At 64.8% G+C, this 57,671-nt stretch carries 47 protein-coding genes and 3 pseudogenes (1 of these 50 running past the window's edge); 24 read left to right on the top strand and 26 right to left on the bottom strand.

Annotated features, from left to right (window positions below; genetic code table 11):
• Positions 1–530: pseudogene (locus IVA87_RS26070) on the top strand (HAMP domain-containing sensor histidine kinase); its annotated part reaches 828 nt to the left of the window's first position; the annotation flags it as partial.
• A gap of 115 nt (positions 531–645) precedes the next feature.
• Positions 646–1,246 (top strand): annotated as a pseudogene (locus IVA87_RS26065) (rRNA adenine N-6-methyltransferase family protein); the annotation flags it as partial.
• A gap of 97 nt (positions 1,247–1,343) precedes the next feature.
• Here the strand turns inward: IVA87_RS26065 and IVA87_RS26060 are convergent.
• The 3 genes from IVA87_RS26060 to tpiA all read right to left on the bottom strand — a co-directional run bounded on the left by IVA87_RS26060 (position 1,344) and on the right by tpiA (position 4,426).
• Positions 1,344–2,975: a CTP synthase gene (locus tag IVA87_RS26060; RefSeq protein ID WP_247295377.1), complete on the bottom strand. Its 1,632-nt coding sequence runs from the start codon at positions 2,973–2,975 to the stop codon at positions 1,344–1,346.
• Positions 2,976–3,147: 172 nt separating this feature from the next.
• The gene (gene secG, locus IVA87_RS26055) at positions 3,148–3,531 is read right to left on the bottom strand and encodes a preprotein translocase subunit SecG (protein WP_247295379.1); all 384 of its coding nucleotides are present in this window, start codon (positions 3,529–3,531) and stop codon (positions 3,148–3,150) included.
• A 139-nt stretch (positions 3,532–3,670) separates the two neighbouring features.
• Entirely contained in the window at positions 3,671–4,426 is a 756-nt protein-coding gene (gene tpiA / locus IVA87_RS26050; RefSeq protein WP_247295381.1) for a triose-phosphate isomerase, read from the bottom strand.
• A 220-nt stretch (positions 4,427–4,646) separates the two neighbouring features.
• On the opposite strand from tpiA, the gene IVA87_RS26045 reads away from it, so the two are divergent.
• The 5 genes from IVA87_RS26045 (at position 4,647) to IVA87_RS26025 (ending at position 11,818) form a co-directional block, all read left to right on the top strand.
• Positions 4,647–6,545, top strand: coding sequence for a SurA N-terminal domain-containing protein (locus IVA87_RS26045; protein ID WP_247335700.1), 1,899 nt, complete (start codon positions 4,647–4,649; stop codon positions 6,543–6,545).
• A gap of 14 nt (positions 6,546–6,559) precedes the next feature.
• On the top strand, positions 6,560–7,573 hold the full coding sequence (gene trpD / locus IVA87_RS26040) for an anthranilate phosphoribosyltransferase (RefSeq protein WP_247295385.1): 1,014 nt from the start codon (positions 6,560–6,562) through the stop codon (positions 7,571–7,573).
• A gap of 7 nt (positions 7,574–7,580) precedes the next feature.
• Positions 7,581–8,402 carry an indole-3-glycerol phosphate synthase TrpC gene (gene trpC, locus IVA87_RS26035; protein WP_247295387.1) on the top strand — a complete coding sequence of 274 codons (822 nt, stop codon included), beginning with the start codon at positions 7,581–7,583 and terminating at the stop codon, positions 8,400–8,402.
• Between the two features lies 1 nt (position 8,403).
• Positions 8,404–8,922, top strand: a complete 519-nt coding sequence (moaC, locus tag IVA87_RS26030) for a cyclic pyranopterin monophosphate synthase MoaC (protein WP_247295389.1) — start codon at positions 8,404–8,406, stop codon at positions 8,920–8,922.
• A gap of 175 nt (positions 8,923–9,097) precedes the next feature.
• Positions 9,098–11,818, top strand: a complete 2,721-nt coding sequence (locus tag IVA87_RS26025) for an EAL domain-containing protein (RefSeq protein WP_247295391.1) — start codon at positions 9,098–9,100, stop codon at positions 11,816–11,818.
• Between the two features lie 82 nt (positions 11,819–11,900).
• Here the strand turns inward: IVA87_RS26025 and IVA87_RS26020 are convergent, their stop codons facing one another.
• A complete protein-coding gene (locus IVA87_RS26020) occupies positions 11,901–13,238 on the bottom strand; it encodes a S41 family peptidase (protein WP_247295395.1) in 1,338 nt (445 codons plus the stop codon).
• Between the two features lie 319 nt (positions 13,239–13,557).
• Between IVA87_RS26020 and IVA87_RS26015 the strand changes: the two genes are divergently transcribed.
• The 6 genes from IVA87_RS26015 to IVA87_RS25990 all read left to right on the top strand — a co-directional run bounded on the left by IVA87_RS26015 (position 13,558) and on the right by IVA87_RS25990 (position 19,010).
• Positions 13,558–14,691, top strand: a complete 1,134-nt coding sequence (locus IVA87_RS26015; protein WP_247295398.1) for an alpha-hydroxy acid oxidase — start codon at positions 13,558–13,560, stop codon at positions 14,689–14,691.
• A gap of 16 nt (positions 14,692–14,707) precedes the next feature.
• The gene (locus tag IVA87_RS26010; RefSeq protein WP_247335696.1) at positions 14,708–15,331 is read left to right on the top strand and encodes an HAD family phosphatase; all 624 of its coding nucleotides are present in this window, start codon (positions 14,708–14,710) and stop codon (positions 15,329–15,331) included.
• 158 nt (positions 15,332–15,489) lie between these two features.
• The gene (locus IVA87_RS26005) at positions 15,490–15,696 is read left to right on the top strand and encodes a hypothetical protein (protein WP_247295402.1); all 207 of its coding nucleotides are present in this window, start codon (positions 15,490–15,492) and stop codon (positions 15,694–15,696) included.
• 221 nt (positions 15,697–15,917) lie between these two features.
• On the top strand, positions 15,918–17,129 hold the full coding sequence (glp, locus tag IVA87_RS26000; protein WP_247335694.1) for a gephyrin-like molybdotransferase Glp: 1,212 nt from the start codon (positions 15,918–15,920) through the stop codon (positions 17,127–17,129).
• Between the two features lie 177 nt (positions 17,130–17,306).
• Positions 17,307–18,008, top strand: a complete 702-nt coding sequence (lexA, locus tag IVA87_RS25995; RefSeq protein ID WP_247275958.1) for a transcriptional repressor LexA — start codon at positions 17,307–17,309, stop codon at positions 18,006–18,008.
• Positions 18,009–18,575: 567 nt separating this feature from the next.
• Positions 18,576–19,010, top strand: coding sequence for a hypothetical protein (locus IVA87_RS25990; RefSeq protein WP_247275957.1), 435 nt, complete (start codon positions 18,576–18,578; stop codon positions 19,008–19,010).
• Between the two features lie 139 nt (positions 19,011–19,149).
• Here the strand turns inward: IVA87_RS25990 and IVA87_RS25985 are convergent.
• The 4 genes and pseudogenes from IVA87_RS25985 to IVA87_RS25970 all read right to left on the bottom strand — a co-directional run bounded on the left by IVA87_RS25985 (position 19,150) and on the right by IVA87_RS25970 (position 23,915).
• Positions 19,150–21,427, bottom strand: a pseudogene (locus IVA87_RS25985) (ComEC/Rec2 family competence protein).
• 94 nt (positions 21,428–21,521) lie between these two features.
• Positions 21,522–21,755 (bottom strand): DUF2171 domain-containing protein, encoded by a 234-nt coding sequence (locus IVA87_RS25980; RefSeq protein ID WP_247275955.1) that lies wholly within the window; start codon positions 21,753–21,755, stop codon positions 21,522–21,524.
• An 89-nt stretch (positions 21,756–21,844) separates the two neighbouring features.
• On the bottom strand, positions 21,845–22,231 hold the full coding sequence (locus IVA87_RS25975; protein WP_247335691.1) for an SgcJ/EcaC family oxidoreductase: 387 nt from the start codon (positions 22,229–22,231) through the stop codon (positions 21,845–21,847).
• A gap of 7 nt (positions 22,232–22,238) precedes the next feature.
• Positions 22,239–23,915 carry a glutamine--tRNA ligase/YqeY domain fusion protein gene (locus IVA87_RS25970; protein ID WP_247294826.1) on the bottom strand — a complete coding sequence of 559 codons (1,677 nt, stop codon included), beginning with the start codon at positions 23,913–23,915 and terminating at the stop codon, positions 22,239–22,241.
• 143 nt (positions 23,916–24,058) lie between these two features.
• Here IVA87_RS25970 and gltX point away from each other — a divergent pair, with 143 nt between their 5' ends.
• The 8 genes from gltX (at position 24,059) to IVA87_RS25930 (ending at position 33,347) form a co-directional block, all read left to right on the top strand.
• Positions 24,059–25,486: a glutamate--tRNA ligase gene (gltX, locus tag IVA87_RS25965; RefSeq protein WP_247294823.1), complete on the top strand. Its 1,428-nt coding sequence runs from the start codon at positions 24,059–24,061 to the stop codon at positions 25,484–25,486.
• A gap of 145 nt (positions 25,487–25,631) precedes the next feature.
• Complete coding sequence (gene gltA, locus IVA87_RS25960; RefSeq protein ID WP_247294822.1) at positions 25,632–26,936, top strand: citrate synthase; 1,305 nt, start codon at positions 25,632–25,634, stop codon at positions 26,934–26,936.
• A 228-nt stretch (positions 26,937–27,164) separates the two neighbouring features.
• The gene (locus IVA87_RS25955) at positions 27,165–28,343 is read left to right on the top strand and encodes an ROK family transcriptional regulator (RefSeq protein WP_247335687.1); all 1,179 of its coding nucleotides are present in this window, start codon (positions 27,165–27,167) and stop codon (positions 28,341–28,343) included.
• Positions 28,344–28,400: 57 nt separating this feature from the next.
• Positions 28,401–29,687: an ABC transporter substrate-binding protein gene (locus IVA87_RS25950; RefSeq protein ID WP_247335685.1), complete on the top strand. Its 1,287-nt coding sequence runs from the start codon at positions 28,401–28,403 to the stop codon at positions 29,685–29,687.
• Positions 29,684–30,613 (top strand): sugar ABC transporter permease, encoded by a 930-nt coding sequence (locus IVA87_RS25945; RefSeq protein WP_247294814.1) that lies wholly within the window; start codon positions 29,684–29,686, stop codon positions 30,611–30,613. Before IVA87_RS25950 ends, IVA87_RS25945 begins: the two co-directional genes overlap by 4 nt.
• The gene (locus tag IVA87_RS25940) at positions 30,606–31,463 is read left to right on the top strand and encodes a carbohydrate ABC transporter permease (RefSeq protein ID WP_346657751.1); all 858 of its coding nucleotides are present in this window, start codon (positions 30,606–30,608) and stop codon (positions 31,461–31,463) included. The genes IVA87_RS25945 and IVA87_RS25940 overlap by 8 nt, the downstream gene beginning before the upstream one ends.
• Before the next feature lie 10 nt (positions 31,464–31,473).
• A complete protein-coding gene (gene ugpC / locus IVA87_RS25935) occupies positions 31,474–32,583 on the top strand; it encodes a sn-glycerol-3-phosphate ABC transporter ATP-binding protein UgpC (RefSeq protein ID WP_247294808.1) in 1,110 nt (369 codons plus the stop codon).
• On the top strand, positions 32,580–33,347 hold the full coding sequence (locus IVA87_RS25930) for an SDR family oxidoreductase (protein ID WP_247335684.1): 768 nt from the start codon (positions 32,580–32,582) through the stop codon (positions 33,345–33,347). The genes ugpC and IVA87_RS25930 overlap by 4 nt, the downstream gene beginning before the upstream one ends.
• On the opposite strand, the gene lpxB is transcribed toward IVA87_RS25930, so the two are convergent.
• The 3 genes from lpxB to lpxA are packed head-to-tail and all read right to left on the bottom strand — an operon-like array spanning position 33,344 to position 36,193.
• On the bottom strand, positions 33,344–34,528 hold the full coding sequence (gene lpxB / locus IVA87_RS25925) for a lipid-A-disaccharide synthase (RefSeq protein ID WP_247294803.1): 1,185 nt from the start codon (positions 34,526–34,528) through the stop codon (positions 33,344–33,346). The two genes, IVA87_RS25930 and lpxB, sit on opposite strands and share 4 nt — an antisense overlap.
• Positions 34,525–35,382 carry a UDP-2,3-diacylglucosamine diphosphatase LpxI gene (gene lpxI / locus IVA87_RS25920; RefSeq protein ID WP_247294844.1) on the bottom strand — a complete coding sequence of 286 codons (858 nt, stop codon included), beginning with the start codon at positions 35,380–35,382 and terminating at the stop codon, positions 34,525–34,527. Before lpxI ends, lpxB begins: the two co-directional genes overlap by 4 nt.
• 19 nt (positions 35,383–35,401) lie before the next feature.
• A complete protein-coding gene (gene lpxA / locus IVA87_RS25915) occupies positions 35,402–36,193 on the bottom strand; it encodes an acyl-ACP--UDP-N-acetylglucosamine O-acyltransferase (protein WP_247294800.1) in 792 nt (263 codons plus the stop codon).
• A gap of 179 nt (positions 36,194–36,372) precedes the next feature.
• On the opposite strand from lpxA, the gene IVA87_RS25910 reads away from it, so the two are divergent.
• Positions 36,373–36,696: a KTSC domain-containing protein gene (locus tag IVA87_RS25910; protein ID WP_247294799.1), complete on the top strand. Its 324-nt coding sequence runs from the start codon at positions 36,373–36,375 to the stop codon at positions 36,694–36,696.
• A gap of 9 nt (positions 36,697–36,705) precedes the next feature.
• Here the strand turns inward: IVA87_RS25910 and fabZ are convergent, their stop codons facing one another.
• From fabZ to IVA87_RS25835, 15 genes are all read right to left on the bottom strand, one after another.
• A complete protein-coding gene (gene fabZ / locus IVA87_RS25905) occupies positions 36,706–37,167 on the bottom strand; it encodes a 3-hydroxyacyl-ACP dehydratase FabZ (protein WP_247275940.1) in 462 nt (153 codons plus the stop codon).
• Positions 37,164–38,231: a UDP-3-O-(3-hydroxymyristoyl)glucosamine N-acyltransferase gene (gene lpxD, locus IVA87_RS25900; protein ID WP_247294796.1), complete on the bottom strand. Its 1,068-nt coding sequence runs from the start codon at positions 38,229–38,231 to the stop codon at positions 37,164–37,166. The genes fabZ and lpxD overlap by 4 nt, the downstream gene beginning before the upstream one ends.
• Positions 38,232–38,356: 125 nt before the next feature.
• Entirely contained in the window at positions 38,357–40,897 is a 2,541-nt protein-coding gene (bamA, locus tag IVA87_RS25895) for an outer membrane protein assembly factor BamA (RefSeq protein WP_247294794.1), read from the bottom strand.
• 175 nt (positions 40,898–41,072) lie between these two features.
• Complete coding sequence (gene rseP, locus IVA87_RS25890) at positions 41,073–42,224, bottom strand: RIP metalloprotease RseP (RefSeq protein ID WP_247294792.1); 1,152 nt, start codon at positions 42,222–42,224, stop codon at positions 41,073–41,075.
• A gap of 43 nt (positions 42,225–42,267) precedes the next feature.
• Positions 42,268–43,491, bottom strand: coding sequence for a 1-deoxy-D-xylulose-5-phosphate reductoisomerase (gene dxr, locus IVA87_RS25885; protein WP_247294788.1), 1,224 nt, complete (start codon positions 43,489–43,491; stop codon positions 42,268–42,270).
• A 4-nt stretch (positions 43,492–43,495) separates the two neighbouring features.
• Entirely contained in the window at positions 43,496–44,338 is an 843-nt protein-coding gene (locus IVA87_RS25880; RefSeq protein ID WP_247294785.1) for a phosphatidate cytidylyltransferase, read from the bottom strand.
• Entirely contained in the window at positions 44,335–45,093 is a 759-nt protein-coding gene (locus IVA87_RS25875; RefSeq protein ID WP_247335683.1) for an isoprenyl transferase, read from the bottom strand. The genes IVA87_RS25880 and IVA87_RS25875 overlap by 4 nt, the downstream gene beginning before the upstream one ends.
• A 12-nt stretch (positions 45,094–45,105) precedes the next feature.
• Positions 45,106–45,669 carry a ribosome recycling factor gene (frr, locus tag IVA87_RS25870; RefSeq protein ID WP_247335682.1) on the bottom strand — a complete coding sequence of 188 codons (564 nt, stop codon included), beginning with the start codon at positions 45,667–45,669 and terminating at the stop codon, positions 45,106–45,108.
• Between the two features lie 64 nt (positions 45,670–45,733).
• Entirely contained in the window at positions 45,734–46,450 is a 717-nt protein-coding gene (gene pyrH, locus IVA87_RS25865) for a UMP kinase (RefSeq protein WP_247275932.1), read from the bottom strand.
• 60 nt (positions 46,451–46,510) lie between these two features.
• Positions 46,511–47,434: a translation elongation factor Ts gene (tsf, locus tag IVA87_RS25860; protein WP_247294778.1), complete on the bottom strand. Its 924-nt coding sequence runs from the start codon at positions 47,432–47,434 to the stop codon at positions 46,511–46,513.
• Between the two features lie 132 nt (positions 47,435–47,566).
• Positions 47,567–48,565, bottom strand: a complete 999-nt coding sequence (locus IVA87_RS25855; protein ID WP_247294776.1) for a 30S ribosomal protein S2 — start codon at positions 48,563–48,565, stop codon at positions 47,567–47,569.
• A 210-nt stretch (positions 48,566–48,775) separates the two neighbouring features.
• Positions 48,776–51,304: a caspase domain-containing protein gene (locus IVA87_RS25850; RefSeq protein ID WP_247335681.1), complete on the bottom strand. Its 2,529-nt coding sequence runs from the start codon at positions 51,302–51,304 to the stop codon at positions 48,776–48,778.
• Positions 51,305–51,448: 144 nt separating this feature from the next.
• The gene (locus IVA87_RS25845) at positions 51,449–51,880 is read right to left on the bottom strand and encodes a DUF2846 domain-containing protein (RefSeq protein ID WP_247335678.1); all 432 of its coding nucleotides are present in this window, start codon (positions 51,878–51,880) and stop codon (positions 51,449–51,451) included.
• Between the two features lie 197 nt (positions 51,881–52,077).
• On the bottom strand, positions 52,078–55,581 hold the full coding sequence (gene dnaE / locus IVA87_RS25840; RefSeq protein ID WP_247335677.1) for a DNA polymerase III subunit alpha: 3,504 nt from the start codon (positions 55,579–55,581) through the stop codon (positions 52,078–52,080).
• A gap of 443 nt (positions 55,582–56,024) precedes the next feature.
• Positions 56,025–56,747, bottom strand: a complete 723-nt coding sequence (locus tag IVA87_RS25835; protein ID WP_247275926.1) for an outer membrane beta-barrel protein — start codon at positions 56,745–56,747, stop codon at positions 56,025–56,027.
• Between the two features lie 253 nt (positions 56,748–57,000).
• Here IVA87_RS25835 and IVA87_RS25830 point away from each other — a divergent pair, with 253 nt between their 5' ends.
• Together IVA87_RS25830 and IVA87_RS25825 are read left to right on the top strand one after the other, a co-directional pair.
• Positions 57,001–57,309 (top strand): DUF3551 domain-containing protein, encoded by a 309-nt coding sequence (locus IVA87_RS25830; RefSeq protein WP_247335676.1) that lies wholly within the window; start codon positions 57,001–57,003, stop codon positions 57,307–57,309.
• 19 nt (positions 57,310–57,328) lie between these two features.
• Complete coding sequence (locus IVA87_RS25825) at positions 57,329–57,577, top strand: DUF3551 domain-containing protein (RefSeq protein ID WP_247335675.1); 249 nt, start codon at positions 57,329–57,331, stop codon at positions 57,575–57,577.
• Positions 57,578–57,671 lie beyond the last annotated feature (94 nt).

The following is a 57,671-nucleotide window of genomic DNA, read 5'->3' as shown; positions in this document are numbered from 1 at the left end:
CGGGACCAGACAAGACCCGCCTGATCGAGGATGCCGCGCGGCTCGCCACGCTCGCCGAGCAATTGCTCGATATCCAGCGGCTCGACCGCTGCGGGCACCCTTTCGCACGGATCAACCTCGTCGCAATCGCCCAGGGCGTCGCCGCCGAGCTGGCCCCGCTTGCCATCGCCGCGGGCTATGAGCTGGCGCTCGACGCACCGGAAACACCGATCGAGACACTCGGCGACACGATCGCGCTCGAACGCGCCCTGACCAACCTGGTGCAGAATGCCATCCAGCACGGCCCGCGCCGCGGCACGATCGGCGTCCGCGTCAGCAAGCCCGCATGCATCGAAGTCACCGACGAGGGCGCGGGCATTCCGCCCGAGCAACGCGAGACGATCTTCGAGCCATTTTATCGGCTCACGCCGCTGGACCGCGGCGCCGGCCTCGGCCTCAACATGGTTCGCGAGATCGTGCTGCTGCATGGCGGCGACGTCTCGGTGCTGGACGGAGCGAACGGCGGCGCATGCTTCCGGATCACATTGCCGCGATCCGCAAGTGATCTTGGTCCGCATCACCTACGCAATGCTGCCGCAATGCACTCCCCTGAGATTGTGAGCCGCCTCTGATTTGCGAGGCGCGAAGCAAAATGCCGGAGTGCGCATGCCCAACGATTTTCTCTCGTTCTTCCTCGCCTGGATGTCGGCACCGCGTCAGGTCGGTGCGATCGCGCCGTCGAGCGCGGCGCTGGCGGATCTCATCACGCGCGAGATCGACGCTTCGACCGGCCCCATCCTCGAGCTCGGTCCCGGTACCGGCGCGTTCACCTACAAGCTGTTGAAGCGCGGCGTGCGCCAGGAAGACCTCACGCTGGTCGAATACGGCTCCGATTTCATGAAGCTGCTGCAGGTGCGCTTTCCCGGGGGCGCGCATATTGTGGATCGATGCGGCGCGGCTCACCACGCATCGCCTTTATGAGGGCGCGCCGGTCGGCGCCGTGGTGAGCGGATTGCCGCTGCTCAACATGTCAATGCGCAAAGTCGTCTCGATTGTCAGCGGCGCATTCAGCTACATCCGCCCCGGCGGCGCCTTCTATCAGTTCACTTACGGCATGAGCTGCCTGGTGCCGCGCCCGGTGCTCGACCGGCTGGGCCTGCGCGCCAAGCTGGTGGATCGGGCGGTGCTGAACGTACCACCCGCGGCCGTCTACAGGCTGACGCGGCGGCCGCAGATGAAAGTTGTCACGGGATTGCTTTCGCCCGAGCTTGCGACGCCGATGTTGCCGGGACGGATTGATCTGGCTGGCAATCGAGGATCGATGCCGCTCTCCGTAAGATCGTCAAGAAAGCGAGCTGAGGGGTCTAGACCAGCCGCGATTGCACCATCGCCGCCTGAATGAACGAGGCGAACAGCGGGTGCGGCTCGAAGGGGCGCGACTTCAGCTCGGGGTGGAACTGGACGCCGATGAACCAGGGGTGATCCTCGTACTCGACGATCTCCGGCAGCACGCCGTCGGGCGACAGGCCGGAGAATTTTAGGCCATGCTGCTCGAGGCGGTCCTTGTAGGCGGTGTTCACCTCGTAGCGGTGGCGGTGACGCTCGGAGATTTCGGTGGCGCCGCCATAGACCTCTGAGACGCGGCTGCCGCGATTGAGCGTTGCCGGATAGGCCCCTAGCCGCATCGTGCCGCCGAGGTCGCCGGCCTGCGAGCGCTTCTCGAGCTCGTTGCCGCGCAGCCACTCCGTCATCAGGCCGACCAGCGGCTCCTTGGTCGGACCGAATTCGGTGGAGTTGGCATCCTCGATACCGACGAGATTTCGCGCGGCCTCGATCACCGCCATCTGCATGCCGAAGCAGATGCCGAAATACGGCACGTCGCGCTCGCGTGCGAATTGCGCCGCCTTGATCTTTCCTTCCGCGCCGCGCTGGCCGAAGCCGCCGGGCACCAAAATGCCGTTGACGTGCTCGAGAAACGGCGCGGGATCTTCCTTCTCGAAGATCTCACTCTCGATCCAGTCGAGATTGACCTTCACCTTGTTAGCGATGCCGCCATGCGACAGCGCCTCGATCAGCGACTTGTACGCATCCTTCATGCCGGTGTACTTGCCGACGATGGCGATGGTGACGTTGCCCTCGGGATTGCGCACGCGTTCGTTGATTTCTTGCCAGCTGCGCAGCTCGGGCGGAATCCGCGAGGCGATGCCAAAGGCGGCGAGCACTTCGTCATCGAGGCCCGCATTGTGATAGGCCTCGGGCACGGCGTAGATGTTATCGACATCGCGCGCCTCGATCACGGCGCTTTCGCGCACGTTGCAGAACAGTCCGAGCTTGCGCCGCTCCTCCTTCGGGATCTCGCGGTCGGTGCGGCAGAGCAGGATGTCCGGCTGGATGCCGATCGAGCGCAACTCCTTCACGGAGTGCTGCGTCGGCTTGGTCTTGAGCTCGCCGGCGCTTGGGATGTAGGGCAGCAACGTGAGATGGATGTAGACGGCATGATCGCGCGGCAGCTCGTTCTTGAGCTGGCGGATCGCCTCGAAGAACGGCAGGCCCTCGATGTCGCCGACAGTGCCACCGATCTCGACCAGCACGAAGTCGTAATCGTCGTTGCCGTCGAGGACGAATTCCTTGATGGCGTTGGTGACGTGCGGAACCACCTGGATGGTCGCGCCGAGATAATCGCCGCGGCGCTCCTTGGAAATGATGTCCTGGTAGATGCGCCCTGTGGTGATGTTGTCGGCCTTGGTCGCAGGCCTGCCGGTGAAGCGCTCATAATGACCGAGATCGAGATCGGTCTCTGCGCCGTCATCGGTGACGAACACTTCGCCGTGCTGATACGGCGACATCGTTCCGGGATCGAGGTTGAGATAGGGGTCGAGCTTGCGGAGGCGGACCTTGTAGCCCCGGGCCTGCAACAGCGCACCGAGTGCCGCTGAAGCCAGACCCTTGCCGAGCGAAGAAACCACGCCGCCGGTGATGAATATGTACCGCGCCATGGGACTTAACCTCTAATCCCCTAAATTCGATTCGCCAAAGCGATTCGCATTCCGCCCCAAAGATTCTGCGGGCCTGTGGGTGATCCAGAACTGAGAGTGGTGACAGTGCCTTGATGGGGATTTTTGATGCAGGACGGTAGCAGCCGCCCTGCATGGCCCCCCTGCTTTATTTTTATTGCGAGCGCGGCACCTGCGGGCCGGCAGGCGCCTGGTTCTGCTGCTGCTCGTCGGCCTTCTTCAGCGAATCCAGGATACCGCCCGAGGTCGGCGGCGCGATCGGGGATCCGCCGGCCGGCTGAGTCTGCCCAGGCTGGCCGATGATCGACGACGGCTTGCGGTCATAACCGGCGTACCAGGACAGGAACAGGCTGGTCAGGAAAAAGCCCGCAGCCAGGATCGCGGTCGTGCGCGACAAGAGGTTTGCGGTGCCGCGGCTCGACATGAAACCCGCGCCTCCGCCCATGCCGAGGCCGCCGCCTTCCGACTTCTGGAGCAGGACGGCGCCGATCATGACGGCGACGATCATGAGGTGGATGACGATGACAACGGTCTGCATAGTATCCTTCCGTCATAAGCGGGCGGCGCCTGACGGCGGCCGATCGCGCTTCGCGGGTTTTCCTGAAGTTGCGCGGTGTTACACGATCGGAGGGGGTATTGCCACCCCCGATCGGATCCGGACCCACGGTTTGGATGAGCTAGGGACAGCCCTTCGCGATCGCAAGGAAATCAGCTGCTTTCAGGCTGGCCCCGCCGACCAGCGCGCCGTTGACGTTCTTCACGGCCATCAGCTCGGCCGCGTTCGCGGGCTTGACCGAGCCGCCGTAAAGGATCCGCATCCTGGCACCATCGGCTTTGAACCGGGACGTCAGGAGTTCCCGGATAAAGCCATGAATCTGCTCGACATCCTGGGATGTGGGGGTGAGGCCGGTGCCGATCGCCCAGACCGGCTCATAGGCGACGATCAGATTGGCCGCGCTGGAGCCGTCCGGCAGCGAGCCGTCGAGCTGGCCGCGCAGGATGTCCAGGGTCTGGCCGGCATCACGCTGGCCCTGCGTCTCGCCGATGCAGACGATCGCGGTCGCCCCGGCGCGCCAGGCTGCCTCGGCCTTCTGCCGGACCAGGGCATCGCCCTCGCCGTGGTCGGCGCGGCGCTCGGAATGGCCTACGATGATGGCAGTAGCGCCCGCATCCACCAGCATTTCGGCGGCGACATCGCCGGTATGGGCCCCGGAGACCTTGGGATGGCAGTCCTGGGCTCCCACCGTCACTTTCTTGCCGCGCGCCCTGTCGGCGAAGGCCGCGATCAGGGTTGCCGGTGGGCAGACCAGCAGGTCGGCCCTTCCAGCCACGTCTGCCGCGCCGTTGAGCATGGCGTCGAATTCCGCAACCTGGGCCTTCAGGCCGTTCATCTTCCAGTTGCCGGCGATCAGCGGTCGGATGGCGTCGGTCATGTCAATGTCCAGCAAATGAGGTTTGTGGATGCGCTAGCAGAGCTGTCGCGCCAGTTCCAGACCTCGGGGCTTTTAACCGCAGCTTCGAGCAGCCGCTTGAGGCGAGGTTGCGGGGGGAAAGCCGCCACTTTATGATGATCTATCAATTTGGTGACGCGCTTTTGCGGAATCTGCATTAAGACGCGCTCCCGTTCCCCTCCTGCCAAACAAGTTGGACCAAATGCTTCGAGGAATGCGCAAGGCCTCATCAAACTGGCTCGGCAAGACCATTATGGCCGTGGTGATGGGCGTGTTGATTGTCAGTTTCGGCATTTGGGGCATCGCCGACATCTTCCGCGGCTTCGGGCAGTCCACGGTGGCCAAGATCGGCAGCACCGAGATTTCGCTCAACGAGTTCCGCCAGATCTACACGGACCGCCTGCAACAGATCAGCCGCCAGTTCGGCCGTCCGCTGACCCCCGATCAGGCGCGCGCCTTCGGGCTCGACCGCCAGGTGCTGCAGCAGACCATTGCGGAGGCCGCTCTCGACGAGGAGGGGCGTCGGCTCGGGCTCGGCCAGTCCGACGAGCAGATCCGCCAGGTCATCATGAACGACCCGAGCTTCAAGGGCGTCGGCGGCAACTTCGATGCGAACCGCTTCCAGGCCGTGATCCGCAATTTCGGCTACACCGAGCAGCGCTACGTCGCCGAGCAGCGCAAGGTGTCGCTGCGCCGGCAGATCACCGGCACGATCGGCGCCGGCCTCGAGCCGCCGAAAACCATGCTCGACGTACTGACGCGCTTCCAGAACGAGCAGCGCGCCATCGAGTTCGTCAGGCTTGACGCCGCGCAGGCAGGCGCCATCGATGCGCCCTCGCCCGAGACGCTCGCCGCCTATTTCGAGGATCACAAGGTCCAGTTCCGCGCGCCCGAATATCGCAAGATCGCCTTCGTCGTGGTCTCGCCGGAGGAGATCGGCAAGTGGACCGATGTCTCGGACGAGGACGCCAGGAAAGTGTTCGACCAGCGCAAGGACCAGCTCGGCACGCCGGAGAAGCGCCAGATCCAGCAGATCGTGTTTGCGAACATGGCCGACGCGCAGACCGCACGCGAGCGCCTCGTCGGCGGGACGTCGTTCGAGGACCTCGGCAAGGAGCGCGGGCTGAGCGCCTCCGACGTCGACCTCGGGCTTGTGACCAAGTCTTCGCTCGATTCCGCCGTTGGTGAAGCCGCCTTCGCGCTTCCTGCCGGCGAGATCAGCCAGCCGATCCAGGGCGGGCTTGGCGTCGCGATCGTCAAGGTCGACAAGATCGAGCCGGGCAAGGAGGCGGACTACGCGAGCGTTGCCGGCGATATCAAGCGCGAGATCGCGACCGAGCGCGCGCGCGTCAAGGTCGCCGATCTCCGCGACAAGATGGAGGACGAGCGTGGGGGCGGCTCCAGCGTGGTCGACGCGGCGCAGAAGCTCGGGCTCACGGCCGTGACCATCGACGCCGTTGACCGTTCCGGCCGCGCCCCGAACGGCCAGCCGGTCGCCAACATTCCGCAGGGTCTCGACGTGGTGTCGCAGGCCTTTAACACCGACGTCGGCGTCGACAACGACCCGATCTCGTTCAAAGGCGGCTATGTCTGGTACGACGTCCTCGCCATCACGCCCTCGCGCGACCGCAATCTCGACGAGGTCCGCGACCAGGTCGAGGCGCGCTGGCGCCAGGACCAGGTCGCGGCCAAGCTGAAGGCCAAGGCGACCGAGATGGTGCAGAAGCTCGAATCCGGCGGCAAGCTCGCCGATGAGGCCGCTGCGATCGGCGCCAAAGTCGAGACCGCAACCGGCTTCAAGCGCGACGATTCGCCTGCCGGCGTGCCCGCAACTGTCGTGTCGGCGGCCTTCCGTACCGCCAAGGACGGCGTCGGGCAGACGCCCGTGAGCGGCGGCAGCGAAGTGATCGTCTTCCGCGTCACCGACATCGTCGAACCCACGGTCGACGCAGCCTCCGAGGCGGTGAAGAAGCTGAAGGACAGTCTCGACCGTGCGCAGACCGAGGAGCAGGTCGCTTCCTACGTCAACAAGCTTGAAACCGACATCGGGACCACCATTAATCAGGCCGCCTTCGCGCAGGTGACCGGCGCGAACCAGTGAGTTGAAAGCACGCGATGGACGACCTGAAATCGATCATTGGAAAAGTGGCGACCGGCGCCAGCCTGTCGCGTGACGAAGCCGCCTCCGCCTTCGATGCCATGATGTCCGGCGAGGCCACGCCCTCGCAGATGGGCGGCCTGTTGATGGCGCTCAGGGTGCGCGGCGAGACCGTGGACGAGATCACCGGCGCTGTGACGGCGATGCGCTCCAAGATGCTGACCGTGACGGCGCCGCCTGATGCGGTCGACATCGTCGGCACCGGCGGCGACGGCTCCGGCTCCGTCAATGTCTCGACATGCGCCTCCTTCATCGTCTCCGGCGCTGGCGTGCCGGTGGCCAAGCATGGCAACCGCGCGCTGTCGTCGCGCTCGGGCGCCGCTGACGTGCTGGCCTCGCTCGGCGTGAAGATCGACCTCAGACCCGAGCAGGTCGGACACTGCGTGCGCGAATGCGGCATCGGTTTCATGTTCGCCCCCGCGCACCATCCCGCGATGAAGAACGTCGGCCCGACCCGGGTCGAGCTCGCGACGCGCACGATCTTCAATCTGCTCGGTCCGCTCTCCAATCCGGCCGGCGTGAAGCGGCAGATGGTCGGCGTGTTTTCGCGGCAATGGGTGCAGCCGCTGGCGCAGGTGCTCAAGAACCTCGGCTCGGAGTCCGCCTGGGTAGTGCACGGCTCCGACGGCCTCGACGAGATCACCCTCACCGGCCCGACTTTCGTCTCCGCGCTCCACAATGGCGAGATCCGGAATTTCGAGGTGACGCCCGAGGAGGCCGGCCTATCGCGCTGCGAGACGGGCGCACTCAAAGGCGGCGACGCCGATGCCAACGCCATCGCGCTGAAAAGCGTGCTCGACGGCAGACCGAGCCCGTACCGCGACGTCGCGCTGATCAACGCCGCCGCCGCGCTCGTCGTGGCCGGACGCGCCAAGGACCTCAAGGAAGGGGTGGCGATCGGCGCAAAATCGCTCGACAGCGGCGCCGCGAGCGCGCGGCTGAAACATCTGATCGCGGTCTCGAACGGCTGAGCCTGACATGTCGGATATCCTGACCAAGATTGAGGCCTACAAGCGCGAGGAGATTGCCGCGGCCAAGCGCGCGCAGCCGCTCTCGATTGTCGAGGCAAAGGCCAAGGCGCAAGCCGCCCCGCGCGGCTTCGTGCGCGCGATCAAGGCGAAGCACGCCAATGGCGACTACGCGCTGATCGCCGAGATCAAGAAGGCCTCGCCGTCGAAGGGACTGATCCGCGCCGATTTCGATCCGCCCCAGCTTGCCAAAGCCTATGAGGCCGGCGGCGCCGCCTGCCTCTCGGTGCTGACCGACACGCCTTCGTTCCAGGGCCATCTCGACTTCATGTTGGCGGCGCGCGCGGCAACCTCGCTGCCGGTGCTGCGCAAGGACTTCATGTTCGACACCTACCAGGTGGCGGAGGCTCGCGCGCATGGCGCCGATTGCATCCTGATCATCATGGCCGCGCTCGACGATGCGGCTGCCAGAGACCTCGAAGATGCCGCCTTCGCCTACGGCATGGATGTGCTGATCGAGATCCACGACCGCACCGAGCTCGACCGCGCGCTGAAACTTCGTTCGCCGATGATCGGCGTTAACAACCGTAATTTGCGCAGCTTCGAAACCACCCTTGCGACCAGCGAGGCTCTGGCGCCGCTGATCCCCGGGGACCGGCTGATGGTCGGCGAGAGCGGCCTCTTCACAGCCGCGGATCTTGCGCGGCTCGAGCGCGTCGGCATGTCGACCTTCCTCGTCGGCGAGAGCCTGATGCGGCAGGCCGACGTCACCGCCGCCACGCGCACGCTGCTGGCGCGCGAGACGGCGCCGCGCGCGACGGGTACGCGCTGACATGGCGCGCAAGCCATCCAAGACAATCCCAGCCAGGTCGAAGGCCGGCGCTGCCCTCACCCATATCGGCGAGTCCGGCGAAGCGCGGATGGTGGACGTCTCGGACAAGCCCGCGACCGAGCGGCTTGCGGTGGCGGAAGGCCGCGTCATCATGACCGAGGCGACGCTCGAGCTGATCGTGTCCGGCAACGCCAAGAAGGGCGACGTGCTCGGGACTGCGCGCATTGCCGGAATCATGGCCGCCAAGCGCACCTCCGAGCTGATCCCGCTCTGCCATCCACTCGCGCTATCGAAGGTCACGGTCGACATCGGGCCCGACGCGAAACTGCCGGGTTGCCTCGTCCGCGCCAGCGTGAAGGTTACCGGTCCCACCGGCGTCGAGATGGAGGCGCTCACCGCCGTCTCGGTCGCCTGCCTCACGATCTACGACATGATCAAGGCGGTGGAGCGCGGCGTACGCATCGAGGGCATCCATCTCGTCGAGAAGCTCGGCGGCAAGTCCGGCCATTACCGCGCCTGACCCGCGGACTTCAGCGATCCACCCTCTGCGCCGCGCACATCGGTTGCCTTTGCACCCGGCCGTTCACATCGCGTTAACCGCGCTTCCTAACTTCGCCTCCATACCGTTCCCGTAAACCAACGGGTGTTTTCGAGGTCAGGAATTGATCCTGGCGTGTGCACGGCAATGATCCAGCATGATGACGAGATTCGGCAGTCGCCTCTTTGACCAGGCCTTCGTGCGCAGCGGACCGATCCGCTGGCTGGTGGTGGGCGGCACGCTGCTGATCGCGGCGATCGCCGTCGGCGCGACGCTGATGGCGCAGAATTTCCGCGAACGTGCGCTGCGCAACTCCGGCCGCGAGCTGGAAAACACCGTGCTGATGCTCGCCCATCATTTCGACCAGCAATTGCAGGATTTTGCGGTCATCCAACGGGATTTCGTCGACCACGTCCGCGCGACGGGCATCCGTGACGCGGAGGATTATCGCAGGCGCCTGTCGGGGCAGGACGTCCACCGGATGCTGCGCTCGAAGATCGAGGCGTTGCCCTACATGGGCGGGGTCAACGTCATCGACGCCGAAGGCAATCTCGTCAACTCGTCGACGGCATGGCCCGCCCCGAAAGTGAACGTTGCCGATCGCGCCTATTTCCGCACCTTCAAATACGATCCGCATTCGCCTGACGTGCTGATCGAGCCGCTGCACAGTCGCATCTCGGGTGCCTGGACCATCCTGATCGTGCGCAAGATCCTGGGGCCGAACGGCGAGTTCCTGGGCGTCGTCGGGCGCGGTATCGAGCCCGCTAATTTCGAGAAATTCTTCGCTTCCGTCGTGCTCGGCGAAGGCGCGACGATCTCGATGCTGCATCGAGACGGCACGCTGCTCGCCCGCTATCCGCTTTCCAGCGAATTGATGGGACGGAATTTCAAAACCGGCCCGTTCTCGCAACAGAGGGTTTTCGGGCTCGATCACTTCGCCGGCCGCTTCGTGAGCCCCGTCGACGGAGAAGACCGGCTGATCTCCTCCCGTGCCCTGCCCCACTTCCCGATCCTGATCATGGCCACCATGACGCGCGCGGCGGCCCTGACGGACTGGCGCGAGCAGATTAGGATCCTGATCTCGGTCGCCGCGTCTTCTGCGCTCGCCATCGCGGGCGTGCTGATCGCGATCGTGCGCAAGCTATTGGAGCAGCACCGCCTCTCGCGGGAACGGCTGATGCTGGAAATGCAGCGTCTCGACCGCGCCGTCAACAACATGACTCAGGGCCTTCTGCTGTTCGATTCCGAGCGGCGGCTCGTGATCTGTAACCAACGCTACATCGACATGTACGGGCTGTCGGCTGCGACCGTGAAGCCCGGTTGCAGCTTCCACGACATCATCGCCCATCGCAAAGCGACGGGCTCGTTCACCGGCGATGTCGACGACTACGTTGCGCGCGTACTGAGCGGCGTCCATGTGCGCAACGCCATGGTCGTCGACACCTCCGACGGCCGTTCGATCCAGATCGTCAACGAGCCGCTTGCGGACGGCGGTTGGGTGGCGACGCATGAGGATATCACCGAGCGCCGCCGGATTGAGGCGCGCATCACCCACCTCGCCCATTACGACGCGCTGACCGATCTGCCCAACCGCACCATGTTCCACGAGCATCTGCGGCAAGAGCTGGCCGCCATCACTGAAGGCGAACAGATCGCGGTGCACTATATCGATATTGACGAGTTCAAGGGCGTTAACGACGCGCTTGGCCATCTCGTCGGCGACGAGCTGCTCAAGTCGATCGCGCAGAGCCTGCGCCGCTGTGCCGGCCCGGCGGATTTCGTGGCCCGGCTCGGGGGCGACGAATTCGCCATCGTGCAGAGCGCGGTGACCTCGCCGGACCAGGTCAACGATCTCGTCGCACGGGTCTTCCAGGCCATCCGCACCCCTTTCGACTGCATGGGCCATCATCTCACCGCGGACGCCAGCATCGGCATTGCGCTGGCGCCGGAACACGGCGAGGTGCTCGATCAGATCCTGAAGAACGCGGACATGGCGATGTATGCCGCCAAAGCCGCCGGACGCCGCACCTATCGCTTCTTCGAGCCGGATATGGACGCTAAGGTTCGCGAGCGGCGGCAGCTCGAGATCGACCTGCGTCACGCCATCGCCCATGGCGGCCTCGAGGTCTATTACCAGCCCTGCCTCGGCCTGAAGGATGACCGCATCACCGGCTGCGAGGCGCTCGTGCGCTGGCGCCATCCCGAGCGCGGCATGGTCTCGCCAGCCGAGTTCATCCCGATTGCCGAAGACACCGGCCTGATCAACGAGATCGGCGAGTGGGTGCTGGCGACCGCCTGCCGGGACGCAGCCAACTGGCCCGACGACATCCGCCTCGCCGTCAACGTCTCGCCAGTGCAATTCAAGAGCGGCACGCTGGCGCTCAAGATCATGGCGGCCCTGGCCGCCTCGAACCTCCCGGCTAGCCGGCTCGAGCTCGAGATCACCGAGGCCGTGCTGATCCGCGACGACGAAGCAGCGCTGGCGATCCTGCACCAGCTTCGCGCCATCGGCGTGCGCATCGCGCTGGACGATTTCGGCACCGGCTACTCGTCGCTGAGCTATCTGCACCGCTTCCCCTTCGACAAGATCAAGATCGACCGCTGCTTCGTCGAAGACATCGCCGGCCCCGACGGCTCCGCCAGCATCGTCCAGGCCGTCGTCAACTTAGCGGGCGCCCGCCGCATGACCACCACGGCCGAGGGCGTCGAAACCGAAGAGCAGCAGCGTCTGCTCCGGGCGCTCGGTTGTTCGGAGATGCAGGGCTATCTTTTCAGCGCCGCAAAACCGGCCGACAAGATGCTGGAGCTGTTCGCGCTGCATCGCAGCCGTCTCGCCCGACGCGAAGGCAGCGAGAGCCGACGCCGCGAGGCCGGTTAGGCTTCGAAGACTGCGCCGCAAACGAAATCGCCCAGAAGCGGTCATCCGCTCCCTGGCGATCCATGTCTGAAGGCCGTCAGGTCTAGTTCGGCACCGCAGCCTTCGTCGCGCGCTTGGCGGCGACGGCATTCGCGGTGACGCCGTGAAGGAAGTCATAGGCCGCATGCAGCGCCTTGTCGTCCTTCTCCTCCGGCGGGACGTAGGATTGGGAACCGGTCTGCTCAGTGCCATCGGCGGCCGACAGGTGCCCGCGCATCTGGGACTCCGCCATGGTATCCATCCGGCCCTTCAGCTCGGGCGGCACGTCCTGGAGGATCTCGACGTCGGGCGCGACCCCCTGGGCCTGGATCGAGCGGCCCGACGGCGTGTAGTAGCGCGCCGTGGTCAGCGCCAGCGCACCGTTGCCGGCGCCGAGCGGAATGATCGTCTGCACCGAGCCCTTGCCAAACGAGCGCGTGCCGATGATCGTCGCGCGCTTGTGATCGTGCAGGGCGCCGGCCACGATCTCGGAAGCCGACGCCGAGCCGCCATTGACCAGAACCACCAGCGGCTTGCCCTTGGTGAGATCGCCGCCATGCGCGGTGAAGCGCTGGGTTTCTTCCGGATTGCGCCCGCGGGTCGAGACGACCTCGCCACGCTGGAGGAATGCGCTCGACACCGAGACGGCCTGGTCGAGCAGGCCGCCGGGATTGTTGCGCAGGTCCACAACATAGCCTGCGAGCTTCTCCGGAGGGACCTCCTTGGAGACCGACGCGATCGCCTTCTTCAGGCCGTCGGTGGTCTGCTCGTTGAACGAGGTGATGCGGATATAGCCGATGTCGCCATTCTCGACGTGGAAGCGCACCGGGCGCACATGGATGATCTCGCGGGTGATCGCGACGTCGAGCGGCGCGTCGGCACCCTTGCGCACGATGGTGAGCTTGGTCTTGGTGGCGACCGGCCCCTTCATCTTGTTGACGGCCTGCTCGAGCGTCATGCCCTGCACGGCCTCGCCGTCGATCTTGCTGATGAGGTCGCCGGACATGATGCCGGCCTTCGAGGCCGGCGTGTCGTCGATCGGCGAGACGACCTTGACGAGGCCATCCTCCATCGTGACCTCGATGCCGAGCCCGCCAAACTCGCCGGAGGTGGTCTCCTGCATCTCGGTCCAGGCCTTGGCATTCATGTAGCGCGAGTGCGGATCGAGCGAGGTCACCATGCCCGTGATCGCGCCTTCGATCAGCTTGGCATTGTCGGGCTTCTCAACATAGTTCGCCTTGACCCGCTCGAACACTGCGCCGAACAGATTGAGCTGGGAATAGGCATCGTCCGCGCTCGCCGCCGCCCGTGCCGCCCACACGCTGCCGTGGGGACTGGCTACCAGAAGGGTCAGACACACTCCCGTGAGCGCGCCCAGGGGGAACAGCAGGGTTTTCCGCATGGATAGGCTGGCCTTTTGCTTAGCGGTTCTGTTGAGGGCTTATCTCTCGGGCTTGGAAGCCGCCATGCAAATGGCGATCCAGGTCACCTCTCACAACACCATTCTGGTTTCTTCAAGGCCGCCTGGAAGGCCGGCGGCAGTACGCCGGCGAAATCCCTTCGCTTCGGCTTAAACTTTTGGCAACGTTCCGAAACCGCTTCGCGCAACGCGGCATCGGTCGGCCGCCCACGCCTCGCAGCTATGCGATTTTAGGATGGTTTTGGAGGGCCGGACACGCTAGGCGATGGCGACAAGACTTCAAATTCTCGGGAGGACAACAATGAATGACGCGCCCCGCATCCGGCCGGACAGGAACGTCGAACTCGGCGCCAGCAACGAGCCGTTCCAGAACCTGCACGAGTTCATCCGGAAGGCGCGCGCCAACCTCAACCAGAATGCCTGGGACTACATCGTCGGCGCTGCCGAGACCGAGACCACGATGCGCCGCAACCGCATGGCGCTGGACGAGATCGCCTTCCGCCCGCGCGTGCTGCGCGACGTTCGCAAGGTCGACGGCTCCGTCGAGCAGTTCGGCCGCAGGATGCGGCTGCCGGTGGTGCTCGCCCCCGTCGGTGCGCTGGAGATCTTCGATCCCGATGGCGCGGCAAGCGTCGCGCGCGCCGCCGGCACCTTCGGTGCGGCGCACATGTTGAGCTCGGTGTCCGAGCCGGGGCTCGAGAAGACCGGCGAGGCCGCGCCCGACGCGCTGCGGCTCTATCAGCTCTATGTCCGCGGCGACGATGCCTTCGTCGCCGATGTCGTCAGCCGGAGCGAGAAGAACGGCTATGCCGCGTTCTGCCTGACTGTCGACACCGCCCATTACAGCCGTCGCGAACGTGACATCGCCAAGCGCTACGTTCGCGAAAGCCGCCTGCGCGCGACCGGCGGCGATTTCCAGAAGGGTCTGGAATGGCGGACGGTGAAGATGATCAAGGACAAGTTCAGGATCCCACTGATCCTGAAGGGCATCGCCACCGCCGAGGACGCTCAGATCGCGATCGATCACGGTGTCGAGTGGATCTACGTCTCCAACCATGGCGGCCGTCAGCTCGATCACGGCCGCGGCGCCATGCATGTGCTGCCTGAAATCGTCGAGGCGGTGAAGGGCCGCGCCAAGATCATGGTCGATGGCGGCTTCTGCCGCGGCACCGACATCGTCAAGGCGATCGCGGCCGGCGCCGACATCGTCGGCATCGGCCGGCTGCAATGCTGGGCGCTGGCCGCGGCCGGCGAAGCAGGCGTGATGCGAATGCTGGAACTGCTGGAGGACGAAGTGCTGCGCTGCCTCGGCCTCCTGGGTGCCACCTCGTTCGCCGAAGTCGACAAATCCTGCCTGCATCAGGCGACCGCAACGAATGCGCCGAGCGTGTTCAGCGCGTTCCCGCTGTTCGACCACGAGCCCTACCGATACTGAAAAGTGAAAGAACGCGATGACCTCACTCTCCCCCGGTAGCGCCGATGCGCTCCTGTTCGATCTCGGCCGCGTGGTGCTCGATATCGATTTCTCCAAGGCGATCGCCTGCTGGGCGGGGCATGCGGGCTGCCAGCCCGAGGCCATCGTCGCACGCTATGTGCGTGACGAGGCCTACCGGCTGCACGAGGTCGGCAAGATCAGCGACGAGGATTATTTCCAATCGCTGCGTTCATCGCTCGGGATCGGCATTTCCGACGCGCAATTTCTGGAGGGATGGAACGCGATCTTCGCCGGCGAGATGCCTGAGATCGCCGAGCTCTTGCCGCGCGCGGCGAAGCAGGTGCCGCTATATGCCTTCTCCAACACCAACCGGCCACATGTCGACTATTTCTCGAAGGAATATGCCGGGGTGCTCGGGCATTTCCGCGAGCTCTATCTGTCGTCCAGCATCGGCCTGCGCAAACCGGATGCAGAGGCGTTCGATCATGTCGTGGCGGCGATCGGCCTGCCAGCCAGCCGAATCGTCTTCTTCGACGACCTTGCCGAGAACATCGAGGGGGCGCGAGCGCGTGGACTGACGGCGGTGCATGTCACCTCGCCCGGTGATGTCGGCAAGGCCTTGCTAGGGTTGGGAATTTGACCACCGATGCCGACCGGATCGGGTCGGGTTCCGGGCACCCAAATCCGCTCGGGTAGGGACCAATTCACTTTGTACATTTTTGTACAGAGTTCCGGGAACGGAATACCTCCCTCCGGACTCTATGAGTCCGTTGGGACGTCTACATCGGACTTATTCTCGTGCTGGGCAAAGCCTACCTCACAAAGCAAGCCTCCTTGCTGCTCGAATTCGCCAAGACCACCTCGGATTCGCGCCTCTCCGCCAAGCTGATCAGCAAGGCCGCCGACCTAAAGTCGCAGGCCGATCCGCTGCCGGACAAGGATCAAAGCCCCAAAGCTCCGGACGTGACAGCCGGCGTCAGTTCGGGCGAACAGACGCAGAGTTGATCCGATGCTGGCCGTGGCGCTCATCCTTGTCGTCCTCGCCATGGCTATCCTCGTACCGGTCTGTCTCGCCTTCCGGATCATGCCGTGACCGGTCTGCGCACGATTCTTCATGACGGAGATCACGCAGGATAAATCATCCTGTCGGCGCCTTTGCCTCACGCCTGCACTCGGCTAGAACTTTCGCCGCCCATTGCCGATATGCTCAGCAGGAGTTTCCGCCCTTGGCCTTGATGCCGGTTTCTGACGCGCTTGCCGCGGTGCTGGCAGGTGCGGAGCCGCTGCCTGAAGCGATGGTTTCCCTCAACGAGGCCTATCATCGCGTGCTCGCACGCGATGTCGCGGCGCTGCGCACACAGCCGCCGGAAGCAATGTCGGCGATGGACGGCTACGCGGTGCGCGCGAGCGATGCAACAAAGCTCGATAGTGCGCTCACCTTGATTGGCGAGGTGGCGGCGGGTCGTCCATTCGCGGGAACGCTGGGCCCCGGCGAAGCCGTGCGGATCTTCACCGGCGGCGTCATTCCCAACGGTGCCGACGCAGTCGTGATCCAGGAGGACACGGTTGCGGACGGCAAGCGCATCACGATCAAGGAAGCCGCCATTGCCGGCCGCCACATCCGCCCCGCGGGCGTCGACTTCTCCGAAGGCGACCTGCTCCTGCGCAAGGGAACCCGTCTCACCGAGCGCGATCTCGCACTCGCCGCCGCCATGAATCATCCGCAGCTTGCCGTCTGCCGCCGTCCGAAGGTCGCGATCCTCGCCACCGGCGACGAACTGGTAATGCCGGGAACCACGCCCGGTCGCGGCCAGATCGTCTATTCCAACGGCTACGCCCTGCACGCGCTCGCCCGCAGCGAGGGGGCCGATACCATCGACCTTGGCATTGTCGCCGATACGCTGGAGGCCACCACTGCCGGCATCCGCCGCGCCCGCGAGAGCGGCGCCGAGATCCTGGTCACGAGCGGCGGCGCGTCGGTCGGCGACCACGATCTGGTCCAGCAGGCGCTGAGGGACGAAGGCGTCGCGATGGCGTTCTGGAAGATCGCGATGCGCCCGGGCAAGCCGATGATGCATGGGCGGCTCGGCGCGATGCGCGTGATCGGCCTGCCGGGTAATCCCGTGTCATCCTACGTGTGCGCCTTCCTGTTCCTGGTGCCGCTGATTCGCGCCTTGTCGGGACGATCCGTGATTCATCACCGACAAGAGCGCGCCGTGCTCGGCCGCGATGTGGACGCAAACGATATGCGCGCGGACTATCTGCGCGCACATCTGGAGACGCGCGACGACGGCACGCTGGTGGCCCTTCCCGTCGATCACCAGGATTCCTCGCTGCTTGCGAATCTCGCTGCAGCACAGGCACTTCTCGTCCGCGCACCGTTCGCTCCGAAGGCAGAGGCCGGCTCGCCTTGCGAGGTGCTGCGCCTGCCCGTCTGAACGCATCCACTACACGCGTTCCGCGAACTTTGCCGCGTTCACGGTAAATTAAGCAGTTGCGGAACACATATGGAACATATAGTGTCCGTTCATGATTTGTTTCGAGCATGTAGCGGTCTACCGCTCCAATTCAGCGTCTCGGAATCGAACGACATCAACCGGGGGACTTTGGTCGAGATGTTAACGCGCAAACAATACGAGCTTCTGCGGTTCATCAGCGAACGTCTGAAGGAAAGCGGCGTGCCGCCCTCCTTCGATGAGATGAAGGATGCGCTCGACCTGCGCTCGAAATCGGGCATCCATCGCCTGATCACTGCGCTCGAGGAGCGCGGCTTCATCCGCCGCCTGCCCAACCGCGCCCGCGCCATCGAGGTGATCAAGCTGCCCGAGCTCCAGGCCGCCGCCGGCAGCCGCCGCGGCTTCACGCCGAGCGTCATCGAGGGCAATCTCGGCAAGGTGCGCGCGAGCTCCAGTTCTTCCGCAGACGAGGGCGAGCGTCCCGTTGCGGTGCCCGTGATGGGTCGCATCGCGGCCGGCACGCCGATCGAAGCGTTGCAGACCCGCAGTCACACCATCAGCGTGCCGCCCGACATGCTCGGCTCAGGCGAGCACTACGCACTCGAAGTGCGCGGCGATTCGATGGTCGAAGCTGGCATTCTCGATGGCGACATGGCGCTGATCCAGCGTAACGAGAGCGCCGATACCGGCGACATCGTGGTGGCCCTGATCGACGACGAGGAAGCGACGCTCAAGCGCTTCCGCCGCCGGGGGGCGTCGATCGCGCTCGAGCCCGCCAATGCCGCCTATGAGGTGCGCATCCTGCCGCCGAACCGGGTGAAGATTCAGGGCAAGCTGATCGGGCTGTACCGCAAGTACTGAGACGAGCTAGCGGTCATTCGATACCAATGATTCCGATTGGAGCGGACGACGGTCCGCTCCAGCTGGATAGTCTTTTGGTCTTGCGCAGATTATCCGGCCCCTCTCTCCGGCGCTCCATCCTCGGCATGCGGCCCCAAGCACTCATCGCTTGTGAAGAGATCTTAGGAGATTACGATGTGCAGGATCGCCTTAAGCGCCTTCGCAGCGTGCTGATCGCTTGATCGGCCGCGCAAGCATTCGCAACTCGATTGCAGCACCACGCACGCAAGTCAGCGCACGCAGGGAGCGAGCATTTCCGCAACGCCCGAACTGCCATCGACCGACAGCCACGGCGAAGCTGGCCACATTCCCCTGGTCGGCGCCCGTAGGCCACGGGCGCTCGCATCCGCCGAATGCACTGAAGCGAGCTTTGTTCCTATGGCTTCGGGAAAGATAATGTGATCGCGTCCGGCAACGCCAGCCGCAGATTTGCCTACAACGGAGCAGAGCGTTACGTGCTTCCACTCTGATAGAGGCTTGCGCCTCCGAAGGAGGCGCGGGTTGCTATCTTCGAATGAGGAGCACCCGATGTGTGACTACAGCCTGCATGCCGTTGCATCTCGCCCCGCCGAAGTCGGCGAGACGATCGTGTCGACAACGTTCCGCGGCACCTCAACGCGCGGCTTTGCTTCCGCGGCCGATCCGACCGTGGCCGTCTGCCTGCTGCCGGGAACGGAGCTCGCCTTCGCCGACAACGTCCGTTACGATAATCGCTGGATCTGGACGCGCACCATCAACTCCCGCGTCGGCAAGTTCGGCAAGATCGATCCGCACATACCCGACCGCCATCATGACGCGATCGAATTCCCCGACGGCAAATACGTGCTGGTGACGCAGCTCGTCGAAGGCCAGCGCGCAACCGTGCTGCAATTGCCGGTGACGCAGCCGGTCAGCGAGCGCGAGCACAAGCCGCAGATCGTCGCCGATAGCCGGTCGACGATCACGCGCTTGCCGATTGGCTGAGCCGCCCCGCCCGCGGGGTCGGGCCAGGATTGAAATTGCCATCGCCGGCCGAGGCCGGCGAGATGGTAAGATTTAATGCTGCGGAACGTCCGGTCGGACCCGGACCTACTCTTCGCGTTTGTTTTTAATCGTCCGGCGCCTAATCGTCGACCTGCAGGTCGGTCTCCGCCGGCGTTGCATCCGGTTGCGGGCCGCGGCCGTCCTCGGCACAAGGCTGCCGTCGAAATCACCCTCGCCGGCGCCGGCCGGCAGCCAGGGACGGCTTGTGCCTCTTGCTCTCACCGCCTGAATCGCAAAGCCGTCACCACGCTGCGTCAATGCCAGCGCGCCTTGGCTGGCGAGACGTTGCCGGTCGACCACCATCGCCGCGCAATCGGGCGGCGCGGGGCGCGTCGTGACCACCAGCGCGGCACGACTGCAATCCTCAGCCAGCGCATCGATGCGCAGGGAAAGCGCGACCAGCCGACCGTCGGCAAGCGGCGTCACACAGCCGGACTCATCGCACGACACGCCGTCAGCCAGCGAGCTACTCCCGGCATCGCGCGGATCGGCGTCGGCAGCTAACCACTGTTTGAGCAGAAAGCCATCCTTGCTCGCCCGGATCACATGCAACTGCCCGTCCCTGCCCCGCACCGCGACGCTGGCGCCGTCCCCGGCAATCAGGATATCGGGCTGCCGCACCGACAGCCCCCACGCGATGGAAGCCAGCAGCACCAAGGCACCGGACCAGCGCAAGGGCGTGCGCAACAGACCCATCACGATGATCCCGAGGCTTGCCGCGATCAACGGCGCGGTGCCGAACGCAGGGATCCGGCCGACTGCACCGGGCAGCGCCGCAACCCAGCGCGACACCGCGACCATCCAGTCGATGCCGATCCCCATCAGCCACCAGAACACACCGTCAAGCCCAAAGGGAGCCGCGAGCAGGCCGAACAGGCCCGCCGGCATCACCAGTGCCGAGACCACCGGCATCGCGCCGAGATTGGCGAGCACGCCGAACGGCGTGACGCGATGGAAGTGGAAGGCGGCATAGGGCGTGGTCGCAAGTCCTGCGATCAGCGAGGCCAGGAATAGCATCGCGATCTCGCGGCCGCCCCAAAGCGCGATGCGCGCCGTCGCGGAATGATCGGGCGAGGCAAACAGGTTCGGCATGCCGATCTGCACCAGCGCCACGAGCCCGAGCGTTGCGGCGAACGACATTTGAAAGCTCGGATGCACCAGCGCTTCCGGCGCGACCGCGAGCACGATCAGTGCCGCCACCGCCAACGTGCGGAAGGTGATGGCGCGGCGATCGACCATGACCGCGATCAGCACCACTGCCGTCATGAAGAACGAGCGTTGCGTGGCGACCTCCGCGCCTGACAGCAGCAGGTAGAACGCAGCCGTCACCAGCGCGGCGGCCGCTGACCATTTCTTGATAGCGAAGCCCGCCGCCAGCCCCGGGATCAAGGCCAGCAGGGCGCGCACCGCGAAGAACACGACACCGGCGACGACCGCCATGTGATAGCCGGAGATCGACAGCACATGGCCCAAGCCCCGAGATGAACATGGCGTCGTTGACGGGCGTGGTGATGGCATCGCGCCGCCCGGTGAGCAGCGCGGTCGCGATCGCACGGTTGTCGCCCTCGAGCGTCGCACGGATGCGTGCATCGATCGCATCACGCAAGCCCTGCATGAAGGCTGCGTAGCGCAGCCGCAAGCCGCCGGTCTCCGGCGGGGCTGCCACCGTAATCGCGCCCATTGCAAAACCAGAGGCGCCGATGCCTTGAAAGAACATGTCGCGGGAGAAATCGTAGCTGCCCGGGCGCACGGGAGAGATCGGCGGCATCAAGCGCGCCTTCAGCTGCACGAAACTGCCGACCTGCGGTGCCATCCCCTTGCGCACCGAGAGGCGGACGCGCTCGAGCCTGACGTCGCTGCGCTGCGCCTCCGTGGCGGTGACGCGCAGCACGAAGCGATCCGTGCGCTCGCGGATGTCGCGGGTCTCGACGTAGCCCGACAGCAATACCGAATAGAGTGGCTTGGCCAGCACCGTATGGGCAATGCGCGCCGTCTTCCAGGTCGCCATGGCAAAGCCAGCCGCGACCGCCGCGATCATGATCGCGGGCGCGAACAGCCGACTCCGCCGCAACAGGACGGCGCCGAGCATGAGCGCGATGGCGGTCGCGGCAACGACCCACAGCACCGGCTCCTGATCGGCAGCGAAATAGAGCGCGATGCCGCCTGAAGGCGACCGGCACCCACGGCAGCAGCCGGCCGGCGCCGGCCTCGGCACGCACCCATTCGCGCGCCGTCTCGACGATCGCGGGCCAGACGCCAAAGCCCGCCGGCGCAAAGCCGCCAGCGGGCGCGGCGCGGCCAACCGGCCACGTTCCGGCAACTCCCTGGGAGCGCACTGGCCGGCCAAGCTCCGCCATTTCCTGCACCTTACGATACGCCATAGGTGCAGAGGCTACCGGAACGTGCGGCTGTGCGAATAGCGGTACGGATCAGGAACGAACTTGGACGCCCCTACTTTTCCTCTTCCATGGTCACGGCGACCGAGGCCTTGGCCGAGAGGCGGACCTTGTTGCCTTCGACGTCGGCAACGAGACCCTTATCGATGAAATGATGGTGGCCCTTGTGGCGGCCCTCGCCGCTGTCCTTCTTGGTCAGCTTGATGCGGTTGCCCTCAACGCGATCGACGGTGCCGATATGGACGCCATCGGCGCCGATGATTTCCATATGTTCTGCGATGTTCTGCATGGATGGACCCTCGTTTGGATTCACCCCAACGTCAGAGGCGCGCGTTCGTTTCCCACGCGAAAATGACGATGCCGTGTGCCGCCCGCTCGTCAGATCAGCGGTTCCTTTGACGAGGCATGGTGGTTGACGATCTTCCACGCGCCGTCCTCGCGGATGAGGACCCAGCTCATCTTGACGACGAGATCAGGACGCTCGCCGGCGAGATCGAACGAGACGGTTGCCGCCATGTTGATCAGGTCAGGACCTGCCTGCGCGGCATGCACCTCGGAAAACATCGCACTCGGCTTGCGCCATCGCGGCAGGCCGTTGAAATAGTCCGCAACGCCGTCCCTGCCCCGGTAGAGTTTCGGGTTGGAGCCGAAGAAGAACGCGTTGCTCGCATAGAGCGAGGACAGCGCGGCTGCATCAAGCGTCGCGAAGCCGGCGCACCATTTCGCGATGATGGCGGAAACGATGGCGTCGGTTTCGTTGCTCATGGGTGCCTCAACCTTTCGCGACTTCCTTTGCAAACGTGTCGCGCAGACCGATGGTGCGCGAAAACACCGGCTTGCCCGGCGTCGAGTCCTTGTCGCGCACGAAATAGCCCTGGCGCTCGAACTGCATCGGCTCGGTCGAATTGCTCTCCGCGACCGATGCCTCGATCCGCGCATCGGACAGGATCTCCAGCGACTGAGGGTTGAGATCGGCCGCGAAATTCGAGGCGTCCGGGCTCGGATTGGAGAACAGCTGGTGATAGATGCGGATTTCAGCAGGCTTCGACGTCGCTGCCGGCAGCCAGTGCATCGTCGCCTTGACCTTGCGCCCATCGGGCGCGTTGCCGCCCTTGGTCGCGGGATCGTAGGTGCAGCGCAGCTCCACCACCTCGCCTGCGTCGTTCTTGATCACGCCGGTGCACTTGACGAAATAGGCATAGCGCAGGCGCACCTCGTTGCCTGGCGACAAGCGGAAGAATTTCTTCGGCGGGTTCTCCATGAAGTCGTCGCGCTCGATATAGAGCTCGCGGCCGAAGCTGATCTTGCGCGTGCCGGCGCTGAGGTCATCCGGGTGGTTGATCGCCTCGAGCTCCTCGACCTGCCCTTCCGGATAGTTCTCGATCACCACTTTCAGCGGCTTCAGCACCGCCATGCGGCGCTGCGCTGTGCGGTTCAGCTCCTCGCGGATGCAGAACTCGAGCATGCCGACATCGACCACGCTGTTGGACTTGGCAACGCCGATGCGCCTGACGAATTCGCGCAGCGCGGCCGGCGGCACGCCGCGGCGGCGCATCCCCGCGATGGTCGGCATGCGCGGATCGTCCCAGCCCGCGACATGGCCGTCGCGAACGAGCTGGGTCAGCACGCGCTTCGACAGCAGCGTGTAAGTCAGGTTCAGCCGCGCGAACTCGTACTGGTGCGGCTTCGAGGGCACCGGCAGCTTGTCGATGAACCAGTCATAGAGGGGGCGGTGGTCCTCGAACTCCAGCGTGCAGATCGAGTGCGTGATGCCCTCGATCGCATCCGACTGGCCGTGGGCATAATCGTAGCTCGGATAGATGCACCACGCGTCACCGGTGCGCGGATGATGCGCGTGCAGGATGCGGTACAGAACGGGATCGCGCAGATTGATGTTGCCCGCGGCCATGTCGATCTTAGCCCGCAGCACGCGTGCGCCGTTCGGGAATTCGCCGGCCTTCATGCGGCGGAACAGGTCGAGGTTCTCCGCAACACTGCGGTCGCGGAACGGCGAGTTCTTGCCGGGCTCGGTCAGCGTGCCGCGCGAGAGGCGGATCTCCTCCTGGGTCTGGTCGTCGACATAGGCGAGGCCGTCGCGGATCAGCTGCTCCGCCCATTCATAGAGGCGATCGAAATAGTCGGAGGCGAAGAACAGGTTCTTGCCCCAGTCGAAGCCGAGCCAGCGCACGTCGGCCTGGATCGCATCGATATATTCCTGTTCTTCCTTGACCGGATTGGTGTCGTCGAAGCGCAGATGGCAGCGGCCCGGAAACTCCTGCGCGATGCCGAAATTGAGCGCAATCGACTTGGCGTGGCCGATATGCAAATAGCCGTTCGGCTCCGGCGGGAACCGGGTCACGATCTCCTTGTACTTGCCCTGATCGAGATCGGCCTGGATGATGTCACGAATGAAATCGCGCCCAACCTCAGTCGCCACCGGTTCTGTCATTACGAAAATCCTGTAGGGAAATCAGCGGTTCTTCTGCCAAATTCGTGTGGCCGCGCCAAGGCCCACGAGGTCGGCCGACGGGCTTTAGTTATGTCCCGTTCCTGCTATACACCACCGCTTCCCATGCATAGGCCCTGCCAAGAATGACCGATTCCGTCGTCACGCGCTTCGCTCCCTCGCCGACCGGCTTCCTCCATATCGGAGGCGCCCGCACGGCGCTGTTCAACTGGCTCTATGCGAAGAAGCACGGCGGCAAGATGCTGCTGCGGATCGAGGACACCGACCGCGAGCGCTCCACCGAGGCCGCCATCGCTGCCATACTCGATGGACTCAAATGGCTTGAGCTCGGCTGGGACGGCGAGGTCATCTACCAGTTCGCCCGCGCCGCCCGCCACCGCGAGGTCGCCGAGCAGCTGCTCGCCGACGGCAAAGCCTATCGCTGCTACGCCACGGCCGAAGAGCTCGCCGCCATGCGCGAGAAGGCGCGCACAGAGGGCCGTACTCGCCTCTATGACGGCCTATGGCGCGACCGCGACCCGGCGACCGCCCCGACCGATGTGAAGCCCACCATTCGCCTGCGCGCGCCGCAGACCGGCGAGACCGTGATCGAGGACCAGGTCCAGGGCCGCGTGGTCTGGCAGAACGAGAATCTCGACGACCTCGTACTTCTGCGGGGCGATGGCAATCCGACCTACATGCTCGCCGTGGTCGTGGATGACCATGACATGGGCGTCACCCATGTCATTCGCGGCGACGACCATCTGATCAACGCCGCCCGCCAGAAGCAGATCTACGATGCGATGGGCTGGACGCTGCCGAGCATGTCCCACATCCCCCTGATCCACGGCCCGGACGGCTCGAAGCTGTCGAAGCGCCACGGCGCGCTCGGCGTCGATGCTTATCGCGCCATGGGCTACCTGCCGGCGGCGCTGCGCAACTACCTCGTCCGGCTCGGCTGGAGCCATGGCGACCAGGAGATCTTCTCGACCGAGGAGATGATCGCAGCGTTCGACCTCGCCGGCGTCGGCCGCGCCGCCGCCCGCTTCGATTTCGCCAAGCTAGAAAACCTCAACGGCCACTACATCCGTCATGCCGACGATCAATCACTCGTGAAGATGTTCGAAGATGTGCTCAATCACGTCGTGCCCAGCCGCGACGAGATCAAGGCCAAGTTAAACGACAACACGCGAGCGCAGCTCTTGAAGGCCATGCCGGCCCTGAAGGAGCGCGCCAAGACGCTGATCGAGCTGATCGATGGCGCCTACTTCATCTTTGCCGACCGCCCGCTGCAGCTCGATGCCAAGGCGCAGGCGCTGCTGACAGCCGAGAACCGCAAGCTGATCGGCCAGCTTCATTCCGCGCTGGAGAAAGTCGAGACATGGAGCGGCGCCAGCACGGAAGCTGCGCTGCGCAGTTTTGCCGAGGAAAATAGTCTCAAGCTCGGCGCGGTCGCCCAGCCCTTGCGGGCCGCGCTGACGGGACGGACCACCTCACCTGGTATTTTTGAGGTTTTGGACGTTCTTGGACGCCAGGAGAGCCTGGGCCGGCTTAAAGATCAGTCTACGACGTAAGTCGACCATGCGTGCGGCGATCTTGCAGCGCACACAGCAATAATATACCCATCTCCCCGTACATTCTGGAACATCCGGCCTGCCCCCAACGATCTCCTTTGGGGCTCCGGCTCCGGCCCGTTTCACCACACATCGGGGACCTACGATGGACGCAAAACCAAGCAATAAGACCGCCACGCTGACGGTCGGAAACAAGAATTACGATCTTCCGATCCTCAGCGGCAGCGTCGGACCTGATGTCATCGATATCGGCAAGCTCTACGGCCAGTCCGGCCTGTTCACTTACGACCCGGGCTTCACCTCGACGGCGAGTTGCCAGTCCAAGATCACCTATATCGACGGTGACGCGGGCGTGCTGGAATACCGCGGCTACCCGATCGAGCAGCTTGCCGAGCACGGCGACTTCCTGGAGACCTGCTATCTCCTGCTCTACGGGGACCTGCCCACCGCCGCGCAGAAGAAGGATTTCGACCACCGCGTGACGCATCACACGATGGTGCACGAGCAGATGGCTCGCTTCTTCCAGGGCTTCCGCCGCGACGCCCATCCGATGGCGATCATGGTTGCGGCCGTCGGCGCGCTCGCCGCGTTCTATCACGATAGCACCGACATCAACGATCCGAAGCAGCGCATGATCGCTTCCATGCGCATGATCGCGAAGATCCCGACGCTGGCGGCAATGGCCTACAAGTACACGGTCGGCCAGCCCTTCATCTATCCGAAGAACTCGCTCGGCTTCGCCGAGAACTTCCTGAACATGTGCTTCGCGGTGCCCTGCGAGGACTACAAGGTGAGCCCGGTTCTCGCCGACGCGCTGGAGAAGATCTTCATCCTGCACGCCGACCACGAGCAGAACGCCTCGACTTCCACGGTGCGCATCGCCGGCTCCTCCGGCGCCAACCCGTTCGCCTGCATCGCGGCGGGCATCGCCTGCCTCTGGGGCCCGGCGCATGGCGGCGCCAACGAAGCCGCGCTCAACATGCTCTACGATATCGGCACGGTCGATAAAATCCCCGAGTTCATCGCCAAGGTGAAGGACAAGAACTCTGAAGTCCGCCTGATGGGCTTCGGGCACCGCGTCTACAAGAACTACGATCCGCGCGCCAAGATCATGCAGAAGATGTGTCACGCCGTGCTCAGGGAGACCGGCCATGGCGAGGATCCGATGCTGAAGGTGGCAATGGAGCTCGAGAAGATCGCGCTCAGCGACCAGTACTTCATCGAGCGCAAGCTCTATCCGAACGTCGATTTCTATTCGGGCATCACGCTGAAGGCGATGGGCTTCCCGGTCTCGATGTTCACCGTGCTGTTCGCGGTCGCCCGCACCGTCGGCTGGATCAGCCAGTGGAGCGAGATGATCGAGGACCCGCATCAGAAGATCGGTCGTCCGCGCCAGCTCTACACCGGCGTCGCCAAGCGCGACTACGTGCCGATCGCCACCCGCAAATAAGTTCGGCCATTACGGCTTTCGAAACGGCGCCATCTCACAATGGCGCCGTTTTTGTTGGGCCATCCACGATGACGCGCCAATCGCTGAGCGAACCACCGGCAGCGAGTTTCCCACCGGCACAACTTGCTGCCGCGCACAACAACAAGTCGGCGCATCGGAGCGGTAATCGCTTGACAGCCGAAACGCTCCGCGGGCAAATTCTTACACTAAGTAAGAATGACGACTGGGATGGAAATGCCGGATCAGCCGAGAAGTCGGCGGCAGACGCGCGCTGCCATTTTGACTCATTTGCTGCAGTCGGGCGGCTCGTTTCGGCCGCCGCTGGCGAAGGCGGTGCGCCTGTCCGAGGCGAGCCTGTCGCGCATCCTGCTCGACCTGAAGGCCGAACGCCTGATCGAGGAAGTGCGGCGCCCTGCCCCTTATGTCGGCGGCCCGACGGGCCTCGTGTCCCTCGACGGCTCGGTCGCGCTCGCAGCCGTTGAGCTGACCGCCCAATGGCTCAGCGTCGGCGTCGGCGGTCTCTCCGGCGAACTGCACTACACCGAGCGTCTGCCGTTGCCGAAGGCGCCGACGGTCGAGACGGTCGGCCGCGTCTTCCGCGAAGCGATGACATTGCTGCGCGACTGGACGCGCCGCCGCCACATCACACTCTCACAGATCGGCGTCTCCATTCCGGGCCTTGGCCGCTTGACCATATCCGGCAATCCGATCATCCCCTGCGACGTCGGGCGCATCAGCGGCATGATCGGCGAGATGTTTGCCGGCGTGCCGCTGGAATTCACCAATTCCGTGGTGGCGCACGCCACTTTTCACCGCTGCCGCACGCAGAACTATCCATCCAGCGGCACGCATCTGTTCGTCTTTGTCAGCCATGGCGTTGCCGGCGCCTGGATGGATGACCCGACTGAAGCTGATGCACTCCAGCCGGTCGAACTGGGCCACATGGTATTTGGACCGGAAGGACCGCGCTGCCGCTGCGGCCATCTCGGCTGCGTCGAGGCCTATACTTCGCTCACCGCCATGGCCGAGCTCCTCGATATCTCCGACGCCGAATTGCTCCAGCCCGGCAGCCAATGGGTGCACACGATCCCGCGCTCGGGGCGGGTGCGCCAGGAGCTGCGGCGGCGGCTGTTCCGGCTTGGCCTTGCGATCGGCAACACGCTGAACGTGAAGCCATGCGGTGGCGTCGCCATCAGCGGCTGGCCATCGCTTCTCTCCGACGACGATCGCAATGCCGTGGTCGAGGGGATCGACGCCTGCCTGCTGGGCGGCCGGACATTGGCGCAAGTGTCCATCGCTTTCGTGCCACCCTCGACCGGCAACGATCCGCAGGCTGCCCTCGCCTTCGCCGCCTTTTGCCTGGCCAGCCGCGGCGGCATGCCCGCCGCATCGAGGGAGGCCGCCTGACATGCCCTAAGTCGTTCGGCCTCAACGCGCAAAGCACTTGAAACGGAGGAACTTGCCATGCCGATCACAACAACCAGGCGTCGTCTGCTCGCTGGATCTGCTGCCGCGCTCGCGCTGCCGGCCTTTGCCCGCGCGCAAGGCGCGGTCAAGCCGCGCCTGACCGCGATCTCGCAATGGTCCGCAGGCAGCGATGGGGCGGCTATCACCGCGCTCGGCAAGAAATTCGAGGAGAAAGGCGGGGTTTGGCAGCACTCGCCCGTCCCCGGGTTCACCACGGAGATGATGAACAAGCTACGCGCTCAGATCATGGCCGGCGATCCACCGGCCTGTTCGCAGCTCAAAGGCCCGGAGATTGCGGCCTGGTCGAAGATTGCTCCAACCGTCAATCTCGACGACCTAGTTGCCGCCGCCAGCTACGAAAAGGTTGTCGCTCCTGATCTTGCACGATTGCACAAGCCGGGCGGCAAATGGATTGCACTGCCGCTGCAGATCTACAGCACCAACATGCTGTTTCTCTCCAAGCGCGCGATGGACAAGGCCAAGGCCGGCAAGATCCCCGTCACATGGGCCGACTTCAACGACCTTGCCGAGAAAATGAAAGCGGGCGGCGTCACTTATCCCATCGCCAACGGTGGTACCCGCCCGGACGATGGCCAGAAATTCGAGGCCGCTCTCGCCGGCATCAGTCCCGCCTCCTACCGCGCAGCCATCATGAATCTTGACGAGAAGGCGTTGAACGGGCCCGAGGTAGGCGCTGCCTTCGCACAGGTGCGCAAGATCGCCGACTGGATGGATCCCAATGTCGGTGCTCAACACTTTTCGACCAACCTGAAGCGCTTCGTCGACGGCGAGATGGGCATGATGATCATGGGCGGGTGGGCACAGGGCGTGTTGCGCAACGCCGGTTTCAAGTTCGACGACTTCATCATCGCCCCTGGCCCGAGCGACAATACCAAGCCGGTCTTTCTGTTGAATGCCGATGCGTTCATATTCTGGCAGCGCAAGGAGCCCGACCTCCAGGCCGGCCAGACGCTGATGGCCCAGCTCGTCATGGATCCAGCGATCCAGACGATGTATTCGCAGATTACGGGATCGATACCCGTGCGCACCGATGTCGATCTTTCCGGTGAAGGCTGGTCGGATGGTCAACGGCGGACCGCAGCAGCTCTGAAAGACGCTATCGCCAGCAATCAGGCGGTCCTGAGCCTCGCGCACAATATGGCGCAGGAGAACGGCATGACCGCTGCGATGATCGACGTGATCACCGAATATGTGAAGAACAAGACGATCAAGCCGGAGCAGGCGGTCACCCGCCTCGCCGAGGCCGTCGAGGGCGCGCGTTGATCGATACCGTCTCCATAGCAACGCGGCCCGCCCGGCCGGCGATTGCTGGCGCGGTGCGCCGGCTGCCTGAGTATCTGATGATCTGGGTGCCGCTGCTGCTGTCCGCTGTGCACCTCGTGTCGTTCTCGCTGTGGACGATCTGGATATCGTTCACGCCATCCACTCTGGTCCCGGTCTCGGGCTGGGTGGGTCTGCGCAACTACACGGCGGTCGCGGCATCTCGGAACTGGCAGATCGCCTTCGATAATCTCCTACTGTTCGGCAGCGCTTTCGTGCTGCTGAGCGTGATGACCGGCCTTGTCCTTGCGATCCTGCTCGATCAGCGCATTCGCGGCGAGAACCTGCTGAGATCCATCTTCCTCTACCCCCTTGCGGTGTCGTTCGTGGTCACGGGCACGGTCTGGAGCTGGTTGCTCAGTCCTGGCATCGGGATCCAGAAACTGGTCCACGACCTCGGCTGGACCTCCTTCAAGTTCGATTGGCTGATCGACCGCGACATGGCCATCTGGACCATTGTCATCGCTGCGATCTGGCAATCCTCCGGCTTTGCCATGGCGCTCTTTCTTGCCGGCCTCAGATCTGTCGACGCCGACATCATCAAGGCCGCGCAGATCGACGGCGCCGGGCCGATCCGAATCTACCGGCGCGTCATTTTGCCGACGCTGTGGCCGATCACCATCACCGTGGTCGTGGTGCAGCTGCAGTTTGCGATTTCGGCCTTCGACCTCGTCCGCGCGCTCACCAACGGCGGACCGGGAATCGCGACCCAGCTACCGGCCCTTGTCGTCTACGACCTGATGTTCCAGCGCAGCCTGCTCGGCCGGGGGGCGGCGGCAGCGGTGCTCATGTTGCTCATTCTTCTCGCGGTCCTGCTGCCCTATGCAGCGTGGCGTTATGTCCAGCGGCGGCGTGCTACTCATGCGTGACCGAACCTTCGCACCAAGCCGGATATCGATCTATCTCATCGTTTTTTTGATCGCGGCGGCCTGGCTCACGCCATTGGTCGTTGTCGTGCTGAACTCGCTCCGCACCAATGAGGAAATCGCGCAGGCGTCGATGATCGGCTGGCCGAAACACTGGGCTTGGAGCAATTACGCAACTGCCTGGAGCGGATTCTGCGTGGCCGAGACCTGCGCCGGCATCAGGCCGTACATGCTGAACTCGGCGCTCATCACGATTCCCGCGACGATTTTCTCGACCATGCTCGGTGCGATCGCCGGGTACGCCGTGTCGCTCTGGCGTTTTCGCGGAGATACCTGGATCTACGGCATCGTGACCCTCGGCCTCTTCCTTCCCCAACAGATGCGATTGCTTCCCTGGACAATCGTGCTGCGGGACATCGGTCTCATCAACACGCTGACGGGCCTCGTGCTGATTCACACGATCCAGGGGCTGTCCTTCACCACGTTGTTCTGCCGAAACTACTATGCCGCCGTGCCCCATGAATTGATCAGGGCCGCGCGCATCGACGGGGCCGGGTTCTTTCGTATTTTCTGGCGCATTATTCTGCCGGTCTCGGCTCCCATCCTGATCGTCACCGTGATCTGGCAGTTCACGCACATCTGGAACGAGTTTCTCTATGGCGTGACGTTCACAAGCGGCCAACAGCAGCCCGTCACGGCCGCTCTCATCGCGCTGTCTGCTGCGGTCGCAGATATCCCCCAGCACGGCGTGCAGAGCGCGGCAGTGATCATCGCAGCCCTGCCCACTTTGTTGATCTATCTCCTCGGCGGCAGGTACTTCGTGCGCGGCCTTACCGCCGGCGCAGTGAAATGATGGATTTGTCATGGCAGCACTGAGCATTCGCGCCCTGTCCAAGCGGTACGCCAACTTCGAGGTACTGAAGGGCGTCGATCTCGACATCGAGAGCGGCGAGTTCACGGTCCTCGTCGGGCCATCCGGCTGCGGCAAGTCCACGCTGCTCAACATCGTCGCCGGGCTCGACCGACCGAGCACGGGGACGATCGAGATTGGCGGGCGCATCGTCAACGACATCCCGCCCAAGGACCGCGACATCGCCATGGTGTTCCAGTCCTACGCGCTCTATCCGTCGATGACGGTGCGCCAGAACATCACCTTCGGCATGGAATGCCGTCATGTGCCGAAGGCCGAGCAGGAGAAGGCGGTCGCGAACGTGGCCAAGCTGCTCCAGATCGAGCCGCTGCTCGGCCGCAAGCCGTCGCAATTGTCCGGCGGCCAGCGCCAGCGTGTGGCGATGGGGCGGGCGCTGGTGCGCAATCCCCTGCTCTTCCTGTTCGACGAGCCGCTGTCCAATCTTGACGCCAAGCTGCGCGTCGAAATGCGGATGGAGATCAAGCGGCTGCACCAGCGGATCGGCGCCACCATCGTCTATGTCACCCACGACCAGATCGAAGCGATGACGATGGCGACGCGGATCGCCGTGATGCATCAGGGTCGCGTGCAGCAATTCGCCGACCCCGATACCGTGTACCGCTACCCGGCCAATTTGTTTGTGGCGCGTTTCATGGGTTCGCCGCCAATGAACACGATGCCGGCACGGCTCGAGAGCGGGAATGACGGGCCGGTGGTCGTGATCGGCGCCGGGCGGCCGGAAGAGGTTCGTCTTCGCCTTCGAGGATATGACGCCGCGGCATCCTACGTCGGTCGCGAAGTGGTGTTTGGCATCAGGCCGGAATGCATTGCCGAAGGCAGCCGCGCATTTTCCGGCGATGCGCCTGTCCTCGTCGATGCGCCGGTAGAAATGGTCGAGCCGACCGGAGCCGAGACCATGGTGTTGCTGCGGCTCGGGGGCGAGCCCGCGATGGCGCGCGTCTCGCCCGATATCCGCCCCGCGCCCGGCGCGTCCGCCTCCTTTGCGCTCGACACGCGCCGTATTTGCCTTTTCGACCCCGAAACGGAGCGACTGATCGCATGACGAAGACCACCTATTCCGGCCTGGCGGGCCGCGTGGTGTTGATTACCGGCGGCGCCAGCGGCATTGGCGCCGCCTTCGTACGGGCCTTCGCGGGCCAGGGGGCCCACGTCGCCTTCCTTGACATCGATACGAATGCCGGTGAAACGCTGGTGCGGGAAGTGGCGGCAGCGCGCGGGACCACGCCGCTGTTCGTGCCCTGCGATCTCCTGGACATCGACGCCTTGCGCACCGCGATGGCAGAGGTCCACCGTTCGCTCGGCGACGCCGCCGTTCTCGTCAACAACGCCGCCAACGATCAACGCCAGGTTCTCTCCGAGGTAACGCCGGCCGAGTTCGACTGGATGATCGGCGTCAACCTCAAGCACGTCTTCTTCGCAGCACAGGCGGTGGTGCCACAGATGCAGGCGCGCGGTGGCGGCTCGATCATCAACATGTCGTCCATCGCCTGGATGCGCGGCGCACCGGCGCTGCCGGCCTATGCCGCGGCGAAAGCGGCGATCGTCGGCTTCACCAACTCGCTGGCCCGGCTGGTCGGGCCCGACCGCATTCGCGTCAACGCGATCGCGCCGGGCATGGTGATCACCGAGCGCCAGCGCCGGCTGTGGTATCCGGACGAGCAGGCCATCGCCGAGATGCGCGCGCGCCAGGCCGTTCCCGATGCGGTGACACCCGACGACATCGCCAACATGGCGCTGTTCCTCGCCTCGGACGAGAGCCAGCGCATCACGCGTCAATGTTTCCAGGTCGACGGCGGCCTCGGCTAGCTCACCGGCCTGCCTTTGCGCATCGTCGCGAGCACGATGTCGGCGGCGAGCACGCTCGGCGACTTGTTGCCGGTCGACATGATCTGATCGAGTCGTGCGAACGCTTCGACCTGCTCCCGCCGCAGCGGCGAATCCGTCAGCAGGGTAGCGAGGGCCGGTGCCAGCTTCTCCGGCGTGCAGTCTTCTTGCAGGAATTCGGGAATCACATCCTTGCCGATCACCAGATTGGCGAGGATCACCGAGGAGACGCGGATCGCGCGGCGCAGGATGAAGGCCTCGATCGCGCCGACGCGATAGGCCGTCACCATCGGAATGCCCGACAGCGCGAGCTCGAGCGTCACCGTGCCGGACTTCGCCAGCGCCGCGTGGGCAATGCGGAAAGCGGCGCGCTTGTCGTTCTCGCCGATCACGATGTGCGGCTTGACCGGCCAATTCGCGATGCCCTCGCGGATGGTCGCTTCGAGGTGCGGCATGGTCGGCAGCATCAGCTCGAAGGCGCGCCCCTCCGCCTGCAACCGTCCGAGTGCTGCACCGAAGACGTCGAGGTGATGCCGGATCTCGCTACGGCGGCTGCCGGGCAGCACCAGGAGCACCGGCGGCTCGCCGTCGCGACGCGCCTGCTCCTCCGCGTTCGGCCGCAGCGACGCCAATTGCTCGACCAGGGGATGTCCGACATAACTGCATGGCGGCCCGCCGAGCTTGCGGTATTCCTCCGGCTCGAACGGCAAAAGGCCGAGCACATGGTCGACATAGCCGAGCATGGTCCGCGCCCGTCCCGGCCGCCATGCCCAGAGCTGCGGCGAGACGTAGTCGACGACCGGGATCGCGTGATTGCGGGCACGCACGTGGCGGGCGACGCGATGGGTGAAATCGGGGCTGTCGATGATGACGAGCGCGTCGGGCGCGGCCTCTAGCACGGCATCGGCCGTCTTGCGGATCAGCCGCAGGATTTTCGGCAATTGCTGAACGACGGCGGCAAAGCCGACGATCGACAGCTCTTCGATCGGAAACAGCGTCTCGAGCCCCTCGCGCGCCATGGTGCGGCCGCCGACGCCGACGAACTCAACGCCGTCGCCGAGCCGCTGGCGCAGCACCTGCATCAAGGCGCTGCCGAGCCGGTCGCCGGATTCCTCCGTTGCGATCAGGAAGATCTTGCGCTTGCGATCGCGGCCCTGCATCACGCCGGCAGGCCGATGACAAAGAGGTATTTTGCGTCGGCGAGCGCAATCATCGCCTGCGGCTCGGCGGCGATGGTGTTGTCGGCGACGACGGCGATGCCGGCAAGGCCGGCCTTGGCAACACCCTCGATGGTGCGCGGTCCGATCGTCGGCAGGTCGAAGCGCAGGTCCTGGCCGCTCTTCGGCGCCTTCACCAGCACGCCGCGGCCCATGGCCGCGCGGATGCGACCCTCCTCACGCAGCCGCGCGACACGCGCGAGCAGCGCGTCGGTGCCCTCGATGTCCTCGATCGCCACGACGTGACCGTCGATCACCACCGCGGCCTGCCCAATGTCGAACGGACCGAGCGCGCTCAGCACCGCCCGGCCGCGCTCGATGTCGGTCTTGCTGGCGTCACTCGGCCAGGCGCGGCTGATGCAGCCGTCGGGCATCAGGAGATCGGGCGCGACGTCCTTGATGCCGACCATGCGAAAGCCGTCCTGCTCGAGCATGCGGCCGACGCCGGACAGGAGATGATCGTCGCCGCCGCGGAAGGCGCGAATGACGTTGCCGAGCAGGCGCAGCGTCTTGACGTCGAACCGGATCTCGGACAGCGAAGGGCGGACCAATGTGCCGATGAAGATCAGGTCGCTGCAGCCTTCTTCGCGAAACAACCGCATCGCGCGGCCGAGCTGGCCGACCGAGATCCAGCGGTGGCGGAATTTCTCGACCCGCGCCGGATCGCAAGCCCCGCGCAGCGGAAACAGCACCGGCGTAATGCCGCGCGCCGCAAGCGATTCGGCGACCGCGAACGGCATGGCGCCGCCGCCGGCGACGATGCCGACCGGTGAGGAAACCTCCGCAGCCGCCGATGTCATGCCCGCGGCCATCCGAGGATCACTTCGCGATGGCGGGAAGACAGAGCGGGCGCTTGCCCTTGCCGATGAAGTCGAGGATCTCGGCGATCGCAGGGTCTTCGCCCGCGAGCGGCCGCGCCGCCTCCAGCCGCTCGGCGAACGTGCCGGGACCATGGAAGAGTTTTTGGTAGAACCCACGCACGGTTGCAAGCCGCTCCTTGGTGAACTTGCGCCGCTTCATGCCGATCACATTGAGGCTTTCCAGGACCGCATATTGGCCGTTGACCAGCCCGTATGGAATGACGTCGTCGCGGACACCGCACACGCCGCCGACCATGACATAGGGGCCGACGCGCGTGAACTGGTGCACCGCCGACAGGCCGCCGATATAGACGGCGTCGCCAATCTCGCAATGACCGCCGAGTGTCGCTGACGTCGCGAAGATCACGTTGTCGCCGACCACGCAATCATGGCCGACATGGCTGTTGTTCATGAAATAGCCGCCGCTGCCGACTCGCGTCAGCCCTCCACCCTTGATCGTGCCGACATTCATCGTCGCGCCTTCCCGGATGGTGCAGCCGGAACCGATCTCGAGTTTCGTCGGCTCGCCCTTGTAGCTGAGATCCTGCGGAGCGCCGCCCAGCACTGCGAACGGCGAGATCACGCAGCCATCGCCGAGCGAGGTGTGGCCGATGACGGTGACGTGTCCGATCAGCTTGCAGTTCGCGCCGATGACGACGTTCGGGCCGATGATGCAATAGGGTCCGATCTCGCTGCCATCGCCGATCACGGCGCCGTCCGCGATCCGTGCGGTGGGATCAATCTTGCTCATCAAGCCAATCTTACTCGTCAAGAAGGTCAGGTTATGTATTGAAGTCGCTCGGTTTTCGGGTGGTTAGCGCGACTATGCCCGATCTGTCCAGTGACGTATCATCTCGCCGTGTTTCATGTGCTGGAGAAGGCGGCGGCCTTCCCGGCTCATCAGCAAGTTCATGCGGAGCTTCAGCGGTCGTGGTCAGAGCCCTTGCCTTGTTGCTCGCACAGCTCGTGGCCACACCGGTCGTCTCCGAGACGATCGAGACCGACCAACGCGGCCCCGTGGATCTGGCGACGTTCGAATGCCGCGACATCAACCGCAGCACGATGCTTCAGCGCGTCTGCTACGACCGGGCGCAGCAGGACCTCGTCGTCGCCATCAACGGCAGGTACGATCGTTATTGCGGCGTGGCGGCGGAGACGGTCGAGGGCCTTCTGGGCGCACCGTCCATGGGTCAGTTCTTCAATCGGAATATCAGCCGCGAGGTGGCCGGCAGCCGCTACGATTGCCGGGCATGACGAGCGCGCTCAATCCGTCAGCATGGCGCCGACGTCGGCTTCCGCAACCACCTGCCCGTTGACCTTGGCATCGCCGTGAAACCACCACATGGCCTTGCGGCGGCCGAGCGAGCGCATGTGATATTCGATGGTATCGCCGGGCAGCACGGGCTTGCGGAACTTGCACTTGTCGATGGTGAGGAAGTAGACCGCCCGCGGCTTCTCGGTGCCCTCGACCGACTTGATGCCGATCACGCCAGCGGTCTGCGCCATCGCTTCGATCATCATGACGCCCGGATAGACCGGGCGCTCGGGGAAGTGCCCCTGGAAGGCCGGCTCGTTGAAGGTGACGTTCTTGATGCCGATGCCGCTATAATCGGCACGGATGTTGATCACGCGGTCGATCAAGAGCATCGGAAAGCGGTGCGGCAGGGTCTGAAGGATTGCATTGATATCCACCAGCTCGAACTTAACAGGCGATTCCTGCGTCATTCCCGTCCCTCGTCCTTCGGATCGACCTTGCTGTCGCGCACCAGACGCTCCACCGCGATGATCTCCTTGAACCATTGCTTGGTCGGTTTGGCAAAAAAACCACCCCAGCGTCCGCCCGGCGGGATGTCGTCCTTGACGCCGCTCATCGCGGTGACCTGGGCTCCATCGCCGATCTTGAGGTGGTTGTTGATGCCAACCTTTGCTCCGAGCGCCACGTTGTCGCCGATGGTCAGGCTGCCCGCCAGCCCGATCTGAGCCGCCAGCAGGCAATTCCGGCCGATGGTCACATTGTGGCCGATCTGGACCTGATTGTCGATTTTGGTGCCCTCGCCGATCACGGTATCGCGCAAGGAGCCGCGATCGATGGTGGTGCCGGCGCCGACCTCCACATTGTTCTGGATCAGCACGCGGCCGGTCTGCGGCACCTTCAGGTGGCCTTCGGGCCCGAAGAAGATGAAGCCGTAGCCGTCCTGGCCGATGGAGCAGCCGGGGTGAATCAGCACGTCATTGCCGATCAGGGCGCACTGGATGGCGGTGCGGGCGCCGACATTGCAGTCCCGGCCGATCTTGACGCCGGGGCCGATCACCGCCCCGACGCCGACCACGGTGCCGCTGCCGATCTCGACGTTCGGGCCGATCACGGCGAGGGGATCGACGATTACGCCGTCTTCGAGCCGGGCCGTGGGATCGATGATGGCTGATGGCGCGATGCCGTCGTTGCCGATCCAGGATTGCGGCCTGAGCGCATCGCCATGCCATTCCCGCGCGAGCCTGACGAAGGCGCGGAAAGGCTGCGCCACCCGCAGCACAGCCACATGTGCGGGCACCCGGGCTTCAAAGCGCGGGCTCACCAGACACGCCCCCGCCTTGGTCGCCTTCAGCTCATCGACGTATTTCAGGTTGTCGAAGAACGCCAGATGCATCGGTCCGGCTTCGTCGAGCGACGCCAGACCCGTCATGGTGTCGTTGCCTCTCGCGGGGTCGACCAGTTGCGCCTTGGCCAGCGCAGCGATGTCGGCCAGCGCTGAGGCAGGCGGCTTTGTGAAGAAGGTCGGCTGCGCCATTCCACCCCGTCGCGGTCCGGCTTCGGCATGAAGCGGCCAAGCCGCATCATGCCTCATCTCCAGGATTGGCACGATCCCTTTCGGAAACCGGCTCCAGTGATCCGGATCGTGCCGTGCTGATCGAATTAGAACGTGGTGCCGCCGCCGAACCGGAACTCCTGCGTGCGGTCGTACTTGCCCTTGCTGAGCGGCACGGCGTAGTCGAAGCGCAGCGGACCGAACGGCGACTGCCAGATCAAGCCGACACCGACGGACGAGCGGATCACCTTGCTGTCGTCGTAGACGAGGCCGGTACAAGTTCCGGTGCTCGTCGGATTGATAGTCGACGGGATACAGCCGGGCGCATTGACCTCGTTAGTGCCAGAGACGCCGTTGAAGGCCCAACTTGTCGGTCCCTTATAATCGTAGAGACCGCCGGCGTCGGCATAGACCGCGCCCTTCAGACCCACTTCCTTGGGCAGGAACCAAAACGGCATCTGCAACTCGAGCGAAGCGCCCCAATATTTGGTGCCGCCGAGCGCGTCCTGCGTACCGAAAGGATTCAGATCGCGCGGGCCGATGCCGTTCGGGGCGAAGCCACGGACGAGGTTCGGGCCCATCTGGAAGTGGTCGAGCATCCGCAGATCATCGTTGATCTTGGTCAGAACACCGCCCTGGAGACGGACGATGCCGACGATATCAGACACCAGCGGGGCGTAATACTTTCCGTCCGCCACGGTCTTCAGATAGCTGACGTCGCCGCCGACGCCGGCGAAATCCTGCCGGAAATCGATGAGCAGACCGTCCGTGGGATTCTTGTTGTTGTCCAGCGTGTTGTAGGTGAGCGTGTAGCCCAGCGCCGAAGTCAAGGTCTTGCCGTTGGCAAGCTCCTTGCGCACCGGCAGAGAGGCTTCACCATCGCTGTAGCATCCCAGGCCGTTGGTTGAGGCAGCCAGAGGAATACCGGTGGCCGCGGAGAACGCCGGGCTCGGGTTGAACGCGGCCGAACCGACCACATTGTTACAGTTCGCCAGGTAGCTCGGCAGCGTGATTTCCTGCTGGTAGATCGAGTAGCGCAGCTGGAGCGACAGATCTTCACGCAAGGAGAAGCCGAGGCGCGGCGAGAAGCCGAGCGTCTTCGTGCCGTAGGAGATGTAGCTGTTTGAAAGCTGCTGGCGCTGATAGAGGTCGAGGCCGAGCGCGACGCGGTAGTCGAGCAGATACGGCTCGACGAACGACAGCGAGTAGCCGCGCGCATATTGGCCATAGGTCACCGCCGCCTTGGCGAACAGGCCGCGACCGAGCAGATTGCGCTCGGAGACCGAGACCTCGGCCAGCGCGCCGTCGGTCGTGGAGTAGCCGCCCGAGATCGAGAAGTCGCCGGTCGATTTCTCTTCCATGTCGACGACCAGGATCACGCGGTCGCTCGACGAGCCGGGCTCCGTCGTGATCTTCACGCTCTTGAAGTAGTCGAGGTTCTTCAGCCGCCGCTCGGCGCGGTCGACCAGCGCGCGGTTATAGGCATCTCCTTCCGAGATGTCGAACTCGCGGCGGATCACGTAGTCGCGCGTGCGGGTGTTGCCGCGCAGGTTGATGCGCTCGATATAAGTGCGCGGGCCCTCGTCGATGTTGAAAACGACGGAGACGGTGTGCGCCTCGAAATTGCGGTCGCCGCCAGGACGAACGACTGCGAAGGCGAAACCGCGGCGCGAAGCCTCGATCTGCATCTCCTCGACCGACTTCTCGACCGATTCGACGTTATAGAGCGAGCCGACATTGACGCGCGAATAGCCGCGCATCGACGAAGGATCGAAGTTCGGAATGCTGGAGCGGAAGTCGACCGCGCCGACGCGGTATTGCGCGCCTTCCTCGATCTTGAAGGTGACGTTGAAGCCCTTCTTCTCCGGATCGTATTCGGTGAGCGCGGCCACGACCTGGACGTCGGCAAAGCCGTGCTTGAGATAGAAGCGGCGGATCAGGTCGCGGTCGGCCTCGACGCGATCGGGATCGTAGATGTCGCCGCTGGCGAGGAAGCTCAGCAGGTTCGATTCGCGCGTCTTGATGACGTCGCGCAGCCGATAGGACGAGAACGCATTGTTGCCGACGAACTCGATCGACTTGACGCCGGTCTTGGCGCCCTCCTCGATCGTGAAGATCAGGTCGACGCGATTGTTCGGCTGCTCGATGATCTCAGGCGTGACGCGCACGTCATAACGGCCGGACCGGCGATAGATTTCGGCGATTCGCAGCGTGTCGGACTGCACCATGGCGCGGGAGAAGGTGCCACGCGCCTTGGACTGGACTTCAGTGGTGAGCTGCTCGTCCTTGATCTTCTTGTTGCCCTCGAAGGCGACGCGCCCAATCACCGGGTTTTCCACCACGGAGACGATGATCTGGCCGCCGGGGCCGCGATTGATCCTGACGTCCTGGAACAGGCCGGTTTCGATCAACGCCTTGAGGCCGTCGTCAATGGCGCCTTGATCCAGGCGGCCGCCCGGACCCGGCTTGAAATAGGAGCGGATTGTCTCCACCTCGACACGGCGATTCCCCTGGACGGAAATCGACTGCACGGTCTGCGCGAGCGCAGACGAAGACACAAAAACAGCCCCAACCGGGGCAATCACCGGCGCGCCGAACATGATCAGGGTTGCGAGCAAGCCCCCCCGGAGTCGCAGTCCAAACTTCATCGCGCAACGCGCCCTTATCATTCCATACCAGACCCACCCAACACCGGTCTGGAAGATTCCCCAAGTTCACGCCGCTTGTAGCCAATTTCCCGGACGCCGCAAACGGCCGAAAGCGCCGTGATTTCAATTTCATTGCAAGACGTTGCTCAACAGCAACGCCACAAAAACGCCCCTATCAGGACGCCGCCATCCGAAGGATGTCGTTGTAGGTCGCAAACACCATCAACATCAGCACCAAACCGAGCCCGATTCGGAACCCCATTTCCTGAGTCCGTTCGGACAGAGGCCGGCCGCGGACAACTTCTGCCGCGTAGAACATCAGATGGCCGCCATCGAGCAGCGGAATCGGGAACAGGTTCAGCAGACCGATCGACACGGACAGCACCGCACACAGATTGATCACGAACTGGAACCCGGCGCTGGCCGCCTGCCCCGACATCTTTGCGATTCCCAGGACGCCGCTGACCTCGTTGGGATTGCCGTTTCCGACGAACAACGAGCCCAGGAACTTGAAGGTGCTGGTGATGATGAACCAGACCTGCTCGACGCCGATCTTGAGCGCTTCGCCGACGCCCACGGGGGCGGTCGAAGCCTCACCGGCCTGCGACTTGTGCTCGACACCGAGCACACCGACGCGGTGGCGGTTGCCGAACGGATCCTTGCGCTCAAGCAGCGCGGGGGTCGCGGTCAGCGATACGATGGCGCCGTCCCGCTTGACCTGGAACGCAAGCGTTGAACCCGCGCTCATCGCAACGATCCGCTGCATGTCGGCAAAGCTCTCGATCGGCTTGCCGTCGATCTGGACGACAACGTCCCCGACCTTGAAGCCGGCGGCAGCCGCCGCGCCGTCGGCGACGACGCCGTCGACGCGCGCAATCGTGCTCGGCTTGCCGTAGTACAGCGCCATGCCGGCGAAGATCAGCGCGCCCAGGATGAAATTGGCGATGGGTCCGGCCGCGACGATGGCGGCGCGCGGGCCGACCTTCTTGTGGTGGAAGCTGCCGGCGCGTTCCTCGGCCGTCATGGCGGCGAGCGTTTCGGCCGAGGGGGTCGAGGCCTCGCTCTCGTCACCGAAAAACTTGACGTAGCCGCCAAGCGGAATTGCGGAGATCTTCCAACGGGTGCCGTGACGGTCGTTGAAACCGACCAGCTCGGGTCCGAAGCCGAGTGAAAAGGTTAAAACGCGAACGCCCGCCCAGCGCGCGACCAGGAAATGGCCGAGCTCGTGGAAGAACACGACGATGGTCAGGACGAACAGGAAGGGTACCGCGTAGCCGAGGAGCCCATGGCTCAACGTGTTGAAACTATGGACGAAAAAGTCGATCATCGATTCCCCTCATCCAGCGCCGCAAGGCCCTGGCCCGAACCATCTAGGATGCCTTTAAGGCAATTTGAGGCAATAGGGCGGCAGCTCTATTTCGCGCAACATGGTCAACGGATATTGCGTCGTCAGCCGAGGTCATCGCCGCCTGGTTCCCGCTACGTATCCAGTCGTCCAGCGTCGCCTCGACCAGGCGCGCGATCGCACCAAACCGGATCTTGCCGGCAATGAAGGCGGCGACCGCGACCTCGTTGGCGGCGTTGTAGACGGTGGTCGCTCCCTTCCCGGTCCGGAGCGAATCGTAGGCCAGGCGCAGACCTGGGAACCGCTCGAAATCCGGCGCCTCGAAGGTCAGCACGCCGATCTTGGCCAGATCGAGCTTGGCCGCCGGACCCTTGATGCGGTCGGGCCAGCCCAGGCAATGCGCGATCGGCGTCCTCATGTCGGGCGCACCGAGCTGCGCCACGACGGAGCAATCGGAAAACTCGACCATGCCGTGGATGATCGACTGCGGATGAACAAGCACGTCGATCTCGTCGGGCGCGAGCGCAAACAGATAGGACGCCTCGATCACTTCGAGCCCCTTGTTCATCATCGAGGCGGAATCGATCGTGATCTTCTGGCCCATGCTCCAATTTGGATGCTTCAGGGCCTGCTCGAGCGTCGCCTGCTCGATGTCGGCAGGCTTCCAGATCCGGAACGGGCCGCCCGAGGCGGTGATGATGACGCGGACGAGCTCGTCGCGATTGCCTGAGCTCAACGCCTGGAATAGCGCATTGTGTTCGGAATCGGCCGGCAGGATGCAGGCGCCGGCTTTTGCCGCGCGCTGCATGAAGAAATCGCCGGCGCAGACCAGACATTCCTTGTTGGCGAGCGCGACATGCGCACCGCGATCGACCGCGGCCAGCGCCGGCTTCAGCCCGGCGGCGCCGCTCACGGCCGCCATCACCCAGTCGGCCGGACGCGCACCGGCCTCGATCACCGCGCTTTCGCCGGCGCCGCACTCGGTGCTGGTGCCCGCCAGCGCAGTCTTGAGCTCGCCGAGTTTGGAGCTATCGGCGATCGCGACGAAGCGCGCGGAAAATTCCTTCGCGAGCTTGGCCAGTGCTGCGACATTGCCGTTCGCCGTCAGCGCCTCGACACGGTAGCGCTCGGGCGAGGCGCGAAGCAAATCCATCGTGCTGTCGCCGATCGAGCCGGTGGCGCCGAGAACCGTGACGCTGCGAACGTCGGACGCAGCAAGCCTGTTGTTACGCAATGGGACTGCGCTCATATCCTCACCAAACCATAAGACCGCTTCCGGCGCTATGCACACCATGGCGGAGAAAGCCGATAATCCATGCCGCCAGGATGGCGGCGACAAAGCCGTCCAGGCGATCCAGAAGTCCGCCATGGCCGGGAATTAAGTGACTGGAATCCTTGACACCGAAGCGCCGCTTCACCGCGGATTCGAACAGATCGCCCAGGGCCGACACCACCGATAGAGCAGCGCTGACGAGTAGCAATGGGGCCAGCTTTCCGAGCCCGCACGCCGCGAAGCCTGCCGCAACCAAGAGGCTTGCGACAAAGCCGCCGAGAGCGCCCGCCCAGGTCTTCTTCGGACTGACGCGCGGCCATAGCTTCGGTCCACCAATGCTGCGGCCGGCGAAATAGCCGCCGATGTCTGTCGCCCACACCACGAGCAGCACGAACATCAGGGCGGCGAAGCCGTTGACGAGATCCTGCCGCACCAGGATCGAGGCCAGCAGCGCCGCCGATGCATAGGCAAATCCGGCAGCCGCCCAGACGAACTTGCCCCGCGCGATCAGCAGCACGATCACGCCGCCGATGAAGCCGGCGATGACAGCGGTCCTGAGCGCGCCGAAGGCAACGCAGAATCCCATGATGGCGATAACGATGGTCCCCGTCCCCGTCAGCGCGGCCGAACCCGCGCCCACCACCATCAGCCATTCAGCGAACAGCCCGATCGATACCAGGGTGACGAGAAGTGCCCACAGCCAGCCGCCGGCGTAGGCGAGCGCAATGGCGAGCGGCGCCAGCACGAGCGCCGCGAGGACCCGCAGCACGAGATTGCTCGAGGCAGGCGCGGAGCCCGCCGGTGCGGCGTCGGGTTCGCTCACGAGGCGGTTTTCGCGACCAGGCCGCCGAAACGGCGCTCGCGCCTGGCAAATTCGGCGATCGCGCCTTCCAGCGCTGCCTTGTCGAAATCGGGCCAATGGATCGGCACGAAGACGAGCTCGCTATAGGCGGCCTGCCACATCAGGAAGTTGGACAGGCGCTGCTCGCCGCTGGTGCGGATGATGAGATCGGGATCGGGAATGTCGGGCGCGTCGAGATGCGCGCCAAGCGTCTCGGCGTCGATCGTATCCGGATCCCGCCTGCCCTCTGCGACCTCGCGCGCGAGCTTCTGCGCGGCCTTCGCGATCTCCTGCCGCGAGCCGTAGTTGAAGGCGACGACGAGCGTGAGGCGCGTGTTGTCGCGCGTCAGCTCCTCCGCCTCGTTGAGGAGCGCGCAGATGTCGCTCTCGAGCCCTTCGCGCTCACCGATGATGCGGACCTTGACGCCGTCGCGATGCAGGCTCGCCAGATCGTTGCGGATGAAGCGCCGCAGCAGGCCGAAGAGATCGCCGATTTCGCTCGCCGGGCGCGACCAGTTCTCCGAAGAGAACGAGAAGATGGTGAGATAGCGAATGCCGAGCTCGTGCGAGGCGCGTACCACGCGGCGCAGCGCGTCCACGCCGCGGCGATGCCCCTCCGCACGCGGCAAGCCGCGCGCAGCCGCCCAACGCCCGTTGCCATCCATGATGATGGCGACATGCGCGGGCGCGTCGGACCGGTCAGATCCTTCCGTTGCGGGCGCGGCGGCGTTGGACATGAAGGCGATGCCTTAAACGGTGAGGATTTCTTTTTCCTTGGCGGCCAGCAGCTGGTCGATCTCGGCAATCGTGCCGTCGGTCGCCTTCTGCACCTCGTCGGCGTGACGCTTCTGATCGTCCTCAGACATCTCGTGATTCTTTTCGAGCTTCTTGAGCACGTCGAGACCGTCGCGACGGACATGGCGCGCGGCGACCTTGGCGGCTTCCGCGTATTTGTGCGCGACCTTCACCAGCTCCTTGCGCCGCTCCTCGTTGAGCTCGGGGATGCGCAGGCGCAGCACCTGGCCCTCGGTCGCGGGCGACAGGCCGAGATTGGAATCGACGATCGCCTTCTCCACGGCCTTGACCATCGACTTGTCCCAGACCTGCACCGAGATCAGGCGCGGCTCCGGCACGCTGACGGTGGCGAGCTGGTTCAGCGGCATGTGGGTGCCATAGGCATCGACCTGCACCGGATCGAGCATCGAGGCCGAGGCGCGCCCCGTCCGCAAGCCGCCAAGCTCGTGCTTGAGAGCCTGCACGGCGCCCTGCATGCGGCGCTTCACTTCGTTGAGGTCGAAACTACCCGTGGCCATCACGTTTCTCCTTCAAATCCCGGCGACCGGTCCGCGCCCTTCTCTCGGGCGCGACGACGAGCGGTCAGCCGGCGACAATGGTTCCGTGGCCGGTGCCACGCAGAATCGCACCGATCGAGCCCGGCTCCGCGATCGAGAATACGATGATAGGCAGCGACGTCTCGCGGGCAAGCGCGAAGGCGGTCGCATCCATCACCTTGTAGCCACCCTCGATGGCCTGCGAGTGCGTCAGACGGTCGAACCGCGTGGCGGTCGGATCCTTCTTCGGATCGGCTGAGTAGACGCCATCGACATTGGTCGCCTTGAGCACTGCCTGGGCGCCGATCTCGGCGGCGCGTAGCACCGCGGTCGTGTCGGTGGTGAAGAACGGATTGCCGGTTCCGCCGCCGAGCAGCACGATCCGGCCCTCGGCGAGGTATTTGTGCGCCGCGGTGCGGGTGAACAGCTCGGAAATCTCCGGCATGACGAAGGCCGACAGCGTGCGGGCCGGCGTGCCCTTGCGCTCGATCGCCGCTTCCAGCGCGAGGCAGTTCATCATGGTGGCGAGCATGCCCATGGTGTCGCCGGTCGGGCGCGACACGCCGCGGGACGACACCTCGACCCCACGCACGATGTTGCCACCACCGATCACGACCGCCACTTCGGCGCCAAGCTTGCGGGCGGCGATCAGATCATCCGCGACCCGGTCGACGGTCACCTGGTCGATACCAAAACCCTGCTGTCCCGCGAGATATTCGCCGGACAGCTTGATCACGACGCGACGATAGACCGGATCAGTCATGAGCACTTTCCTCGTCCGGGCGCCGCTTCCGGCGGCACGCCGGAAGGAACGTTCCGGCGCTTACTTCTTGCCGCTGGCCGCCGCGACCTCGGCTGCGAAGTCGCTTTCCTGCTTCTCGATTCCCTCACCGAGAGCATAGCGCATAAAGCCCGCGATCTTCACGGGCCCGCCGACCTTGCCTTCGGCCTCCTTCACGGCCTGCGCCACCGACTTGCCGGTGTCGTGGATGAAGGCCTGCTCGAGCAGGCAGACTTCCTTGTAGTAGGTCTTGAGGCCGGACTCGACGATCTTCTCGATCACGTTCTCGGGCTTGCCCTGCTGGCGGTATTTGTCGGCGAGCACGTCCTTTTCGCGCTTGACAACCGCCGGATCGAGGCCGGTGGGATCGAGCGCCAGCGGGTTGGCGGCGGCGACGTGCATCGCGATCTGGCGGCCGAGGGCGGCGAGCTCGTCGGCCTTGCCGGGCGATTCCAGCGCCACGATCACCCCCATCTTGCCGGCGCCATCGACGACGGCCCCATGGACGTAGCTCGACACCACGCCCTGGCTGACTTCGAGCTGGGCGGCGCGGCGCAGCGTCATGTTCTCGCCGATGGTGGCGATCGCGTCATTGATCGCGGTCTCAATCGTGACGTCGCCGACCTTGGCGGCCTTGATCTTTTCGACATCAGCACCGACGTCGAACGCGACCTGGGCGATCATCTTGACCAGCCCCTGGAACTGGCCGTTGCGCGCCACGAAATCGGTCTCGGAGTTGACCTCGACCACGACGCCCTTGGCGCCCTTGGTGAGCGCGCCGATGAGCCCCTCGGCCGCGACGCGGCCCGACTTCTTGGCGGCCTTCGACAGGCCCTTCTTGCGCAGCCAGTCCTGCGCCGCTTCCATATTGCCGTCGTTTTCGGTGAGCGCGGCCTTGCAGTCCATCATGCCCGCGCCGGTCGACTCGCGCAGGTCCTTGACCATCGCAGCTGTGATCGTTGCCATCGTTGAAAATCCTTTGTGCCTGCCGGTTCGCCGCGACGCGGCATCGAGGCGCCCCGCCGCGGTCCATCTCAGGAATTCGCGTCACTGAAATGGTGGCCGGACCCTATCCGGCCAACCCATCGCTCTTTTTGACTATTCCGCTTCCGCGGTCAGCGCCTTGGCCTTGGCCACCCAGGCATCCGCGCGGCTCGGCAGACCGACTTCTTCCCCGATCCTGTGCGCGGTGTCGTGGTCGAGCTCGGCGAGCTGCCAATAGTGGAAGATGCCGAGATCGTTGAACTTCTTCTCGATCGCACCCGACACGCCCGGGAGTTTCTTGAGGTCGTCGGCGGTGCCCCGGGGACCCGCAAGGCCCTGGAAGCCGCTCGAGGAAGCGGCCGGCAGCTCTTCGGCGACGACCGGCTGGGCCGAGGCGCCGATATCGATGCCCGAATCGCCCTGAGCGCGCGAGATGCCGTCGATCGCGGCACGCGCAACCAGGTCGCAATACAGCGAGATCGCGCGGCCGGCATCGTCATTGCCCGGCACCACATAGGTGATGCCCTTGGGATCCGAATTGGTGTCGACGATCGCCGCGACCGGGATGTTGAGCCGCTGTGCTTCCTGGATCGCGATGTCTTCCTTGTTGGTGTCGATCACGAAGATCAGGTCGGGCAGGCCGCCCATGTCCTTGATGCCGCCGAGCGAGCGGTCGAGCTTGTCGCGCTCACGCTGCAGCGTCAGGCGCTCCTTCTTCGTGTAGGAATTGGCTTCGCCGCCCGACAGCACGTCATCGAGGTGACGCAGGCGCTTGATCGAGGCCGAGATCGTCTTCCAGTTGGTCAGCGTGCCGCCGAGCCAGCGCGAATTGACGAAATATTGCGCGCAGCGCTTGGCCGCGTCCGCAACGCCGTCCTGCGCCTGGCGCTTGGTGCCGACGAACAGGATGCGGCCGCCCTTGGCAACCGTGTCGCTGACGGCCTGGAGGGCCTGATGCAGCATCGGCACGGTCTGGGCGAGGTCGACGATGTGGATGTTGTTGCGGGTGCCGAAAATGAACGGAGCCATTTTCGGATTCCAGCGGTGAGACTGGTGACCAAAGTGCACGCCAGCTTCGAGCAGCTGACGCATGGTGAAATCGGGTAGCGCCATCGTTCTAATTCTCCGGTTGGTTCCTCCGGAAACGTGTGAGCAAAACGGAGCGTTCTCGCCCCGGTTGCCACCGGACGGCCTTGTGAGCCATGTTTCCGTGTGAGATGGCGCGCTATATAGCGCCATTTCGGCCAGAAGCAAGGAAATAAGGCGGGTCCTCCAGGGCGCCCGAAAGCTTCAGTCGCTTCCTGGCGCCCCCTTTTCAGATCCCTAGCACTTCGGCTGGCCGGGCGGACAGGTCTTCGGTGGCGGGCCGGCCGGTCGCGGTGGAGGCGCCGGGCGCGGCGGCGCGGCGGCCATGGGAGGTGGTGCCGGCCGTGCGACTGGGGGTGGCGGCGGCGCAGGCCGTGCGATCGGAGGAGGTGGCGCCGGTCGCGCCATCGCAGGCGGAGGCGGCGCGGGCCGGGCCACGGGCGGCGACGGCGCCGGTCGAGCTACGGCCACGGGCGGAGGGGCGGCCCGCGGCGGCGAAGGTGGCGCGACACGGGGCGGCGGCGGTGGCGTCGGTCTCGCCACAGCTTGGGGGTGCTGCGGCGCAACGGGCTTGGACGCCTGCGGCGGCGGCGCCGGTCGATGATCCTGAACCCTGGATGGCTCTCGCGCCGCCACTGGCGCCGGTGGAGGCGCCGCCGGCTTGGCCGTGCTTGGGACCGCCGGCTTACCACCGGCGGCTGCAGCCGGCGGCACTGCGCCCGGCTGCGGACCGGCTGGCCTGCCGCGCACCTCCGCTCCAGGCGGCATCGTTGCCCCTGGCCTAGATAACCGCGCTGACGGGGTCATCGGACCCGCGGGAGCCGTCGGGTTTGCCGGCGCCGTCGCCGCGTGCGGCGGCGTGGGCGGAGGGTTGCCGGCAGGCGCCGTCGCGGTCGAAGCAGGTCTGCCATGGGGCGTGGCAGCACCAGGCGCTCCCCCTACCCCAGCCGGAGGTGGCGGTCCGCCAGCGGTGCCGGGCGCAGGCAACGTATTGGCCTGCGGCAGCTTGGCCGGAGCCGGCGCTTGCGGCGTGGCAGCAGGAGCACCTCCGGCGGGGGCTGTCGCGGTCGGACTGGGTGCACCCGGTCTCGCACCAGGAGTGACATTGGCGGGAGCAGGAGCCGGTGCCGAGATCCCCGGTCGCGCCGTCGGCTGGATGGTCGCACTCGGCGGCATCGGCGCCTTGCCCTGCTGGATCAGGGCGGCGCGCTGGATGACGGCCTGCGGCACCGCTGGACCTGCCGGGTTGGCGCGTCCGGCGACGGCTGGTGCCAGATTGCCCAGCGCGGGCGCTGCCCCGGTCGGCGGCGCCGGCGGCCGGTTGATCACGGTATTGATGACCGTCGTATTATGAATGTTCGCATAGATGATGTTGTTCGGCGGCGGCGCGACATAGGCCGGCGGCCGGACGAACACCGGGATTGGGACGAACACCGGCTGCGGCAGCACGAACAGGCCGACCACGGGCAGCGGCGGCGGCAGCACGACGAAATCCGGCGGCGGCGGCGGCAAATAGTAGACCGGCGGCGGTGGTGGCGGCGCGAAGCCGAAATCGGGATCGCTGAAATACAGCACGGAGCGGTCGACATAGACCACCTCCTCCGGCGGCGGTGGCGGCACGTCGTAGTCGATCATCGCAAAGCTCGGCGGCGGCTCGGGCGGTGCGGTGAGGATCGCAAGGCGTCGGCGCGCATCGGCCGCATGCGGCCCGCGCGGATAACGGCGCAGATAGGACCAATACGCCTCCGGCGTGTCGGTCCGATAGGTCCGCCGCCAGGTGATCGCCTCGCGGCGCGCCGCGACGATCGCCATGACTCGCTTGGACAGCGGATCATTGGGAAAGGCGGCGAGGAATTCCTCATAGGCCGCCAGCGTGTCGCGCTCGAGCGCGGCGGCGTAGGCATCCTGCACGCCGAGATCGCGGATCGGCTTGCTCCGGATCGCGGCGACTTGGTCGGGCGAGGCCTCCGGCGGCGGCGCGTCCGGCGCCCGCTCGAAGAAGGAAAACTGGGTGGTGATCTTCTGCTCGTTCCAGGGCACCTGCGCACCCTTGGAGGCCTCGTTGACGCGCAGGCGGACGCGGTCGAATACCTCGGGCAGCAGCAGGCCGCCGGTGCGGATCATTTCGGCGAGCGACTGCGCATAGATGCCGTAGGGCCCCGCCTCCTCCGGCGCTACCGTGCCGGGCGCCGCATTGAAGGCGATCAGCATGTTCGCCTCGGGCTCGACCAGCGCAAGGCCACTCGCGATCGGCTGGCCGCCCTCGATGAAGGGCTGCGCGCGGGCCGCATCGAGCACGACGATGCTCGCCTTGAGCGGAATGGCGGCGAGCTGGCGGATATAGTCGCTGACGCGCAGGGCCTCGGTCGGAATATCGGTGTCGCGGGTGATGTTGGAATCGACCGGGATGAAATAGTTCTCGCCGCCAAGCTGTACGCCATAGCCTGCGAAATAGATCATCGCGACGGTGCCAGGGCCTGAGGCCTGCGCCTTCTGAATGAAATCGCGAAGGCTCTTGCGCAACGTGTCGCCGTCGAGATCGCGCGCGCCGACGACGTCGAAGCCCGCGGCCTGCAGCGTCTGCGCGATCAGGCCGGCATCGTTCGCAGTCGTGGCCAGCGGCGACTTGGCATAAGCGCCATTGCCGACCACGAGCGCGATGCGCTTCTCCTGCTGCTGCGCGTTTGCGGGGCTCGCGATGTTAGCGGCCGCAAGCAACAGCATTGCCAGCAAGGCAAAAATAAAAACTCGGTTTGTCCCACGCATGGCTTGTCCGCCGCTGTTGTTGAAGTCCCTACCGTACACTAGGCCCGTGGCAGCCTGAACGGAATTTGAACGGATTGCGGCAGCCGATGGCCCTAGCCAACGTCTGTTCGGCAAGCCCGCCTCACTTGAAAGTATGAAAGCGCACTACTCCGCCAGCCGGAGCTCCGCGACGGTCGTCCTCGCGGCCGCCTCATCAACCGGCGAGAAATCCACCGGGCCCGGATTCTTGTAGGCCGAAGTCATCGCCAGGGTGAGGCCGTATCCCAGCAATCCGGTGCTGGCATTCGCGATCACGGCGTTCTTGCGGTCGCTGTTTCGGGCCAGATAGAAATAGGTTCGGCCGGATTGGACCGAGATGTCCTGACGCGTCTCGCCGGGAAAACCGGGCTCTGCCGCGAAAAACTGATGCTGGCCGGCCGGCCGATCGACGTAGAGGTAGGTGCCGGTCTTCAGTCCCTTGAGCACCGCACCATCCAACGCAAACTCCCAGCCCGCGTCGGCTACGCCACCGAAACCCTTCTCGCGGAACACCACGATGCGCGCCTGCCCCGCCTTCGGCGCTCCAATCTTCTGCATCGCGGTCGCGTAATCCAGCCCGCTCCGCTCTGTTTGACAGCCACATAGCATAGCCGCCGCAATGAGCAGCAAAACCCACGCAAAACCATCGACGCCCCCGCCTACCCGGGCGTGAGGCTAGCGCAATACAGCTTTTGATTGCAACACAGTCAGCATGGTTGTCCTGTGCCGCTCCAATGCAATTGGTGCCGGAAAAGTCAGAGCTGCTGCACGTCCACGACGCCCGCGACCGCCTTGATCGCGCCGGCGATCTGCGGCGAGACCTTGAAGCGGCCGGGCAGCTTCATCTCCACCTCGGTCTCCAGGTCGAGCATCATCACCAGCGAGACCTCGCCGTCGCCGTTGGAGCGCGGTGCGGTGCCGGGACTGCCGATCTTTGGCGCGGCACCGTTCGCGGGCGCCATCTCTGGCCCGGCGAGACGCTTGGCGATCGATTCCAGCGGCTTGGTGTCGCGCACGAAGATGCGCAGGCCCTTCTGCGTCTTGGCGGCGGCATCATCCAGCGGCTCGGCATGCAGCACGCGGGCGCGGACGTCCTCGCCCTGGAGCTCGGCGCCGAGCTGGAGCAGCACGGCGGCGCCCGGCTCCAGCACGTCGCGATATTGCGCAAGGCCTTCGGAGAACAGCACGGCCTCGAAATGGCCGGTCGGATCGGACAGGCCCATGATGCCCATTTTGTTGCCGGTCTTGGTGCGCCGCTCCATGCGTGAGACCACGGTGGCCGCGACCTTGCCGGCAGTCGCGCCGGTCTTTACCGCGCGCGAGAACTCCGCCCAGCTCTGCACCCGCAGGCGCTTCAGCACGGTGGCGTAATCGTCGAGCGGATGTCCGGACAGGAAGAAGCCGATCGCGTCGTATTCACGCCGCAGCCGCTCGGCCGGCAGCCAGGGCTCGACCTGCGGCAGCATGATGCTGGGCGCATCAGCCGAGCCGCCGAACATGTCGTTCTGGCCAATCGTCGCGGCTTCATGCGCGCGCTGGCAGGCGGCCAGAATCGCGTCCGCGCCGGCGAAGACGCGCGCCCGGTTCGGCTCCAGCGTGTCGAAGGCCCCGGCGGCGGCAAGACTCTCGATGATGCGCTTGTTGATCGCGCGCGGCGACACCCGCGCGGCAAAATCGGCGAGCGAGGTGAACAGGCCGTTCTTGGTCCGCTCCGCAATGATCTGATCGATCGCCTGAATGCCGACGCCCTTGAGCGCGGCGAGCGCGTAATAGATCGTCTTCTCGCCGACCTCGAAGGTCGCCCCCGAGCGATTGATGTTCGGCGGCTCGACCTTGATGCCGAGTCGCTGCGCCTCGGAGCGGAATTCGGAGAGCTTGTCGGTGTTGTTGAGATCGAGCGTCATCGACGCCGCGATGAACTCCACCGGATAATGCGCCTTCATGTAGGCGGTGTGATAGGACACCAGCGCATAGGCCGCCGCGTGGCTCTTGTTGAAGCCGTAGTCGGCGAATTTGGCGAGCAGCTCGAAGATGGTCTCGGCCTGGCCCTTGGGCACGCCGTTCTTCACCGCGCCCGCGACGAAGATCTCGTGCTGCTTCTCCATCTCGGCGCGGATCTTCTTGCCCATGGCGCGGCGCAAGAGGTCGGCGTCTCCGAGCGAATAGCCCGACATCACCTGCGCGATCTGCATCACCTGTTCCTGGTAGATGATGACGCCGAAGGTCTCTTTGAGGATCGGCTCCAGCACGGGATGCAGGTATTCCGGCTCCTCGTCGCCGTGCTTGCGCGCGCAATAGGTCGGGATGTTCGCCATCGGACCCGGGCGATAGAGCGCCACCAGCGCGATAATGTCCTCGAAACGGTCGGGGCGCATGTCGATCAGCGCGCGCCGCATGCCCTGGCTTTCAACCTGGAACACACCGACCACGTCGCCGCGCGCCAGCATCTGGTAGCTCTCGGCGTCGTCGATCGGCAGCGTGGCCAGATCGACGTGGATGCCGCGCGGTTTCAAGAGCTTCACCGCGACGTCGAGCACGGTCAGCGTCTTCAGGCCGAGGAAGTCGAATTTGACGAGGCCCGCCGGCTCGACCCACTTCATGTTGAACTGGGTCACCGGCATGTCGGATTTGGGATCGCGGTAGAGCGGCACGAGCTCGCTCAAGGGGCGATCGCCGATCACGATGCCGGCCGCATGGGTCGAGGCGTGACGCGTCAGGCCTTCGAGGCGCTGGGCGATATCGAAGGCGCGCGCCACCACCGGGTCTTCGTCGCGGAACGCCTGGAGCTTCGGCTCGCTCTCGATCGCAGCCGCCAGCGTCACCGGCGCGGCCGGATTCTGCGGCACGAGCTTGGTCAGCTTGTCGACCTGCCCGTAGGGCATCTGCAGCACCCGGCCGACATCGCGCAGCACGCCCCGCGCCTGCAGCGTACCGAAGGTGATGATCTGCGCGACCTGGTCGCGGCCGTAGCGCTGCTGCACGTATTGGATCACCTCGCCGCGACGGTCCTGGCAGAAGTCGATGTCGAAGTCCGGCATCGAGACGCGCTCGGGATTGAGGAAGCGCTCGAACAGCAGGCCGAACCTGATCGGATCAAGATCGGTGATGGTCAACGCCCAGGCGACCAGCGAGCCGGCGCCGGAGCCGCGGCCCGGCCCGACCGGAATGCCTTGCGACTTCGCCCATTTGATGAAGTCCGACACGATCAGGAAGTAACCCGCGTATTTCATGCGGGTGATGACGTCCAGCTCGAAGGCAAGCCGCTTGGCGTATGTCTCCTCCGTCGTGCCTTGCGACAGTCCGTGGACGCGCAGGCGGTTGGCGAGCCCCTCCTCCGCCTGCCGCTTCAATTCGGCGGCCTCGACCGCGGCGGCATCCGAGCTCGATGCGGCGCCGACGGTGAAGAACGGCAGGATCGGCTTGCGTGTCATCGGGCGGAACGAACAACGCTCGGCGATCTCCACCGTCGAGGCCAGCGCCTCCGGAATGTCGGCGAACAGCACCGCCATCTCCGCGCGGGTCTTGAAGCGGTGATCGGGCGTGAGCTGCTCGCGGTCGGTCTCGGCGATCAGGCGCCCACCGGCGATGCACAGCAGCGCGTCATGCGCTTCGTAATCGTCGGTCGCGGCGAAATACGGCTCGTTGGTCGCGACCAGCGGCAGGCCCTTGGCATAGGCGATGTCGATCAGGCCGCTCTCGATGCGCCGCTCCTTGTCGGTGTTGTGGCGCTGCAATTCGACGTAGAGGCGGTTGCCGAACAGGCTGGCGAGACGCTCGCAGCGCAACGCCGCAATTTCGGCCTGCCCGGTGGCGAGCGCCAGCGATACAGGTCCATCCGGACCGCCCGTGAGCGCGATCAGCCCCTCGGTCTCGCCTTGGAGCCAGTCGAACTTGATATGGGGCGCGTGCGTGTCAGGCGTCTCCAGGAACGCCCGCGAGTTCAGCCGCATCAGGCTGCGATAACCGCGCTCCTGCGCCGCCAGCAGCACCAGGCGCGACGGCCCCAGCGCGTTGCGCGCATTCGGATCCTGGTCGCCGAAATCGACCGCCAGCTCACAGCCGACGATCGGCTGAATGCCAGAACCCGCCATCTTGTCGGAGAACTCCAGCGCACCGAACATGTTGTCGGTGTCGGTCAGCGCCAGGGCCGGCTGGTGGTCTTTCTTGGCGAGCTCGGCGAGCTTGGCGATCTTGATCGAGCCCTTGAGCAGCGAATAGGCCGAGTGAACGTGAAGGTGGACAAATCCGGCGCTCGGCATGGTCGCGTGACGGCCTCTTGCAGGGGGGATGGAGCGGTCGCCGGCTTCTCAAGGCATCATGCACTCGCCCGGCCGACTCGCCTCCCAATGGTGCGGCGTGGCGCCGCGAGAGTCCACGCCGGAGCGGCCAATCCGCCGCGTCGTCCCGCTTTTCCCCAACCGCGTCCTTTAGAGCTGCGGAATTACCTGGGCCCAGATCGCGATCATCCCGACGAACAGTGTGATCGAGGCCAGTGCGGCGGCTTCTTCCACGAAAACCCTGAACATGTCTCGCTCCTTTTGCTAGAACGTATGAAGAACATTGTTCTCATTTCGTTCTCAGGAGTCAAGCCAGCTCAATCATTCCGAAAGGGAATGGTTAACTCGTTGAACTTGATAACAAAAAAGCCCCGGCGCATGGCCGGGGCTTTTCGACGAACGCTTCCTGAACGAAGCGGTTTGTCTTAGTAGCGGGCAACCATCGGGCCGCCGAACTTGTAGTTCAGGCGGACGAGGCCCATGTCGACGTCCTGACGGATGCGCTCGGTGCCAGCGAAGCCAGCGAACGTCACGTCCTTGTCGGCCAGGAAGATGTGGTTGTACTCGACGCCAACCGACCAGTTCGGGGCGAAGCCGAACTCGAGGCCGGCACCCACCGTACCACCCCAGCGGGTGTCGCTCGATGAGGCGAGCAAGGGACCGCCGAGGCCATAGATCTCGTACTTGTCGCCGACCACAGCCGCACCGCCCTTGACGTAGAGCAGCACGTTGTTCCAGGCGTAGCCGACCTGGCCGGTGATCAGACCGAACGAATCGATCTTGGTCCGGTTGCGGGTGGCGAACAGCGCGCTGACGTTGTCGCCCGTGAAGTCAGCCCAGTTGCCCTGGCCTTCCACGCCGAACACGAACTGGCCGGACTGCCAGCGATAGCCGATCTGGCCACCGACCGTGCCGCCGGTCGCATCGTGCGAGCCTTCGCGGCCGACACCAACGAAGTCCCAGGTGGTGCGAGCCGAACCGCCACCGCCGTTGATGCCGATGTAGAAGCCGCTCCAGTCGTAAACTGCGGCGATCGCCGCCGGCGGAGCCTTGGTGTAAGGCCGCGCCGCCAGGTCAGCAGCCACCGCCGGCGCAGCCGCGCTGAGCGCAATCAGGCTGACAGCGGCAAGCAACAAATTCTTCTTCATTTGATTCCCGTTCCAGTTTCTTCAGTAGGCCCCCGGGCCGTGCCGTCGTCATATCAGCGATCGACGGAATTGCTGTAACCGCGACGCAACAGTTAGAGCCAAAGGGCCGCGCTTCATTAATGAACATTTAGCGCAGCGCACCGGAAACCCTTTGAAACAAGTGTTTTCACGAGTTCCAATGTCGACTACACGACGTAACTTGCACGCGCGCGTAACAACGTCGCGGGCACATTCGCGTGATTGGAGAATTCAGATGCGAGTCCAGCCTACTCTCCCCATTGTCGCCACATTTTCGCTCGGGCTCGCCACATTTGCGCTCGGGCTCAGCGCGAGCTCGCCGGCGCGCGCCTTCGGCACGCACCATCCATTCTGCCTCACCGGCGACGAATGGCCGGGGCTGAGCAATTGCAGGTTCGATACCTACGCGCAGTGTCAGGCGAGCGCATCCGGCCGCGCGCTGACCTGCATCGCCAATCCGTTCTTCGCAGGCCAGAGCGATGATCCCTACGCGTATCAAAATCGTCCGCGCGCGCAGACGCCGGGCTATGCCTTGCCGCGCTGAAATACGCGGCGCGTGGACCATGCTCGTCGCAATCGGATTGCTCCTTACGAGCACTCTTGCGCACGCGCAGACCTACGATCCGCGCTATCCGGTCTGCATGCAGATCTACGGCCCCGTCGGCTATTTCGATTGTCGCTACAGTTCGCTCGAGCAGTGCAGATATCTCGCCGTCGGACGTTCGACGGGCTGTGTCGTGAATCCGTATTTCCCGCCAAAGAAATCGGCGTCCCCTCGCCGACCGAGCCGCGCCGCCGCTGGCGCCGGCTAACCCGCATTTCTCACAGTATTGAGGCGCATCGGGGCGCGAATCAGCGAAAGTTCTTTTGCGAGAAGGACTTTGCGATGATTCAAGGAATGCCCCG

Origin of the sequence: Bradyrhizobium sp. 147 (assembly GCF_023073935.1) — a bacterium.
GTDB lineage: Bacteria > Pseudomonadota > Alphaproteobacteria > Rhizobiales > Xanthobacteraceae > Bradyrhizobium.
The sequence above is the reverse complement of the archived record's forward strand: the minus strand, read 5'-3'. Positions and strand labels throughout refer to the sequence as shown.

Coding starts and splice junctions, on each gene's coding strand:
- IVA87_RS25980 (WP_247275955.1), bottom strand. CDS start 21,755: ATGCAGAACATCGCAGAACATATGGAAATCATCGGCGCCGATGGCGTC.
- IVA87_RS26010 (WP_247335696.1), top strand. CDS start 14,708: ATGACCTCACTCTCCCCCGGTAGCGCCGATGCGCTCCTGTTCGATCTC.
- trpD (WP_247295385.1), top strand. CDS start 6,560: ATGGACGACCTGAAATCGATCATTGGAAAAGTGGCGACCGGCGCCAGC.
- gltA (WP_247294822.1), top strand. CDS start 25,632: ATGGACGCAAAACCAAGCAATAAGACCGCCACGCTGACGGTCGGAAAC.
- pyrH (WP_247275932.1), bottom strand. CDS start 46,450: ATGACTGATCCGGTCTATCGTCGCGTCGTGATCAAGCTGTCCGGCGAA.
- ugpC (WP_247294808.1), top strand. CDS start 31,474: ATGGCAGCACTGAGCATTCGCGCCCTGTCCAAGCGGTACGCCAACTTC.
- bamA (WP_247294794.1), bottom strand. CDS start 40,897: ATGAAGTTTGGACTGCGACTCCGGGGGGGCTTGCTCGCAACCCTGATC.
- dnaE (WP_247335677.1), bottom strand. CDS start 55,581: ATGCCGAGCGCCGGATTTGTCCACCTTCACGTTCACTCGGCCTATTCG.
- fabZ (WP_247275940.1), bottom strand. CDS start 37,167: ATGACGCAGGAATCGCCTGTTAAGTTCGAGCTGGTGGATATCAATGCA.
- tsf (WP_247294778.1), bottom strand. CDS start 47,434: ATGGCAACGATCACAGCTGCGATGGTCAAGGACCTGCGCGAGTCGACC.
- lexA (WP_247275958.1), top strand. CDS start 17,307: ATGTTAACGCGCAAACAATACGAGCTTCTGCGGTTCATCAGCGAACGT.
- IVA87_RS25970 (WP_247294826.1), bottom strand. CDS start 23,915: ATGACAGAACCGGTGGCGACTGAGGTTGGGCGCGATTTCATTCGTGAC.
- IVA87_RS25950 (WP_247335685.1), top strand. CDS start 28,401: ATGCCGATCACAACAACCAGGCGTCGTCTGCTCGCTGGATCTGCTGCC.
- IVA87_RS25825 (WP_247335675.1), top strand. CDS start 57,329: ATGCTCGTCGCAATCGGATTGCTCCTTACGAGCACTCTTGCGCACGCG.
- IVA87_RS25955 (WP_247335687.1), top strand. CDS start 27,165: ATGGAAATGCCGGATCAGCCGAGAAGTCGGCGGCAGACGCGCGCTGCC.
- trpC (WP_247295387.1), top strand. CDS start 7,581: ATGTCGGATATCCTGACCAAGATTGAGGCCTACAAGCGCGAGGAGATT.
- rseP (WP_247294792.1), bottom strand. CDS start 42,224: ATGATCGACTTTTTCGTCCATAGTTTCAACACGTTGAGCCATGGGCTC.
- tpiA (WP_247295381.1), bottom strand. CDS start 4,426: ATGACCGACGCCATCCGACCGCTGATCGCCGGCAACTGGAAGATGAAC.
- IVA87_RS25975 (WP_247335691.1), bottom strand. CDS start 22,231: ATGAGCAACGAAACCGACGCCATCGTTTCCGCCATCATCGCGAAATGG.
- IVA87_RS26045 (WP_247335700.1), top strand. CDS start 4,647: ATGCTTCGAGGAATGCGCAAGGCCTCATCAAACTGGCTCGGCAAGACC.
- lpxI (WP_247294844.1), bottom strand. CDS start 35,382: ATGACATCGGCGGCTGCGGAGGTTTCCTCACCGGTCGGCATCGTCGCC.
- gltX (WP_247294823.1), top strand. CDS start 24,059: ATGACCGATTCCGTCGTCACGCGCTTCGCTCCCTCGCCGACCGGCTTC.
- secG (WP_247295379.1), bottom strand. CDS start 3,531: ATGCAGACCGTTGTCATCGTCATCCACCTCATGATCGTCGCCGTCATG.
- IVA87_RS25830 (WP_247335676.1), top strand. CDS start 57,001: ATGCGAGTCCAGCCTACTCTCCCCATTGTCGCCACATTTTCGCTCGGG.
- IVA87_RS25930 (WP_247335684.1), top strand. CDS start 32,580: ATGACGAAGACCACCTATTCCGGCCTGGCGGGCCGCGTGGTGTTGATT.
- IVA87_RS26060 (WP_247295377.1), bottom strand. CDS start 2,975: ATGGCGCGGTACATATTCATCACCGGCGGCGTGGTTTCTTCGCTCGGC.
- IVA87_RS25875 (WP_247335683.1), bottom strand. CDS start 45,093: ATGTCCAACGCCGCCGCGCCCGCAACGGAAGGATCTGACCGGTCCGAC.
- IVA87_RS26025 (WP_247295391.1), top strand. CDS start 9,098: ATGATGACGAGATTCGGCAGTCGCCTCTTTGACCAGGCCTTCGTGCGC.
- IVA87_RS25835 (WP_247275926.1), bottom strand. CDS start 56,747: ATGAAGAAGAATTTGTTGCTTGCCGCTGTCAGCCTGATTGCGCTCAGC.
- frr (WP_247335682.1), bottom strand. CDS start 45,669: ATGGCCACGGGTAGTTTCGACCTCAACGAAGTGAAGCGCCGCATGCAG.
- moaC (WP_247295389.1), top strand. CDS start 8,404: ATGGCGCGCAAGCCATCCAAGACAATCCCAGCCAGGTCGAAGGCCGGC.
- IVA87_RS25845 (WP_247335678.1), bottom strand. CDS start 51,880: ATGCAGAAGATTGGAGCGCCGAAGGCGGGGCAGGCGCGCATCGTGGTG.
- IVA87_RS25855 (WP_247294776.1), bottom strand. CDS start 48,565: ATGGCGCTACCCGATTTCACCATGCGTCAGCTGCTCGAAGCTGGCGTG.
- IVA87_RS25940 (WP_346657751.1), top strand. CDS start 30,606: ATGCGTGACCGAACCTTCGCACCAAGCCGGATATCGATCTATCTCATC.
- IVA87_RS25850 (WP_247335681.1), bottom strand. CDS start 51,304: ATGCGTGGGACAAACCGAGTTTTTATTTTTGCCTTGCTGGCAATGCTG.
- lpxD (WP_247294796.1), bottom strand. CDS start 38,231: ATGGCGCAGCCGACCTTCTTCACAAAGCCGCCTGCCTCAGCGCTGGCC.
- dxr (WP_247294788.1), bottom strand. CDS start 43,491: ATGAGCGCAGTCCCATTGCGTAACAACAGGCTTGCTGCGTCCGACGTT.
- IVA87_RS26015 (WP_247295398.1), top strand. CDS start 13,558: ATGAATGACGCGCCCCGCATCCGGCCGGACAGGAACGTCGAACTCGGC.
- lpxA (WP_247294800.1), bottom strand. CDS start 36,193: ATGAGCAAGATTGATCCCACCGCACGGATCGCGGACGGCGCCGTGATC.
- IVA87_RS26020 (WP_247295395.1), bottom strand. CDS start 13,238: ATGCGGAAAACCCTGCTGTTCCCCCTGGGCGCGCTCACGGGAGTGTGT.
- IVA87_RS25990 (WP_247275957.1), top strand. CDS start 18,576: ATGTGTGACTACAGCCTGCATGCCGTTGCATCTCGCCCCGCCGAAGTC.